General features: G+C 58.5%; 54 protein-coding genes (1 of these 54 running past the window's edge). 52 read left to right on the top strand and 2 right to left on the bottom strand.

Going from position 1 to position 57,671, the window contains the following annotated elements; genetic code table 11:
* From ACN1C3_RS29860 to flhB, 52 genes are all read left to right on the top strand, one after another.
* On the top strand, positions 1-1,188 hold the 3' portion of the coding sequence (locus ACN1C3_RS29860) for a sigma-54-dependent transcriptional regulator (protein WP_419119311.1). It extends 372 nt beyond the left edge of the window; the window shows 1,188 of its 1,560 coding nt (coding positions 373-1,560); its start codon lies beyond the left edge, outside the window; its stop codon occupies positions 1,186-1,188.
* Between the two features lie 320 nt (positions 1,189-1,508).
* Entirely contained in the window at positions 1,509-2,249 is a 741-nt protein-coding gene (locus tag ACN1C3_RS29855; protein ID WP_419119310.1) for a flagellar basal body rod protein FlgF, read from the top strand.
* A 45-nt stretch (positions 2,250-2,294) separates the two neighbouring features.
* The gene (gene flgG / locus ACN1C3_RS29850) at positions 2,295-3,080 is read left to right on the top strand and encodes a flagellar basal-body rod protein FlgG (RefSeq protein WP_419119309.1); all 786 of its coding nucleotides are present in this window, start codon (positions 2,295-2,297) and stop codon (positions 3,078-3,080) included.
* Positions 3,081-3,131: 51 nt separating this feature from the next.
* Complete coding sequence (flgH, locus tag ACN1C3_RS29845) at positions 3,132-3,827, top strand: flagellar basal body L-ring protein FlgH (protein ID WP_419119308.1); 696 nt, start codon at positions 3,132-3,134, stop codon at positions 3,825-3,827.
* 15 nt (positions 3,828-3,842) lie between these two features.
* Positions 3,843-4,949, top strand: a complete 1,107-nt coding sequence (locus ACN1C3_RS29840) for a flagellar basal body P-ring protein FlgI (RefSeq protein ID WP_419119307.1) — start codon at positions 3,843-3,845, stop codon at positions 4,947-4,949.
* 10 nt (positions 4,950-4,959) lie between these two features.
* Entirely contained in the window at positions 4,960-6,240 is a 1,281-nt protein-coding gene (flgJ, locus tag ACN1C3_RS29835; protein WP_419119306.1) for a flagellar assembly peptidoglycan hydrolase FlgJ, read from the top strand.
* 23 nt (positions 6,241-6,263) lie between these two features.
* Positions 6,264-8,309, top strand: coding sequence for a flagellar hook-associated protein FlgK (gene flgK / locus ACN1C3_RS29830; RefSeq protein ID WP_419119305.1), 2,046 nt, complete (start codon positions 6,264-6,266; stop codon positions 8,307-8,309).
* A 13-nt stretch (positions 8,310-8,322) separates the two neighbouring features.
* Positions 8,323-9,891: a flagellar hook-associated protein 3 gene (locus ACN1C3_RS29825; protein ID WP_419119304.1), complete on the top strand. Its 1,569-nt coding sequence runs from the start codon at positions 8,323-8,325 to the stop codon at positions 9,889-9,891.
* A gap of 117 nt (positions 9,892-10,008) precedes the next feature.
* A complete protein-coding gene (locus ACN1C3_RS29820; protein WP_419119303.1) occupies positions 10,009-13,605 on the top strand; it encodes a glycosyltransferase in 3,597 nt (1,198 codons plus the stop codon).
* Between the two features lie 380 nt (positions 13,606-13,985).
* Positions 13,986-14,759 carry a glucose-1-phosphate cytidylyltransferase gene (rfbF, locus tag ACN1C3_RS29815; RefSeq protein ID WP_419119302.1) on the top strand — a complete coding sequence of 258 codons (774 nt, stop codon included), beginning with the start codon at positions 13,986-13,988 and terminating at the stop codon, positions 14,757-14,759.
* Positions 14,741-15,823, top strand: coding sequence for a CDP-glucose 4,6-dehydratase (gene rfbG, locus ACN1C3_RS29810; RefSeq protein ID WP_419119301.1), 1,083 nt, complete (start codon positions 14,741-14,743; stop codon positions 15,821-15,823). Before rfbF ends, rfbG begins: the two co-directional genes overlap by 19 nt.
* Positions 15,820-16,380, top strand: a complete 561-nt coding sequence (locus tag ACN1C3_RS29805) for a dTDP-4-dehydrorhamnose 3,5-epimerase family protein (RefSeq protein ID WP_419119300.1) — start codon at positions 15,820-15,822, stop codon at positions 16,378-16,380. The genes rfbG and ACN1C3_RS29805 overlap by 4 nt, the downstream gene beginning before the upstream one ends.
* Positions 16,377-17,603 carry a methyltransferase domain-containing protein gene (locus ACN1C3_RS29800; protein ID WP_419119299.1) on the top strand — a complete coding sequence of 409 codons (1,227 nt, stop codon included), beginning with the start codon at positions 16,377-16,379 and terminating at the stop codon, positions 17,601-17,603. The genes ACN1C3_RS29805 and ACN1C3_RS29800 overlap by 4 nt, the downstream gene beginning before the upstream one ends.
* Positions 17,600-18,721, top strand: coding sequence for a DegT/DnrJ/EryC1/StrS family aminotransferase (locus tag ACN1C3_RS29795; RefSeq protein WP_419119298.1), 1,122 nt, complete (start codon positions 17,600-17,602; stop codon positions 18,719-18,721). The genes ACN1C3_RS29800 and ACN1C3_RS29795 overlap by 4 nt, the downstream gene beginning before the upstream one ends.
* The gene (locus ACN1C3_RS29790; RefSeq protein WP_419119297.1) at positions 18,718-19,398 is read left to right on the top strand and encodes an acetyltransferase; all 681 of its coding nucleotides are present in this window, start codon (positions 18,718-18,720) and stop codon (positions 19,396-19,398) included. The genes ACN1C3_RS29795 and ACN1C3_RS29790 overlap by 4 nt, the downstream gene beginning before the upstream one ends.
* A 28-nt stretch (positions 19,399-19,426) precedes the next feature.
* Complete coding sequence (locus ACN1C3_RS29785) at positions 19,427-20,155, top strand: cephalosporin hydroxylase family protein (RefSeq protein WP_419119296.1); 729 nt, start codon at positions 19,427-19,429, stop codon at positions 20,153-20,155.
* Between the two features lie 55 nt (positions 20,156-20,210).
* A complete protein-coding gene (locus ACN1C3_RS29780) occupies positions 20,211-23,141 on the top strand; it encodes a TIGR00180 family glycosyltransferase (RefSeq protein ID WP_419119295.1) in 2,931 nt (976 codons plus the stop codon).
* 28 nt (positions 23,142-23,169) lie between these two features.
* Complete coding sequence (pseB, locus tag ACN1C3_RS29775; RefSeq protein ID WP_419119294.1) at positions 23,170-24,171, top strand: UDP-N-acetylglucosamine 4,6-dehydratase (inverting); 1,002 nt, start codon at positions 23,170-23,172, stop codon at positions 24,169-24,171.
* Positions 24,168-25,325, top strand: a complete 1,158-nt coding sequence (gene pseC, locus ACN1C3_RS29770) for a UDP-4-amino-4,6-dideoxy-N-acetyl-beta-L-altrosamine transaminase (RefSeq protein WP_419119293.1) — start codon at positions 24,168-24,170, stop codon at positions 25,323-25,325. The genes pseB and pseC overlap by 4 nt, the downstream gene beginning before the upstream one ends.
* Before the next feature lie 35 nt (positions 25,326-25,360).
* Positions 25,361-25,981: a pseudaminic acid biosynthesis-associated methylase gene (locus ACN1C3_RS29765; RefSeq protein ID WP_419119292.1), complete on the top strand. Its 621-nt coding sequence runs from the start codon at positions 25,361-25,363 to the stop codon at positions 25,979-25,981.
* A complete protein-coding gene (pseF, locus tag ACN1C3_RS29760) occupies positions 25,978-26,685 on the top strand; it encodes a pseudaminic acid cytidylyltransferase (RefSeq protein ID WP_419119291.1) in 708 nt (235 codons plus the stop codon). The genes ACN1C3_RS29765 and pseF overlap by 4 nt, the downstream gene beginning before the upstream one ends.
* On the top strand, positions 26,682-28,187 hold the full coding sequence (pseG, locus tag ACN1C3_RS29755) for a UDP-2,4-diacetamido-2,4,6-trideoxy-beta-L-altropyranose hydrolase (protein WP_419119290.1): 1,506 nt from the start codon (positions 26,682-26,684) through the stop codon (positions 28,185-28,187). The genes pseF and pseG overlap by 4 nt, the downstream gene beginning before the upstream one ends.
* On the top strand, positions 28,180-29,244 hold the full coding sequence (pseI, locus tag ACN1C3_RS29750) for a pseudaminic acid synthase (RefSeq protein WP_419119289.1): 1,065 nt from the start codon (positions 28,180-28,182) through the stop codon (positions 29,242-29,244). Before pseG ends, pseI begins: the two co-directional genes overlap by 8 nt.
* Positions 29,245-29,473: 229 nt before the next feature.
* Positions 29,474-30,400 (top strand): ketoacyl-ACP synthase III, encoded by a 927-nt coding sequence (locus ACN1C3_RS29745; RefSeq protein ID WP_419119288.1) that lies wholly within the window; start codon positions 29,474-29,476, stop codon positions 30,398-30,400.
* 84 nt (positions 30,401-30,484) lie between these two features.
* Positions 30,485-31,777 (top strand): motility associated factor glycosyltransferase family protein, encoded by a 1,293-nt coding sequence (locus ACN1C3_RS29740; RefSeq protein ID WP_419119287.1) that lies wholly within the window; start codon positions 30,485-30,487, stop codon positions 31,775-31,777.
* Complete coding sequence (locus tag ACN1C3_RS29735; protein ID WP_419119286.1) at positions 31,774-32,046, top strand: hypothetical protein; 273 nt, start codon at positions 31,774-31,776, stop codon at positions 32,044-32,046. Before ACN1C3_RS29740 ends, ACN1C3_RS29735 begins: the two co-directional genes overlap by 4 nt.
* A gap of 246 nt (positions 32,047-32,292) precedes the next feature.
* Positions 32,293-33,144, top strand: a complete 852-nt coding sequence (locus tag ACN1C3_RS29730) for a flagellin domain-containing protein (protein ID WP_419119285.1) — start codon at positions 32,293-32,295, stop codon at positions 33,142-33,144.
* Positions 33,145-33,217: 73 nt separating this feature from the next.
* On the top strand, positions 33,218-33,568 hold the full coding sequence (locus ACN1C3_RS29725) for a flagellar protein FlaG (RefSeq protein WP_419119284.1): 351 nt from the start codon (positions 33,218-33,220) through the stop codon (positions 33,566-33,568).
* A gap of 83 nt (positions 33,569-33,651) precedes the next feature.
* Positions 33,652-35,097, top strand: coding sequence for a flagellar filament capping protein FliD (fliD, locus tag ACN1C3_RS29720; protein ID WP_419119283.1), 1,446 nt, complete (start codon positions 33,652-33,654; stop codon positions 35,095-35,097).
* Between the two features lie 129 nt (positions 35,098-35,226).
* Complete coding sequence (gene fliS / locus ACN1C3_RS29715) at positions 35,227-35,622, top strand: flagellar export chaperone FliS (protein ID WP_419119282.1); 396 nt, start codon at positions 35,227-35,229, stop codon at positions 35,620-35,622.
* Positions 35,623-35,632: 10 nt separating this feature from the next.
* Positions 35,633-35,929 (top strand): flagellar protein FliT, encoded by a 297-nt coding sequence (locus tag ACN1C3_RS29710; protein ID WP_419119281.1) that lies wholly within the window; start codon positions 35,633-35,635, stop codon positions 35,927-35,929.
* Between the two features lie 170 nt (positions 35,930-36,099).
* Complete coding sequence (locus tag ACN1C3_RS29705) at positions 36,100-37,575, top strand: sigma-54 dependent transcriptional regulator (RefSeq protein WP_419119280.1); 1,476 nt, start codon at positions 36,100-36,102, stop codon at positions 37,573-37,575.
* Between the two features lie 128 nt (positions 37,576-37,703).
* The gene (locus ACN1C3_RS29700) at positions 37,704-38,909 is read left to right on the top strand and encodes a sensor histidine kinase (protein WP_419119323.1); all 1,206 of its coding nucleotides are present in this window, start codon (positions 37,704-37,706) and stop codon (positions 38,907-38,909) included.
* 17 nt (positions 38,910-38,926) lie between these two features.
* Positions 38,927-40,330, top strand: a complete 1,404-nt coding sequence (locus ACN1C3_RS29695) for a sigma-54-dependent transcriptional regulator (RefSeq protein WP_419119322.1) — start codon at positions 38,927-38,929, stop codon at positions 40,328-40,330.
* 131 nt (positions 40,331-40,461) lie between these two features.
* Positions 40,462-40,791, top strand: coding sequence for a flagellar hook-basal body complex protein FliE (fliE, locus tag ACN1C3_RS29690; RefSeq protein ID WP_419119279.1), 330 nt, complete (start codon positions 40,462-40,464; stop codon positions 40,789-40,791).
* Between the two features lie 14 nt (positions 40,792-40,805).
* Positions 40,806-42,587: a flagellar basal-body MS-ring/collar protein FliF gene (fliF, locus tag ACN1C3_RS29685; RefSeq protein WP_419119278.1), complete on the top strand. Its 1,782-nt coding sequence runs from the start codon at positions 40,806-40,808 to the stop codon at positions 42,585-42,587.
* A complete protein-coding gene (fliG, locus tag ACN1C3_RS29680; RefSeq protein ID WP_419119277.1) occupies positions 42,580-43,599 on the top strand; it encodes a flagellar motor switch protein FliG in 1,020 nt (339 codons plus the stop codon). Before fliF ends, fliG begins: the two co-directional genes overlap by 8 nt.
* Positions 43,600-43,611: 12 nt before the next feature.
* Positions 43,612-44,406, top strand: a complete 795-nt coding sequence (fliH, locus tag ACN1C3_RS29675; protein WP_419119276.1) for a flagellar assembly protein FliH — start codon at positions 43,612-43,614, stop codon at positions 44,404-44,406.
* Positions 44,396-45,754 carry a flagellar protein export ATPase FliI gene (gene fliI / locus ACN1C3_RS29670; RefSeq protein ID WP_419119275.1) on the top strand — a complete coding sequence of 453 codons (1,359 nt, stop codon included), beginning with the start codon at positions 44,396-44,398 and terminating at the stop codon, positions 45,752-45,754. Before fliH ends, fliI begins: the two co-directional genes overlap by 11 nt.
* Before the next feature lie 6 nt (positions 45,755-45,760).
* Complete coding sequence (fliJ, locus tag ACN1C3_RS29665; RefSeq protein WP_419119274.1) at positions 45,761-46,210, top strand: flagellar export protein FliJ; 450 nt, start codon at positions 45,761-45,763, stop codon at positions 46,208-46,210.
* Positions 46,211-46,296: 86 nt separating this feature from the next.
* Entirely contained in the window at positions 46,297-46,596 is a 300-nt protein-coding gene (locus ACN1C3_RS29660) for an STAS domain-containing protein (RefSeq protein WP_419119273.1), read from the top strand.
* A 5-nt stretch (positions 46,597-46,601) separates the two neighbouring features.
* Entirely contained in the window at positions 46,602-48,308 is a 1,707-nt protein-coding gene (locus ACN1C3_RS29655) for an ATP-binding SpoIIE family protein phosphatase (protein WP_419119272.1), read from the top strand.
* Between the two features lie 30 nt (positions 48,309-48,338).
* Entirely contained in the window at positions 48,339-48,683 is a 345-nt protein-coding gene (locus tag ACN1C3_RS29650; protein ID WP_419119271.1) for an Hpt domain-containing protein, read from the top strand.
* Positions 48,684-48,790: 107 nt separating this feature from the next.
* Complete coding sequence (locus ACN1C3_RS29645; RefSeq protein ID WP_419119270.1) at positions 48,791-50,116, top strand: flagellar hook-length control protein FliK; 1,326 nt, start codon at positions 48,791-48,793, stop codon at positions 50,114-50,116.
* Positions 50,117-50,367: 251 nt separating this feature from the next.
* Positions 50,368-50,865 (top strand): flagellar basal body-associated protein FliL, encoded by a 498-nt coding sequence (gene fliL / locus ACN1C3_RS29640; protein WP_419119269.1) that lies wholly within the window; start codon positions 50,368-50,370, stop codon positions 50,863-50,865.
* 9 nt (positions 50,866-50,874) lie between these two features.
* A complete protein-coding gene (gene fliM / locus ACN1C3_RS29635; protein ID WP_419119268.1) occupies positions 50,875-51,843 on the top strand; it encodes a flagellar motor switch protein FliM in 969 nt (322 codons plus the stop codon).
* Positions 51,844-51,901: 58 nt separating this feature from the next.
* Positions 51,902-52,366 carry a flagellar motor switch protein FliN gene (gene fliN / locus ACN1C3_RS29630; RefSeq protein WP_419119267.1) on the top strand — a complete coding sequence of 155 codons (465 nt, stop codon included), beginning with the start codon at positions 51,902-51,904 and terminating at the stop codon, positions 52,364-52,366.
* Entirely contained in the window at positions 52,367-52,801 is a 435-nt protein-coding gene (fliO, locus tag ACN1C3_RS29625) for a flagellar biosynthetic protein FliO (RefSeq protein WP_419119266.1), read from the top strand. It abuts the gene before it with no gap.
* The gene (gene fliP, locus ACN1C3_RS29620; RefSeq protein WP_419119265.1) at positions 52,801-53,550 is read left to right on the top strand and encodes a flagellar type III secretion system pore protein FliP; all 750 of its coding nucleotides are present in this window, start codon (positions 52,801-52,803) and stop codon (positions 53,548-53,550) included. Before fliO ends, fliP begins: the two co-directional genes overlap by 1 nt.
* A 24-nt stretch (positions 53,551-53,574) precedes the next feature.
* Positions 53,575-53,844 carry a flagellar biosynthesis protein FliQ gene (gene fliQ, locus ACN1C3_RS29615; protein ID WP_419119264.1) on the top strand — a complete coding sequence of 90 codons (270 nt, stop codon included), beginning with the start codon at positions 53,575-53,577 and terminating at the stop codon, positions 53,842-53,844.
* A gap of 3 nt (positions 53,845-53,847) precedes the next feature.
* The gene (fliR, locus tag ACN1C3_RS29610; RefSeq protein ID WP_419119263.1) at positions 53,848-54,630 is read left to right on the top strand and encodes a flagellar biosynthetic protein FliR; all 783 of its coding nucleotides are present in this window, start codon (positions 53,848-53,850) and stop codon (positions 54,628-54,630) included.
* Between the two features lie 3 nt (positions 54,631-54,633).
* Entirely contained in the window at positions 54,634-55,770 is a 1,137-nt protein-coding gene (gene flhB, locus ACN1C3_RS29605; RefSeq protein ID WP_419119262.1) for a flagellar biosynthesis protein FlhB, read from the top strand.
* An 89-nt stretch (positions 55,771-55,859) separates the two neighbouring features.
* Here the strand turns inward: flhB and ACN1C3_RS29600 are convergent, their stop codons facing one another.
* Both ACN1C3_RS29600 and ACN1C3_RS29595 read right to left on the bottom strand, forming a co-directional pair.
* On the bottom strand, positions 55,860-56,240 hold the full coding sequence (locus ACN1C3_RS29600; protein ID WP_419119261.1) for a DUF6124 family protein: 381 nt from the start codon (positions 56,238-56,240) through the stop codon (positions 55,860-55,862).
* Between the two features lie 496 nt (positions 56,241-56,736).
* Positions 56,737-57,671, bottom strand: a 935-nt coding sequence (locus ACN1C3_RS29595; RefSeq protein WP_419119260.1) for an RHS repeat-associated core domain-containing protein, incomplete at its 5' end; no start/stop codon positions are given.

The following is a 57,671-nucleotide window of genomic DNA, read 5'->3' as shown; positions in this document are numbered from 1 at the left end:
ATTCCGCTGTCGCGCTATGCCGAAGATTTCGATTTGCCTGAACTGGTTCGTGCCAACAAGTCGCGGATCAATGGCCTGCGGGTCAAGGTCAAGGGCGATGTATTTTTGGCCGATATCGCGCCGCTGCAATCGGAGCATGACGACAGCGAAGCCATGGCTGGAGCCGTACTGACGCTGCACCGGGCGGATCGGGTCGGCGAGCGTATCTACAATGTGCGCAAGCAGGAACTGCGCGGCTTCGACAGCATTTTCCAGAGCTCTAAAGTCATGGCGGCGGTGGTTCGCGAAGCGCGCCGCATGGCGCCGCTGGATGCGCCGCTGCTGATCGAAGGCGAGACCGGTACCGGCAAGGAGTTGTTGGCCCGCGCCTGTCACCTGGCCAGCCCGCGTGGGCAGTCACCGTTGATGGCGCTCAACTGCGCCGGTTTGCCGGAGTCGATGGCCGAGACCGAGCTGTTCGGTTATGGCCCGGGTGCATTCGAAGGCGCGCGGGCCGAAGGCAAGCTCGGTCTGCTGGAGCTGACGGCAGGTGGCACGCTGTTTCTGGATGGCGTAGGGGAAATGAGCCCGCGTTTGCAGGTCAAGCTGCTGCGCTTTTTGCAGGATGGCTGCTTTCGCCGAGTGGGCAGCGACGAAGAGGTTTATCTGGATGTGCGGGTGATTTGCGCGACTCAGGTCGATCTGTCTGAGTTGTGTGCCCGTGGTGAGTTTCGTCAGGACCTTTACCATCGGCTTAACGTGCTGTCCCTGCATATTCCTCCGCTGCGCGAATGCCTCGACGGTTTGACGCCGCTGGTAGAACACTTCCTTGATCAGGCCAGCCGGCAGATCGGTTGCCCCTTGCCGAAACTGGCGCCGGCAGCGATGGATCGGCTCAGTCATTACCACTGGCCGGGCAACGTCCGGCAATTGGAGAACGTGCTGTTTCAGGCGGTTTCGTTGTGTGAAGGCGGAACGGTCAAGGCTGAACACATTCGTTTGCCGGACTACGGCGTGCGTCAGCCGCTGGGCGATTTTTCGCTGGAAGGCGGGCTGGACGCGATTGTCGGGCGATTCGAGAAGGCCGTGCTGGAACGGCTGTATTCGGAGCATCCGAGCAGTCGGCAATTGGGCAAGCGGCTGGGGGTTTCCCACACCACCATCGCCAATAAACTGCGCGAATACGAGATAGGAAAAACCGAGTCATAGCTGGTACCTGTTGTGTTTGTGCTGGCCTCATCGCGAGCAAGCTCGCTCCCACAGGGATCTTCAGCGCGACACAGATCCAATGTGGGAGCGAGCTTGCTCGCGATAGCGGTGGTGGCCGTTGCCCGGTGTCAATCGTTGCCATGAAACGGCATAACGGCGCCGGTTTTTCGTCTTTGACACAATTCATAAATCCCCGCTGATTCCCTCAAGTCCTTTGTTTGCCTGCCCTCAAGCCGCCAGAAAAAAGTTGGTGCAGTTATTGCTTATGGCTCAGCAGTACAGCGGTGGGCGGCAAACGTCCGGCAGACAGAGGAAAGACTGTGGACAAGTACCTTTACGTGGCAATGACCGGCGCCAGCCAGAATGCACTGGCGCAAAAGGCACATGCCAACAATCTGGCGAACATCTCCACCAACGGTTTTCAGCGTGACCTGGAACAGGCGCGTTCGATGCCGGTGTTTGGTGACAGCTTTCCGGCGCGGGCGTTTGCTCTGTCAGAACGTCCGGCCACCGATTTCACTCCAGGGGCCATGGTGGAAACCGGCCGCGACCTCGATGTGGCGGTGACTGGCGACGGCTGGATTGCCGTGCAGACCCCCGATGGCGGCGAAGGTTACGTGCGCACCGCGAGCATGAACGTGGACGCTTTGGGCGTGCTGCGGGCTGGCAACGGTATGCCGGTGATGGGCAATGGCGGGCCGATTGCGGTGCCACCAGAGCAGAAAATCGAAGTCGGTCAGGATGGCACCATCAGTGTCCGCGCAATGGGCGAAGGCCCGCGGGTGATGGCGCAAGTCGACCGCATCAAGCTGGTCAGGCCGGATCTGAAGAGCATGACCAAGGGGCTGGACGGTTCGATCCATACCAAGGATGGCCAGCCGGCGCAGGCCGATGCCAACGTGCAACTGGTGTCAGGTTTCCTCGAGTCGAGCAACGTCAATGCCGTCGAAGAGATGACCTCGGTGCTGTCTCTGTCCAAGCAGTTCGAGCTGCACATCAAGATGATGAACACCGCCAAAGACGATGACCAGGCCATGGCTCGGGTCTTGCAGATCAGCTAATTACCAGAACGTAGCGCCGTAAAACAGGCGCACGAGGAGAATCGAATGCTTCCGGCTCTATGGGTTGCCAAAACAGGTCTGTCCGCCCAGGACACCAACCTGACCACTATTTCCAACAACCTGGCGAACGTATCGACCACGGGTTTCAAACGTGACCGTGCCGAGTTCCAGGACTTGCTGTACCAGATCAAACGCCAGCCAGGCGCCCAGTCGACCCAGGACAGCTCGCTACCATCGGGCCTGCAAGTGGGTACCGGTGTGCGCATCGTCGGCACCCAGAAGAACTTCACCGCCGGTAGCCTGCAAACCACCGAGCAGCCCCTGGACCTGGCCGTCAACGGCCGCGGTTTCTTCCAGATTCTGCAACCCGATGGCACGACGTCCTATACCCGTGACGGCACCTTTCACCTGGACTCCAACGGCCAGATCGTGACGGCCAATGGCTTTGCTCTGGAGCCGGCGATCGTCGTTCCAAACAATGCGCAAACCTTCACTGTAGGCCAGGACGGTACCGTTTCGATCACCACCGCCGGTAGCGCTGCGTCGCAAGTGATTGGCAACCTGCAAACCGCCGACTTCATCAACCCGGCCGGTCTGCAGTCAGTGGGCAGCAACCTGTTCCTGGAAACCGCTGCCAGCGGCGCGCCGCAAGTCGGCACGCCCGGCCTGAACGGTCTCGGTACCACGCTGCAGAACACCCTGGAAACGTCCAACGTCAGCACCGTTGAGGAGATGGTCAACATGATCACCACCCAACGTGCTTACGAGATGAACTCCAAGGTGGTCTCTACCGCCGACCAGATGCTCTCGTACGTAACGCAGAATCTGTAATCAAGTCTATGAGGCGGCCTGAGGTCGCCTGCAACACCGTGAGGTAGGGTCATGAATCGGTTTGTTTCTGTTCTAGTACTGAGTGGGATCGCTGTGCTCGCGGGCTGTGTGCCCTCGACGCCGAAGCCCAATGACCCTTACTACGCGCCGGTGTTGCCGCGTACACCGTTGCCCGCTGCGGCGAACAACGGTTCGATCTATCAGGCTGGTTTCGAGCAGAACCTGTATGGCGACCGCAAGGCGTTCCGGGTCGGTGACATCATCACCATTACCCTGAACGAAAAAACCCAGGCCAGTAAAAATGCCAACTCGCAACTGGCCAAGACCAGCAAGACCGGCATCGGCCTGACCTCGCTGTTCGGTAGTACGCCCAACACCAATAACCCGTTGGGCAGTGGCGATTTGAGTCTGGATGCCAGCTACAGCGGTGACCGTGCGACCAAGGGTGACAGCAAGGCCGGGCAGGGCAACAGCTTGACCGGTTCGATCACCGTGACCGTCGCTGACGTCTTGCCCAACGGCATCATCGCCGTGCGTGGCGAGAAGTGGATGACCCTCAATACCGGCGATGAACTGGTGCGGATTGCCGGTCTGGTTCGAGCTGACGATATCGCTACCGACAACACCGTGTCTTCGACCCGGATTGCCGATGCGCGCATCACGTATTCGGGCACCGGTTCGTTTGCCGATGCGAGTCAGCCAGGTTGGTTCGACCGTTTCTTCCTCAGCCCGCTATTCCCTTTCTAGGTGATGAAACTTCCCATGTTGAATTTCAAACACCTGATCGCGGCCATGCTGTTGTTCACTTCTCTGGATGCCCATGCCGAACGGTTGAAGGACATCGCGAGCATTTCGGGCGTACGCTCCAACCAATTGATCGGCTACGGCCTGGTCGTCGGGCTTAACGGCACGGGCGACCAGACCACGCAAACCCCGTTCACCTTGCAGACCTTCAACAACATGCTGTCGCAGTTCGGCATCAAGGTGCCGGCAGGGTCAGGCAACGTGCAGTTGAAGAACGTCGCAGCGGTATCGATCAGTGCGGATTTGCCGGCGTTCGCCAAGCCGGGGCAACTGGTGGACATCACCGTGTCCTCCATCGGTAACTCCAAGAGCCTGCGCGGCGGCACCTTGCTGCTGACCCCGCTCAAAGGTATCGATGGCAACGTCTACGCCATTGCTCAGGGCAACCTGGTGGTCGGTGGTTTCGATGCTGAGGGTCGTGATGGCTCGAAGATCACCGTCAACGTTCCGTCGGCCGGTCGGATTCCCGGTGGTGCCTCCGTCGAACGTGCGGTGCCGAGTGGTTTTAATCAGGGAAACAGCCTGACGCTCAACCTCAACCGTTCAGACTTCACCACCGCCAAGCGCGTCGTCGACAAGATCAACGACATGCTCGGCCCTGGCGTTGCTCAAGCCCTTGATGGCGGTTCGATTCGGGTGACGGCGCCGCTGGATCCGAGCCAGCGCGTCGACTACCTGTCGATCCTGGAAAACCTCGAAGTCGATCCGGGTCAGGCGGTGGCCAAGGTCATCATTAATTCCCGCACCGGCACCATCGTGATCGGGCAGAACGTCAAGGTTTCACCGGCCGCCGTGACTCACGGCAGCCTGACGGTGACCATCACCGAAGACCCGATCGTCAGTCAGCCGGGGCCTTTGTCCAATGGTCAAACGGCGGTTGTGCCGCGCTCGCGAGTCAATGCCCAGCAAGAAGCCAAGCCGATGTTCAAGTTCGGTCCGGGCACCACGCTGGATGAAATCGTCCGTGCGGTGAATCAGGTCGGCGCAGCGCCGGGTGACTTGATGGCGATCCTCGAAGCCTTGAAACAGGCCGGCGCCTTGCAAGCCGACCTGATCGTGATTTGAGGTAGCGGCCATGGATATTCGCAAGAGTGGTCTGGTGACCAGTGGGGATTCGGGGGCTTACTCCGACCTCAATCGGCTTAACCAGCTCAAGGTCGGCGACAAGAACAGCGATGGGAACATGCGCAAAGTCGCGCAGGAGTTCGAGTCGCTGTTCCTCAACGAAATGCTCAAGTCCATGCGCTCGGCCACCGAGACGCTGGGCCAGGACAATCCGCTCAACACGCCGGCGGCCAAGCAGTACCAGGAAATGTACGATCAGCAACTGGCGGTTTCCATGTCCCGCGAGGGGGGGGGTATCGGCCTCGCCGATGTGTTGATGCGTCAGATGTCGAAAACCAAATCGAGCGCGGCTGCTGCGGCGACCACGTTGTCCGGTGCGACTGAAGTTGCCAAGACACCGACGCCTACGGCCATCGCCGCAGGTACCAGTGCGGTCGGTGGCCCGCTGACACGACTCAATGGCCAGCGTCCGCTCTGGGCATCGCGTACGGTTGATCCGCCAAAGTCTGCTGACGGTTCTGCACATAACGATATGGCGCTGCTCAATCAGCGTCGTCTGTCGTTGCCGAGCAAGCTGACCGATCGCTTGTTGGTCGGGATCGTGCCGTCGTCCGCGACCGCGTCCGTGGCCACCAACAAAACCACCTTGCCAAGCCGCACCACCGTGGCCACCGATGCGGTGATCAAAGGCGATTGGCAGGCAGCACAAAGCTATGCCGCACCACGCGGGAGGATGCAGATTTACGGCCGTGCCGTGGCCCAGCCGCCATTGGCGCCGGCCAGGCAGGCGTTCAGTTCCGCTGACGATTTTGTCGCCACCATGTTGCCAATGGCGCAGCAGGCCGCTGACCGGATCGGCGTCGATCCGCGCTACCTGGTGGCCCAGGCTGCACTGGAAACCGGCTGGGGTAAATCGGTCATGCGTCAGCAGGACGGCACCAGCAGCCATAACCTGTTTGGCATCAAGGCCAGCAGCAGCTGGAAGGGCGCTCAGGCCCGCGCGATTACCAGCGAATTCAGAAATGGCGAGATGGTCAAGGAGACGGCCGAGTTCCGTTCCTACGACTCTTATCAGGACAGCTTCCACGACCTGGTGACCTTGTTACAAAGCAACAATCGCTATCAAGAAGTGCTGAAGTCGGCCGATAACCCAGAACAGTTTGTACGCGAATTGCAAAAAGCCGGGTATGCAACCGACCCGGATTACGCAAGCAAGATTTCGCAGATAGCAAAACAGATGAAGAGCTACCAGAACTACGCTACGGCGGGCGCTTCCACCACGCCTTTATAGGCATAAGCTATAAGGTCTGAACCATGAGTTTGCTCAATATCGGCTTGTCGGGTCTGGCTTCGAGCCAATCGTCTTTGGCGACGACCGGCAACAACATTGCCAACGTTGACACCGCCGGTTATTCGCGCCAGCAAACTGTGCAGAGCAGCAAGGCCTCGAATCAGTACGGCAACGTCTTCATCGGTACTGGCACGACCCTGGCGGATGTGCGCCGGGTCTATAGCGCCTACCTGGACGCCCAGTTGCGCACGTCCACCTCGCTCAGCAACGATTCGTCGTCCTACCTGGCGCAGGTCACGCCGACCGACACGATGTTGTCCGACAGCAACACCGGCATCTCCGGTGCGCTGCAGAAGTTTTTCACTTCCCTGCAAAGTGTGTCGAGCACACCGACCGATGATGCATCCCGTCAGTCGGTGCTCACCAATGCCAGTGCCTTGAGCAATCGCTTCAACTCCATTGCCAAGCAGTTGACCGACCAGAACACTGGCATCAACACCAACTTGTCGGACCTGTCGTCCCAGGTGAACAAACTGGCAACCACGATTGCCCAGTACAACCAGCAAATTTCTCAAGTGTCGGGCGGCACCAGCTCACCGAACGACCTGCTCGACAAGCGTAACGAGTCGGTCCGTCAGTTGTCCGCACTGGTCGGTACCCAGGTGGTCGAGCGCGGCACCAATTACGACGTCTATATCGGTAGCGGCCAGCCGCTGGTGATGGGCAACACCACCAACACCCTGGAAACCGTGCCGGGCAAGACCGATCCGAGCCGTTCAACGCTCCAGTTGAATCGCGGTTCGAGCACCATCGATATCACCTCGGTGGTGACCGGCGGCGAGATCGGTGGCTTGCTGCGTTATCGCAACGAAGTTCTCGACCCTGCGATGAATGAGTTAGGGCGAGTCGCATTGGTCGTCGCTGATCAGATGAACAGTCAGCAGGGCCAGGGCATCGACAAGAATGGCAACTTCGGTTCGGCGATCTTCGGCGATATCAACAGCGCGGCGCTGATCAGTCAGCGCAGCATTGCCCAGGCGGGTAACAGCGCAGGTTCCGGTAACCTGAACGTCACTATCAAAGACACCGGCAAGCTGACCGCCAACGATTATCAGGTGACCTTCAGCACTGCCACGGACTACAGCGTCAAACGCTCCGATGGCACCGACATGGGCACCTTCAGCACCACCACGACGCCGCCTCCGGTGATCGATGGCTTCAACATGACGCTCAATGGCGGCGCCATGAGCGCTGGCGACACCTTCAAGGTAACGCCAACCCGCAGTGGCGCCACCGATATCCAGACCGTGATCACCGATCCGAAGATGATCGCTGCGGCGGCACCTCTGACCGGTGTCACCAGCGCCAACAACAAGGGCTCCTACACCCAGCCAACGCTGACCAGCACCCTGGATATTTACAGTCCCGCGGCCAATGCAGATATGCAAACCGGGCTCAAATATTCGACGCCGGTCAAGCTGGTGTTCGCTGCCGCGAGCGCCGGCACCCAAGGCTATACGCTCTACGATGCCAAGGGCGTCAGCATGAGCACGGGCTCTATCGTTCCCGGCCAAAGCAATACCCTGAATCTGCAAGTGAATATGATCGATGGTAGTGGCAATCCGATCATGGACAATACGGTCGTTCCGGCGGTCCAGAAGTCTTTCACGGTTCAAACGACGGTCGCAGGCTCACCCACCGCCGGTGAAAGTTTCAGTATTTCGTTGACTGGCGCAGATTCCTCGGACAACCGCAACAGTACGGCGCTCGTCGGTTTGCAGAGCAAGCAGACGGTGGACACCGGTTCGGCGAGCAACGGCATCAGCCTCTCGGATGCCTACGGCAAACTGGTTTCCAGCGTCGGCGCCCAGGCTGCCCAGGGCAAGTCCGACAATGACGCCACCACGGCGATTCTGACCCAGGCCAAGAGCGCCCGCGACTCCCAGTCCGGCGTCGATCTGGATGAAGAAACCGGCAATCTGGTCAAGTACCAGCAGTACTACACGGCCTCTTCGCAGATCATCAAGGCTGCGCAGGAAATCTTCAGCACGCTGATCAACAGTCTTTAAGGAGTCGTAATTCATGCGCATTTCTACCGCCCAGTATTACGAAACGACCGCTGCTAACTATCAGCGCAACTACGCGAACACGCTCAAGAGCAGTGCCGAAGCCAGCAGCATGATCAAGCTCAACACGGCCGCCGATGATCCAATAGGTGCCGCTCGATTGCTGCAGCTCGGGCAACAGAGTTCGATGCTGGATCAGTACGCCGGCAACATCAGTAGCCTCAAGGGCGCGTACAGCCAGTCGGAAACAGCCTTGAGCGCCATCGGCAATGCCTTGCAGCGGGCCAAGGAGTTGGCGCTCGGCGCCAACAACGGTACACAGACCGATGCGGACCGCCAGGCCGCTGCCCAGGAGTTGGGGCAAATCCAAAGTCAGGTGCTCGGCCTGATGAACAGTCAGGATGCCAACGGCAACTATCTGTTCGGCGGTTCGAAAACCAGTACGCCGCCGTACACCGCAAACTCCGATGGAACCTACAGTTACAACGGCGACCAGTCCAAGTTGAACCTGGCCATCGGCGATTCCATGTCGGTCGCCAGCAACACCACGGGTTGGGATGCTTTCCAGCAGGCGATCAACACCAGTCGCACCCAGACCAGCATGACGGCACCGGCGGTGGATGACGGTCGAGTGACGTTGTCCGGCGGGCAGGTCAGCAACTCCGGGACTTACGATTCCAAGTTCGCCGCTGGTCAGCCCTACACCGTGAATTTTCTCAGCAGTACGCAGCTGCAGATCACCGATACCCTGGGCAATGATGTTACCGCCGAAGCCAGCCAGAACGGTGTGATCAGCAATAGCAACGGCGCCAACCAGACCGTCAGTTTCCGTGGTGTCGAACTGAGTTTGAACATCAATCTGAAACCCGGCGATATCAATCCGGATGCGGTGATTGCCGGCCATACTTTCCAGTTGTCGGCCCAGACGGACACCATCAACGCTTCGCGTAGCCCGGCCAACCCTTCCACGGCCGTGATCACTGGCGCTGCCCAGAGTAACTCGACGGCTTATAACAGCACCTTCCCGGCGGGTGGGGCGATTCTCAAGTTCACCAGCGCCACCGCTTACGATCTTTATGCTTCGCCGATCACCGCAGGCAGCAAACCGGTGTCCTCGGGCACCATGGCGGGCGCTACGGCGACAGCGGCCGGGGTCACTTTCACGCTCGGCGGTACTCCGGCAGCCGGCGATCAGTTCGTTGTCCAGCCCAATAACCACCAGACCCAGAACGTTCTGGACACCCTGGGGCAGCTGCGTACCGCGTTGAATACGCCGGCGGATAACAACCCGGTCGCCTTGCAAAAAATGCAGGCAGCGGTGAGTTCGGGCATCGGTAACCTGGACAGTGCACAGGCGCAGGTGAGTTCGCAAATCACTTCCGTGGGCGTACGCGGCCAGGTCCTGGATGATCAAACGACAACCAATCAGAGCCTGGGGCTTGCAAACTCCGCCAGCCAGTCGGCGATTCGCGACTCCGACCCGGCTGAGGTCATGACTCGCCTGACCCTGCAGCAAACCATGTTGCAGGCAGCGCAACTGGCGTTCAGCAAAATCAGTCAGTTGGGCCTGTTCAACAAGATCTAAGAAGGGCCTGACGAGAAAGCGCCCGATCGTAACAACCTTCGAATACCAACCGCCTTTTTTCAGCGGTTTCAGAGGGTCACCCGACCGGGTGAGCCCTCGCCGATTGAGAGCCCCGCCGTGAATCCAGTCCCGCTAGTCAGCCTTGTCATTCCCGCCTTCAATCCACGCTTTTTCGGCAGGGCCCTGCGCAGTGCCTTGATCCAGCACTACGCTAACCTCGAGATCATTGTGTGCGATGACAGCCGTAGCGATGAAATCAAACAGGTTGTCGAGTCGTTGACCGCAGAGGCGGCAGGGCGCGTGCGTTATGTACGAAACCCACAGACGCTGGGTTTTGTCGGCAATCTGCAAGCGTGTCTGGAGCAAGCGCAAGGCGAGTTCATCAAGTTCCTCTGTGATGACGATCAACTGTCCCCCGCCTGTATCGAGCGGCAGGCGCAAGTGCTGATCGAGCAGGCGGATATCAATCTGGTGCTTGCTCAGCGGGTGTTCTGGGACGCTGACGATCACCCCTTGCCGTCGCGTCTGGAGAACAGCACGCTCTCGCCTGTTTGCGGGATGTTCAAGGGCGATGACTTGCTGGCGATTTTCGAGAGCTTTCCGGTCAACTTCCTCGGCGGGTTCAGCAGTGCGCTGTTGCGCCGCGAGGATGTGTTGGAGTTGTTGCCGGCTTTGACGCAGCCCGGTCATTGCTTTGTCGCATCGCTCGATCTTGCTCTGTACATCTGCCTGCTGCGACGGGGCAATCTGGCGCAGCTGAACTATGTCCTGAGTGTCGAGCGCCAGTATCCAGAACGCTTGATCCGTCAGCAGCCGATGAAAGATGCGGCGGAGACGGAAAAGCAATGGCTGGTGCAAATGCTCAAGGTTCGTGGTGGCGAGGGTGCGCCTGCGGCTGGCTGGGTTCGTTATCTGCCGTTGACCCGGGCCAATGAAGCGCCGCGGGTCTGGGACGAGCTGCCCCTGAGCCGAACCCTGGGCGCCCGGCAGGCCAACCAGGAATATCGGGTTGGCATCGCCAGCGAGAGTTTTTCCCAACTTTACGCGCAGTGGCTGGCTTGTCGCACGCTCAGTGATACTCAGCGGCGTCTATTGCCGGAAACGTTGGCCGGTTGGTCGCGACAGCCCAAAATTGTCCCGATCATCATCGATGAACAGGCCAGCCGCGCCGGTCTGGATATCACCCTTCAGAGCCTTGCCGGACAGTTCTATGCGCCGGAACTGATATTGGTGTTGTCCAGTGCCTGTACCGAGGCGCTACTCGATGAGCGGGTTTTCAACGTGCCGTTGCAGGAGGATTGGTGTCAGCAGCTCAATGAGTTGCTGGCACAACTGGATGGGGTTGATTGGTTCTACGTGCTGCGTGCCGGAGATCGTCTGGTGGAGCCGGCGTTGCTGCTGCTGGCCGAGCGTATCAGCGCTTCGCCGAGTGCTCTGTGCATCTACGGCGATGAGGGTGGTTTGCGTGACGGTGAGTCGGCGGATCCTGTCTTCAAACCGGACTTCAATCTGGACCTCATGCGCAGTTACCCCTACGTAGGACGGTCTCTGGCGTTTCAGCGCGAGCGCTTCCTGACGCTGGGCGGTTTCAATTCGCGCTATGGCGAACTGGCACCTCACGATGTGCTTTGGCGCTTGGTTGAGGATGACGGAATTCAGGTCGTCGAACATATCGCCGAAGTATTGGTGGAGTCGACGCTTGGCCTTTCTCAGTGGTTGGCGTTGCCCGAGGTGATCGAACTCAACCCGCAGGTGCTGGAGGCGCATCTTCAGCGTATGGGGGTTGCCCATGAGATTCGGCAAGGCAGTTTTACCTTGCTCAATCGCGTCGATTACCGACATGCGGATCGGCCGCTGGTGTCGATCATCATTGTGTGCAAGGACCAACTGGCGGTGTTGCAACGCTGCGTCGAGAGCCTGCTGGAGAAAACCGCCTACAGCGAATATGAGCTGTTGCTGATCGACAACGGCAGTGAAACGTCGCAGGCGCTTGACTGGCTGGCCGGAATGGCGCAGTTGGGCAGTGACAGGTTGCGGGTGCTGGAGTATCCGCAGCAGGGTAATGTCGCGGCGATTCGCAACTTCGCGGCGCAGCAGGCACATGGCGAATACTTGCTGATGCTCGACCCCTATGTGGTGGTCACCCGTGCGGACTGGCTGGATGAACTGCTCAACCACGGGCAGCGTCCGGAAGTCGGTGTGGTGGGGGCCAAGCTGTTCAACCCCGACGGGTGTGTTCTGCATGCCGGCCTCATTCTCGGGCTGCAAGGGCCGGCCGGTTCGCCGTTCTTCGGGGATTCGCTGAACGCGGCCGGCTACATGCACCGGTTGCAGGTGGTTCAGGACTTGAGCGCGGTCGGTGCCGATTGCCTGATGGTGCGCAAACAGGTCTTTGACAGTGTGGGCGGTCTTCAAGAGCAGGACTTCGCCTCTACCCTTAACGAAGTGGACCTGTGTTTGCGTGTCCGCCAAAGCGGCTATTTGGTGGTATGGACGCCTTATGCTCAGTTGGCGCTCGGGACACCTCCAGCGGTAGCGCTGGACGTTGCCCAGCAGACGCTTCGAGGCAAGGAACAGGAAAGGTTCTACCTGCGGTGGCTACCCATCGTTGCCCGCGATCCGGCTTACAACCCTAACCTGATGTTGAATACGCTGGGGGGATCCAGTTTCAGTTTGGAGCCAGGCTTGCGCACCGGATGGAACCCGTTTTCCATTCGCCAGATACCGAAGGTTATGGGCTTGCCGGTCAACTCCTCGGCCGTTGGGCATTATCGGGTGATCCAGCCGCTGGTCGAATTGGAGGAAGCGGGCAGGGCTGGCGGGCGGATCTACCATGACCTGCCTACGATCATCGAGATCGAACGCGAGTCCCCTGACGTTATCGTTTTGCAGGGGCGCTACAGCGAAGGGCCGATCAATGAAGTCGCCAGTTTGAAACCCTACACCAACGCCCGACTGATTTTCGAGCTGGATGACTATGTCATTAAGGCCCCGAAAAAGAATGCGCACATTCGTAATATGCCGGACAACATCGAGATGGAACGTCTGGTCCGGCGCGGCATCGGTCTGTGTGATCGGGTGGTGGTATCGACCCAGCCTCTGGCTGATGCGTTGTCGTCCATGCACCATGACATTCGGGTCGTACCGAACATGCTCGCTACCGATCTATGGGGCGGTCTGCGCAGTCAGCGTCGTACCTCGAAAAAACCACGGGTAGGTTGGGGTGGAGGCACCAGTCACTCCGGTGATCTGGCTATCATTGCCGACGTTGTCCGTGAATTGGCCAATGAAGTGGATTGGGTCTTCTTCGGCATGTGCCCGGAGGAGTTGCGCCCTTACATGCACGAGTTTCACGGGGTTATCGACCTCAGTGTCTACCCGGCGAAGCTGGCCAGCCTGAACCTGGATCTGGCCCTGGCGCCGCTGGAATTTCATATCTTCAACGACTGCAAGAGCAATTTGCGCTTGCTGGAGTACGGCGCCTGCGGTTACCCGGTGGTCTGTACCGACACCGCAGCCTATCGGGGTTATTTGCCGTGCACGCGAGTCATCACCAACAGTACTGATGAATGGCTGCAGGCCATTCGCATGCACCTGGCAGACCCGGATGCCAGCTACCGCATGGGCGATGAACTGCGCGAAGCGGTGCTGCGCGATTACATGCTGCGCGGGGATAATTTGCGGTATTGGGAAAATGGCTGGTTGGCCGATTAACGTCGCCCGCCATTAAAAGATCGCAGCCTGCGGCAACTCCTTGTATCTCGACTATCGCTGGATCGTTCCCACGCTCCCGCGTGGGAATGCAGCCCGTGACGCTCCGCGTCACATCAACGGCGATTGCTGCGCGTCCATGGCGGCGTTCCCACGCAGTGCATGGGAACGATCATCAAACGTCCGATCGCGTCCCGAATCTTCGCCAGCTTCTACGGCAATCCGAGCTGGCGCGTTTCCTGCAAGTCCCCTAAATATCGCCATAAATCGTGCATTTCCGGCGCGGCCTGAAAGGCAACGAACGGCTTTGAGCGATTTATCCAGTTGGCTTGCAAAGCTCGATACAGCTTGGCTTAGCCCTGTGAAGAACAATAGGGGACACGATGAAGGCAGTTATTTTGGCGGGTGGCCTGGGCACGCGGATCAGCGAGGAATCGCACCTCAAGCCGAAGCCGATGATCGAGATCGGCGGCAAGCCAATTCTCTGGCACATCATGAAGCAGTACTCCGCACACGGAATCCACGATTTTGTGATCTGCCTCGGCTACAAGGGCTACGCGATCAAGGACTTCTTCGCCAACTACTTCCTGCACACCTCTGACGTCACCTTCGACATGTGCAACAACCGCATGGACGTTCACCAGAACTACAGCGAGCCCTGGCGCGTGACCCTGATCGATACGGGTGAAGAAACGATGACCGGGGGCCGTTTGCGTCGGGCGAGTCGTTACGTCCAAGACGAGAAAGCGTTCTGCTTCACCTACGGTGACGGTGTATCCGATCTGAATATCGGTGCCCTGGTGGATTTCCACCTGTCTCACGGCAAGCTGGCCACGGTCACCGCCGTGCAACCACCGGGTCGCTACGGCGCCCTGGATCGCGATGGCGACCGAGTGCTGGGTTTTACCGAAAAGCCCCGTGGCGATGGGGGCTGGATCAATGGCGGCTTTTTCGTGTTGTCGCCCAAAGTGCTGCCCTATATCGAAAGTGATGAAACGTCGTGGGAGTCCGGACCGCTCGATGGCCTCGCCGCACGGGGCGAGTTGATGGCCTATCAGCACGACGGCTTCTGGCAGCCGATGGATACCCTGCGTGACAAGAATCATCTCGAGCAGTTGTGGCAGAGCGGGGAGGCCCCATGGAAACAATGGGACTGAGCCCGGAATTCTGGCGCGGCAAGCGGGTTCTGCTGACCGGCCATACTGGTTTCAAAGGCAGTTGGCTGACGTTGTGGCTGCAAAGTCTCGGCGCTGAGGTCAGTGGTTTCTCTCTCGATCCTTCGACCGAGCCGAGCCTCTTCGAACTGGCTCGTGTGGCTGAAGGCATCAATGATCAGCGTGGCGACTTGCGTGATCTCGGCGCTCTGCTTGAACTGATCGCTGAGGTTCAGCCGGAAATCGTTTTGCATCTGGCGGCGCAGCCGCTGGTGCGTGAGGGTTACCGCGACCCGCTCGGAACTTACTCGAGCAACGTCATGGGCACCCTCAACCTGCTGGAAGCGATCCGTCAGATCGGCGGCGTGCGCGCCTGCGTACTGGTGACCACCGACAAGGTTTACGCCAATCAGGAATGGCTGTGGCCGTACCGCGAGAACGAAGCCCTCGGCGGTCATGATCCTTACAGCAGCAGCAAGGCCTGCTGCGAATTGCTGGCGCAGTCGTACGCCGCATCGTTTTTTCCCGCAGAACGTTATGCCGAGCATGGTCTGGCCCTGGCCACCGCGCGTGCCGGGAATGTCCTGGGCGGCGGCGATTTTGCCCCGGAGCGCTTGATCCCGGACGTGCTCAAGGCCTGGTCGGCTGAAACGCCGGTGACCTTGCGTTATCCACAAGCTGTTCGCCCCTGGCAGCATGCACTGGAGCCATTGGCCGGTTATCTACAGTTGGCGGCCAACCTTTATGAACAAGGCCCGGCGTTCGCCGGGGCGTGGAATTTTGGCCCGAGCGAGGCCGACATGTGCAGCGTCGGCGAGGTAGTCGAACTGCTTGCCAAGCGTTGGCCACAGGCACCGGGATTGCGTATCGAACCGAGCGATCTGCATGAGGCGGGGCTGTTGCGGCTCGACAGCAGTCGCGCCCGTCAGCTGTTGAAGTGGCAACCACGCTGGTCGTTGCAACAGTGCCTGGCGCAGACCCTGGATTGGCATTTGGCCTGGCAGAACGGCGACGATATGCGCGCGATCACGTTGGCTCAATTGAACCTGTACCGAGGCGCGCTGTGAGCGAATTTCTGTTGAGTTCACTGCCCCTGGCGGGTCTGTTCAGCGTCCAGCACAAACGCTTTCAAGATCAGCGCGGGCACTTCGCCCGGTTGTTCTGCGAAGGCAGCTTGAGTGCGTTCGGCCAGCCGTTTCACATCCGCCAGATCAACCATTCCTGCACCCACGAACGCGGCAGTGTGCGCGGTCTGCATTACCAGACCGCCGCGCAGCCGGAAGCCAAGTTGATCACGTGTCTGCGTGGTGAGGTCTGGGATGTGGCGGTAGACCTGCGGCCCGAGTCGTCGACCTTTCTGCACTGGCATGCCGAGCACCTGCGTGCCGGCGATGGCCGCAGTTTGCTGATTCCGGCCGGATTCGCCCATGGTTTTCAAGCCCTCAGCGATGACGCCGAATTGCTCTATCTGCACAGTTGCGACTATGCACCGGAGCATGAAACCGGGTTGTCGGTGAATGACCCGCAGCTGGCGATCAACTGGCCGTTGCCTGTCAAAAATCTGTCGCTCAGGGATGCCGGTCATCCCTGGCTCGATGCTCGGTTCGCAGGAGTGCGTCTATGAACTGCCGCGGTTGTAGTACCCCGTTGGTCTTGCCCCTCATCGATCTGGGCACGTCGCCGCCGTCCAATGCTTATCTGCGCGCTGATCAACTCGAGCAGGCCGAGCAATGGGTGCCGCTCAAAGTGGCGGTCTGTCAGGAATGCTGGTTGGTACAAACCGAGGACTACACCCGCGCCGACAGCCTGTTCGATGCCGACTACGCCTATTTCAGTTCCTACTCCTCGACCTGGCTGGCCCATGCCGAGCGCTATGTGGCCGAGATGGTCGAGCGCTTTGGCTTGAACAGTGACAGCCGTGTGGTGGAAATCGCTGCCAACGACGGCTACTTGTTGCAGTACGTCGCCAAGCGCGGCATTGCCTGCCTGGGTGTCGAACCGACCCGCAGCACCGCACACGCAGCGCGAGAAAAGGGACTGGATATTCGTGAGCTGTTCTTCGGTCGCGAGACGGCGTTGCAGTTGCAGAGTGAGGGCTGGGCCGCAGACCTGATGGCGGCCAACAACGTGCTGGCCCATGTGCCGGACATCAATGATTTCATCGCAGGTTTCGCCACCTTGCTCAAGCCGACGGGTGTGGCGACGTTCGAGTTTCCACAGTTGCTGACCCTGATGGCCGGGCAGCAGTTCGACACGCTGTATCACGAGCACTATTCCTACCTGTCGCTGACAGCGGTGCAGCGCCTGTGCGAGCGCAATGGTCTGGAAGTCTTCGACGTCAGCCAACTGTCTACCCACGGCGGTTCGCTGCGGGTCTTCGTCCAGCGCGCCGATGGTCAGCGCCGTGACATACAACCGGCCGTGCAGCAGCAGTTGCAGGCCGAGTTGGCTGCGGGTGTGAAAACCTCCGAGTACTACGCAACCCTGGCACCGGCCGCCGAGCGTATCAAACATGAGTTGCTGCGTTTCCTGTTACAGGCCAAGGCCGACGGCAAGCGAGTGGTCGGCTACGGTGCTGCGGCCAAAGGCAACACCTTGCTCAACTACGCCGGGGTCAAGCCGGATCTGCTGGCCTGGGTCGCCGACGCCAGCCCACACAAGCAGGGCAAGTTCTTGCCGGGCAGTCGTATTCCGGTGGTTTCCCCTGAGCGTATTGAAATCGAGAAACCGGATTACGTCCTGGTATTGCCCTGGAATCTGCTGGATGAAATCACTGCGCAGTACGCCCAGGTCAAGCATTGGGGCGGGAGTTTTGTCGTGGCCATTCCAGAGTTGAGCGTTCGATGAGCAGAATTCATTACACCAAACCGAGTGTCGGCGAGCTGGAAGCGACCTATGCGCTGGATGCCGTGCAGAACGGCTGGGGCGAGCGTTGCTACGAATACCTCACGCGTTTCGAAAAAGCCTTTGCCCAGCACATGGGTGTGCCTTATGCGATTGCCACTTCAAGCTGCACAGGTGCCTTGCACATGGGCATGGCGGCGTTGGATATCGGCGCTGGCGACGAGGTGATTCTGGCCAACACCAACTGGATTGCCTCGGCGGCGGCCATTACTTATCTGGGCGCAACGCCGGTGTTTGTCGACGTATTGCCTGACAGCTGGTGCCTGGACCCGAAACAGGTCAAACAAGCCATCACCCCTCGTACCAAAGCCATTCTGGCCGTGCATATCTACGGCAATCTGTGCGCCATGGACGAGTTGCTGGAGATCGGCCGCGAGTACGGTATCCCGGTGATTGAAGACGCCGCTGAAGCCATCGGTTCGCAATGGCGCGGTCAACCTGCCGGTTCGCTGGGGGCGTTCGGTGCATTTTCGTTCCATGGCACCAAGACCATGACCACGGGCGAGGGCGGTATTTTCGTCACCTCGGACAAGGCCTTGTATGAGCGTGTTTTGACCTTGTCCAACCACGGTCGGGTCGCCGGCAGTACGCGCCAGTTCTGGCCGGATTTCATCGGTTTCAAATACAAGATGAGCAACCTCCAGGCAGCGGTCGGCTGTGCCCAGATTGAGCGGGTCGATGAGCTGATCGAGCGCAAGCGGGCGATTTTCGCTCATTACGCCCGCGCCCTGAGCGGGCTTCCCGGTGTTTCGATGAACCCTGAGCCGGTGCATTCGCAGAACGGTTACTGGATGCCTACCGTGGTGTTCGATGCCGCCACCGGGATCACTCGGGAAGAACTGATCGGCGCTTTTCAAACGGCAAATATCGACGCCCGGGTGTTCTTCTGGCCGCTGTCGTCGTTGCCGATGTTTTGCGATCAACCGGTGGTGACGCCGGTCTCGTATTCGCTGCCGGAACGAGCGATCAATCTACCGAGTTATCACGACATGACCGATGCCGATCAGCAGCGGGTTATCGATGTCGTTCGAAGTGTTCTCATGCACAGGGGACAGCTGTGAAGGTCTACCTGCTGGGGGCGGCAAACCCCGAAGCGGTGCGCATGATACGCGCGGTGCAACGCTCGACGGCGAATGTGGAATTTGCCTTTCTGGACAATGATCCGGCCAAACACGGCACTGCTTTTTATGGCGTTCCGGTCATCGGTGGCACGGAGCGCGTGGCGGACTTGAAAGCAGCTGACTTGAAAGGGCTGGGCACGCGCTTCGTCAACTTGATTACTCGCGATACCCCGACCCGCTATGAGACGACCTGTCAGATCGTCGAGGCCGGCGGGGAGCTGGGCAATTTTGTGCATCCAGGTATCGACTTGACGATGACCCGCATGGGCCTCGGCAACTATCTCCAGGAAGGCGTGATTATCCAGGCCGAAGTCTCCCTGGGAGACAACAGCAGTATCAGTTACGGGAGTCTGATCGGTCATGAAGGACGGATCGGTAACTCCGTGTTCATGGCCCCGGGCGTGGCCATCGCCGGATGTGTCGAGGTTGGTGATGGTGCTTTTATCGGCACCAACGCGACCATTCTTCCGCGTTTGCGTATTGGTCGCTGGGCCACGGTGGGTGCCGGAGCTGTGGTCACTAAAGATGTCCCGGACTACGCGGTGGTCGTGGGCAATCCCGCCAGAATTATCAAGACTCAGGCTGTTTCCTATTTAGATGGTCGGGTTTTCAAATAAAACAAAACCCCCGTATCGGAGCGTTTGTATGAATCCTCATGAGCAGTTTCGTGAAGAAGTAAGCCAGAACATCGAAGGCTTGCAGCAGGACAAAGAACTTCAAGCCACGTCCCTGGACTGGGTCGGTGTTACGGCAAAGCACAAGTACACCTACAACTTTAGCTGGATGGGCCGGCCGATCATTCAGTTTCCCCAGGACATGGTTGCCATGCAGGAAATTATCTGGGACCTGCGCCCGGATGTGATTGTCGAGACAGGCATCGCCCATGGCGGCTCACTGGTGTTCTACGCATCGATGCTTGAGCTGATCGGCCATGGCGAAGTGCTGGGTGTCGATATCGATATTCGCCAGCACAACAGAGAAGCCATCGAGATTCACCCGATGAGCAAGCGGATTCAGATGATCCAGGGTTCGAGCATCGACCCGGCGATCGTTGATCAGGTTCGTGCGCGCGTTGCCGGCAAAAAAGTACTGGTGGTGCTCGACTCCAATCACACCCACGAACACGTCCTCGAAGAGCTTCGCCTGTACGCGCCGCTGGTGTCGATCGGCAGCTACTGCGTGGTGATGGACACCGTGGTTGAAGACATGCCGCAGGACGCTTTCCCGGATCGACCATGGGGCAAAGGTGATAACCCGAAAACTGCGGTCTGGGCTTATCTGGAAGAGAACCGGGATTTCGAGATCGACTCGGCGATCCACAGTAAATTGTTGATCACCGTCGCGCCGGACGGTTATCTGCGTCGGGTTCGGTAAGCAACAACTTCACTGTTGAGTTCTTTGGTCAATTAGCCGCTCGTGGGGAAAGTTTATGCAAGGCAAGTACGGTTCTGAACACGGATTACCACTGAACGAGCTGTTGACAGTGGTGCTGATCACCCACAACCGTCCCGCATTTGTGCGCAGGGCGGTGAAGTTTTACAGCGCCTTGCCTTGCAGGATTCTGGTGCTGGATTCTTCGACCCAGGCCACCGAAGGCATTGACGGTGCTTACCCTTGTGTCGACTATCAGCACCTGCCGCAGTACGGCTACTGGGGCATTCGGGCCAAGCTCAACTACGGCGTGCAGCAAGTCACCACACCTTACATGGTGTTTGCCGCCGACGATGACTTCATCGTGCATGACGCCCTCGATGCTTCGGTCTCGTTCCTGGAAGCGAACCCGGACTACGGCATGTGCCATGGCTATTGCCTGATGTACCTGGCGTTGGCCAACAGCGTGAGCTACTACCGTCGGGACAAGAAGGTCTGTGAAGACTATTCGTCCGAGCGCGCTCAGGATCGTGTCATCGATTTCATGCATCAGTACATTCCGCCGTTCTATGCCGTTCACCGCACCGCGCTGTTGCGTGACTGGTACGCGGTCATGCCAGAGGACACCATCTTCGAGTGGCAGGAAATCGGCCATGCGTACTACATGCTGGCAAGGGCCAAGGCGCGAATCCTGCCGATCCCTTATGTGGTGCGTGAGGTCAATTACCTGGAGTCGGAGCACAACACCGAGATCTACAGCACTCTGACCCTCTGCGATGCGAAATCGGTGGCGGATCGTGAGCGGTTCGCCCAGTTGCTGTCGACGCTGCCGAGCTCCCAGACGGGTCTCGACCCGGATCAGGCCAAGCAGTTGGCACTGGACAGTTTCGAGGCGATGGCCGACTGCCTGCGCACCGGCCGGTCGCTGACCGCCGAGCCGATTTTCGAGTCGCGCTGGACCAACGTGCAGAAGGGGCCGGACCGCCGATTCGGGCTTTTGCAATACGTTGAATTGCCTTACTACAATCAGGCGTTCTTCGACCTGTTGAGCCAATTCGAGTTTCTGCTGCACGCCATGCCGGCCGGCCGCGTTCAGCTTCAGGGGCTCGAAGGTATCTGGACCCAGCAGGAAGATATGATGCGGCCCCGCAACAACGACACCGCCGAAAGCGTTGTCGAGCGGCTGGGGTACGCGTACGACAGCAGCCCATTCAACCGTCGGGTGGTCAAGCGCCTGGCGCAACAGTTGGAGCTTCTGGGGAACGCGGACGAAGCGCGGGACATGTTCGCCTGGGCCGAGCGTCTGGACGCGGTATCGACTCAAGGCAATGACCAGGCGTTCGGTGCCATGCTCTCCGGTCGCTTGCTCAAGTGGCTGGCGGCGCGCACCCCGGACGCTGACGAGGTTGCCGCCACGGCACGCTATCTGGCCGCCCACGACGGAGGTCCACAGTTCGGCATTCTGTTGTTGGACCTGGACAACGACGCGGCCAAGCTACAGATCACCCTCGACAGTCTGCTGGAAGGTCAGAGTCACGCATTCAAGATCGTAGTGTTCACTACCGGCGAGCCGCTGGCGGCGACTACGGTGCACAACACCCTGCACTTTGTTCGCGTCACCCAGGCCAATTATGTCGACAAGCTCAATCAGATTGCTCGTCAGTCACCTTGCGACTGGGTGCTGCTGGCCGAGGCTGGCGACGAGTTCACCGCCGGTGGTCTGTTGCGCGCCGGCCTGGAACTGCTAGCCGCCCCCGAATGCCGAGCGGTGGCCACGGATGAGATTCAGCGTGACGCCAGTGGCGCATTGGTCGACGTGTTCCGTCCAGGCTTCAACCTCGACTTGCTGCAAAGCTTTCCTGTGCTGATGGCACGGCACTGGCTGATCCGCCGGGATGTGCTGCTGGAGGCGGGCGGTTACCAGGCCGACTTCAGCAAGGCACTGGAGTTCGACCTGCTGCTGCGCATCATCGAGCAGGGCGGCCTGGCCTGGCTGGCCCACCTGGACGAGCCGCTGTTGATCGCCCGGGCGCCAGTGCTGGAAGAAAATGCCCACGAACGTCAGGCGTTGATACGTCACCTCGCGACCCGCGGCTACAAGGCGCAAATCAGCTCAGCCGAACCGGGTACTTATCACATCGATTACCGCCACCCCGAACGTCCGTTGGTGTCGATCATCGTTCCCAGCCAGGACAACCTGCAGGACTTGCAACGTTGCCTGAGCGGCGTTCTGCAGAGAACCCGCTACACCCGTTATGAAGTACTGATCGCCGACAACGCGAGCCAGTCGCCCGAGGTCACGCAGTGGCTGGCCGGCCTGGGACAACCGGGTGACAAGGTACGTGTTCTGCGGTCCGAAGAGCGCCTGAGTATGTCGGCTTTATACAATGCGGCCAGTCAGCAGGCTCAGGGTGAATACCTGGTGCTGCTGGCGGCGGACAGTGAAGTGGTCAACCCGAACTGGCTCGAATCCCTGCTCAACCAGGCGCAGCGCCCGGAAGTCGGCGTGGTGGGTGCCAAGCTGGTCGACCGCGACGGCAAAGTGACTCAGGCCGGGTTGATTCTGGGTATGAACGGCGGCGTCGGTTCGGCCTTCGTCGGCGATCCGAAGAATGCCAAGGGCTACCTCAATCGTTTGGTGCTGGAGCAGAACTATTCGGCCGTATCGGCTGTTTGCCTGATGATCCGCAAAGCGCTGTTCGAGGACGTCGGCGGGCTGGACGAAAATGCTTTCGCCGAAGCGTTCAGCGATGTCGATCTGTGCCTGAACGCGGCCCAGGCCGGCTATCTGGTGGTCTGGACACCGCAAGTTCAGGTTATCCACCCAGGCAACCTGCCCGACGCACCGCACGCCCTCCAAGCCTTGCGCGAAAAGTGGGCCGGGCCGTTCCAGCACGATCTGGCCTACAACAAGAACCTGGCCCTGACCGGCAAGGGCTTTACTCTCGGTGACGCCTCCAGTGTGAACTGGCTGCAGTTGCTTGCTTAAGCTTGGCGGACAGGTAAGGACTCACGGCATGTTCAACGGCAAATCGATGTTCATCTCTGGCGGCACCGGCTCGTTCGGTCGCAATTTCATCCGCCGCTTGCTTGAGCAATACCAGCCCAAACGAGTGGTGGTGTTTTCGCGGGACGAACTCAAGCAGTACGAGATGCAACAGACGTTCAACGCACCGTGCATGCGCTACTTCCTGGGCGACGTGCGCGACGCCGAACGTTTGCGTCAGGCCATGCGCGGAATTGACTACGTGGTGCATGCCGCGGCCCTCAAGCAAGTGCCAGCGGCCGAGTACAACCCCTCCGAATGCATCCGTACCAACGTAAACGGTGCGGAAAATATCATTGCGGCGGCCATCGACAATGGCGTGAAAAAGGTCATCGCCTTGTCCACCGACAAAGCGGCGAGCCCGATCAACCTGTATGGCGCGACCAAGCTGCTGTCGGACAAATTGTTCGTCGCGGCGAACAACATCGCCGGCGACCAGCAAACCCGTTTTGCCGTGGTGCGCTATGGCAACGTCGCCGGTTCCCGTGGCTCGGTGGTGCCGTTTTTCAGCAAGTTGATCGCCGAGGGCGTGCGGGAGTTGCCGATTACCGATGAGCGCATGACCCGCTTCTGGATCACTCTGGATCACGGCGTGCAGTTCGTTCTCGACAGCTTTGCCCGCATGCACGGTGGCGAAGTCTTTGTGCCGAAGATCCCATCGATTCGTATTGTCGATCTGGCAAGCGGCATGGCCGGGCATCTACCGCTCAAAAGCGTCGGGATTCGCCCGGGTGAAAAACTTCACGAACTGATGGTGCCCCTCGACGATGCGCGGATGACGCTGGAATTCGACGATCACTACACTATTCAGCCGTCGATTCGCTTTACCAGCGTCGACGTCGATTTTGCCGTGGACGGTTTGGGTGAGCAGGGTAAACCGGTAGGGGAAGCGTTCGAATACCGCTCCGACACCAATCCGCAATTCCTCTCGGTTGGACAGATCGCCGAGCTGCACGCTGAGCTGTCGACATGATTCCGTACGGTCGACAAAGCCTGGATCAGGCGGATATCGATGCGGTGGTTGCCGTGTTGCAGTCCGACTGGTTGACCCAGGGCCCGACCATCGAGCGTTTCGAGCAGGCAATGGCTGCACGTTGCGAGGCCGGTTATGCGGTGGCGGTGTGCAACGCCACTGCGGCCTTGCACATTGCCTGTCTGGCGGCCGGGCTTGGGCCGGGGGACCGACTCTGGACCACCCCGAATACCTTTCTGGCCTCGGCCAACTGCGGTCGTTACTGCGGAGCCGAAGTGGACTTCGTGGATATTGATCCGCTGACCTGGAACCTCGATGCCAATGCATTGGCGCTTAAGCTCGAAGCGGCAGAACGCGACGCAACATTGCCCAAAGTACTGGTGGTGGTGGCCTTCTCCGGACAGAGCTGTGACATGCAGACCATCGGCACACTGGCTGAGCGCTATGGCTTCACGGTGATCGAAGACGCTTCCCACGCTGTCGGTGCTTCTTATGCCGGGCGTCCGGTAGGTTGTGGTGAATTCGCGGCGATGACGGTGTTCAGTTTCCATCCGGTGAAAATCATCACCAGTGCCGAAGGTGGCATGGTGTTGACCAATCGCCCGGAATTGGCTGAACGCCTGCGTCGTTTGCGCAGCCACGGCATGACCCGCGACCCGGCGCAGATGACGGAGCCGAGCCACGGGCCCTGGTATTACCAGCAGATCGAGTTGGGCTTCAACTACCGGATCACTGACCTTCAGGCTGCACTGGGGCTGTCGCAACTGGGCAAGCTCGAAGGCTTTATCGCTCGACGTCGTGAGTTGGCAGCTCGTTATGACCGGTTGTTGGCGGATCTGCCGTTGACACTGCCAAGCGCTCAACCCGGTGCGCAATCGGCCTGGCATCTGTACGTGGTGCGTGTGCAGCTCGACCGGATCACGCTCACTCATCGCGAGGTCTTCGAGGCGCTGCGGGCGGCGGGGATCGGCGTTAATCTGCACTATATTCCGGTGCACCTGCAGCCGTATTACCGCGAGCAGGGGTTTACTGAAGGTGACTTCCCTGAAGCCGAGCGCTACTACGCGCAAGCCATCAGTTTGCCGATGTTTGCGGCCCTGACCGATGAGCAACAGGATTACGTGGTCGAGCAGTTGCGGCGCACCGTCGGCTGAACAACTGCCCCATTCGCTTTTGATAAGAGTGATCTATGCGTGAAGTAAGTGAGCAGGAAGTTTTCTGGCAAGGCGACTTCGGCGATGACTACGTGGCTCGTAATCAGGGTCATCAGCTGGTTGCGGCCAATCTGGCATTGTTTTCCAAGGCGCTGGCGCGCACCGCCCGGATCGACAGCCTGATCGAACTGGGGACCAATACCGGGAACAATCTGCAAGCGCTGCATCAGTTGCTACCGGGCTGCGCCTTGCAGGGGGTCGAGATCAACGCCAAGGCTCACGCCGAAGCCCAGGCGCTGGGCATTGCCGATATCTGGCAGGGGTCGTTGTTCGATTATCCCCGTGAGCGGACCTTCCAGCTGACCTTGAGCAAAGGGGTGCTGATCCACTTGGCTCCCGAGCTATTGCCAGCGGCCTACGCACAGCTCTATGAGTTGAGTGGGCGCTATATCCTGATGTGCGAGTATTACAACCCGGCACCGGTCGAGGTGCCGTATCGCGGCAATAGCGGGAAGTTGTTCAAGCGCGATTTCGCTGGCGAAATGCTCGATCGCTACACCGATCTGCAATTGCTCGACTATGGCTTTGGTTACCACCGTGATCCTCAGTTTCCCGTCGACGATATCACCTGGTTTCTGCTGGAAAAGCGCAAATGAACAGGGTCGCAATCATCCCCGCCCGAGGTGGCAGCAAGCGCATTCCGCGCAAGAATCTCAAGCTGTTCGATGGCGAACCGATGATTGCCCGTTCGATACGTACCGCGCTGAGCTCGGGCTTGTTCGAGCAGGTCGTGGTCAGTACCGATGACGAAGAGATTGCCGCGCTGGCACGGGCCTGTGGTGCGCAGGTGCCGTTCATGCGGCCCGCAACGCTGGCGGATGATTTCACCGGAACTGCAGCGGTGATCGTTCATGCCTTGAATACACTGCATGAGCAGGGGCAGAACTTCGATTACGCCTGCTGCATCTACGCGACCGCGCCGTTACTGCAAACGCGGTATTTGCGTCAGGGACTGGACGTGCTCGAACAGCATCCAGAGAAATCTTTTGCCTTCTCACTGTGCGGTTTTGGCTTCCCCATTCAACGCGCCTTGACCATTGATGCCCACGGCGCTCTGGCTTCGCTCTATCCAGAGTTTCGCGAAACCCGCTCCCAGGATTTACCCGCCGCTTATCAAGACGCCGGACAGTTTTACTGGGGCCGAACCGAGGCCTGGTTGCGCGGCGATGTCTTGTTTTCTGAAAAAAGCCTGCCTGTCATTTTGCCTCGACATCTGGTGCAAGACATCGACACAGAAGAGGACTGGACGCGCGCTGAGTACCTTTACGCCGCCTTGAAGGCCGGTGGAGAGCTTTCGTGAGAGTCCTGATCCGTGCCGATGCATCGCTAGTGATAGGCAGCGGCCATGTGGCGCGATGCCTGACCTTGGCTAAGGTACTTCGCCAGTACGGCGCGCAGGTGGCGTTTGCCTGTCGTCGGCTACCTGGCAACCGCCTGGAAAATCTGCAAGCCCAAGGATTCCAGACCTTCGCCTTGCCTGATGAATATCCGCTGGAGCATCCCGAACAGGGCATCGAGGCGTTGTTGCCATGGCAGGCCGAAATAGCCGCGCTACAGGACGTTCTAACGTCACAGGCCGGCTTCGACTGGATCATCGTCGACCACTATGGTCTCGATCATCATTGGCAAACCGCTGCCCGGCAATGGGCGAAACGGATCGCGGTGATCGACGATCTGGCCAATCGGCAACACGCTGCCGATCTGCTGCTCGACCAGAACCTGACGGCAACGGCACAAGCCTATGGGCCATTGGTTGATGTCCGATGCCGGCAATTACTCGGTCCACGATTCGCCTTGTTGCGCGATGAGTTCCGTCGCGAGCCGGTGCTGATCAAGGAACAACCGCGTCGGGTATTGGTAAATTTCGGCGGCTTTGACGCCGTCGGTGAGACCCATAAAGCAATGTTGGCGCTGACTGACTTCAGCGAGTTGGAAGTCGATTTTGTTGCGGGCGTCGACAATCCGGCCTGGATGCAGATGCAGGCGATGGCTGCCAGTCGACCCAATTGGCGTCTACACCGCTATGTCAGCGATTTCGCCCGATTGATGGCAGAGGCCGATCTGTTTGTCGGCGCCGGTGGCGGTACCAGTTGGGAGCGCGCAGCTATCGGCTTGCCGACGATCTGCATCGCGGTGGCCGCCAATCAGCAACTGAATGCCGAGCGCCTGGCGGCCGCTGGTGTCCATGTGTATCTGGGGACCTGCGAGCAAGTCAGCACTCCGCAGTTGCGCCAGGCGATTGGCTTTTTGGTGGGCAATTATGGTTTACGGCAAAGTCTGGCGCAGCGGTCTCGGCAGCTAGTCGATGGGTTGGGTGCGCAGCGTGTGGCGGTCGCGTTGTCTGGAGCCGCTTTGCAGTTACGCCAAGCCACGATTGAAGATGCGCGACTGCTGTTTGATGGGCGCAATGCCGAGTCGGTTCGTCGTTGGGCCCTGCAGTCTGAAAAAATAAACTGGGAAAGCCATCAGGCCTGGCTCGCGGCAACACTGAGTAATCCGCAGCGCTTGCTGTTGATCGCTCACGCCGCTGACGGTCCTGTGGGTGTGCTGCGCTATGACCGCGACCAGGCTCAGGCCGAGGTGTCGATTTATCTGTTCGAGGGGCGTTCGGGGTTGGGTTGGGGCAGGGCGCTACTGGCGCGAGGCGAGGCGTATGTTGTCGCTCACTGGCCTGACCTACGCATCATCACGGCTCAAGTGCTGGCGGCCAATCAAGCGTCACTCACGTTGTTTCGCCACGCCGGCTACCAGCAAAGTGCCTGCGAATTCAGGCGGGTTTTAAAGGATCATCCGAATGACTAGCTTCAGGACTAGCTTCAAGATTGGCTCGCGCTCGATCGGTGCTGACGCGCCGCCGTTCATCATCGCCGAGATGAGCGGCAACCATAATCAGTCGCTGGAACTCGCGCTGCAGATCGTCGAAGCGGCGGCGAAGGCCGGCGCCCATGCCTTGAAGCTGCAAACCTACACCGCCGATACCATGACCCTGGACCTGGATCACGGTGAGTTCTTCATCAAGGACCCCAACAGCCTCTGGGCCGGTTCTTCGCTGTATGCGCTGTACGAAAAGGCACATACACCCTGGGAATGGCATGCGCCAATTTTTGCCCGGGCCAAAGAGTTGGGGATGCTGGCATTCTCGACGCCCTTCGATGAGACCTCGGTAGATTTCCTCGAAAGCCTGGACGTGCCGGCGTACAAAATCGCCAGTTTTGAAAACACCGATTTGCCGTTGATTCGTCGGGTCGCCGCCACCGGCAAGCCGTTGATCATCTCCACCGGCATGGCCAGCATCGCCGAACTGGACGAGACCGTCCGCGCAGCCCGTGCCGCGGGCTGCAAAGATTTGGTCTTGCTCAAGTGCACCAGCACCTACCCGGCCTCCCCAGAAAACAGCAACGTGCGCACCATTCCTCATCTGCGGGAGCTGTTTGGCTGTGAAGTGGGGCTGTCCGATCACTCAATGGGCGTCGGCGTTTCAGTGGCGGCGGTGGCGCTTGGGGCGACGGTGGTGGAAAAACACTTCACCCTGGACCGTAGCGCTGGTGGTGTGGACGCAAGTTTTTCCCTGGAACCGGCCGAGCTGGCCAGCCTGGTAGTCGAAACCGAACGCGCCTGGCAGGCCATGGGCCAGGTGCGTTATGGCGTGAGCGAGGCGGAGCAGAAGTCGCTGGTGTATCGCCGCTCACTGTATGTAACGCGGGATATGGCGGCCGGTGAAGTCTTCAATGGGGATAATCTGCGAGCCATCCGTCCGGGACTTGGACTGGCCCCCAAACACATCGATGCCGTCCTTGGGCGACAGGCTCGACAGGCTCTGAAGCGTGGAGCACCACTGGACTGGTCGCTCGTCCAATAGCAGCTTGTGTGGTTGATTCGGCATAATAGAGTGACCTGTGAGTCATAACGCGCATCTTCACTGTATTGTATTCGTCGGGAAGGTGGCGCCTGGCCTCTGATTTGGCCCAGTGATAGCCTTTTGCTCTTCCCGCTGTCGCCTTCTTGGGGTGACGTAAAATCTCTGTTTGTCGGCGCCCCTCGATTCCTGCGAGCGGTGGTATTGGGCTGTTTATTATTGGGAAGCCGTAATGATTGGCATAAAAAGCATTGCGAGCTACGTGCCCGTAGCCGGCGTAGACAATTACGCGCAAGGTGCAAAATTCGACAAGGATGAAGAATTCATTTTGGGGAAAATCGGTTCCGCCTTTCTGCCGCGTAAAGACGCCGGGCAGGAAACGTCGGACCTGTGTGTCGAAGCAGTCAATGCACTGTTCGCCAACAATCCCGAGCTCAAGCGCGAATCCATTGACGTGCTGATCGTCGTCACCCAGAACGGTGATGAAGAGGGGCTGCCGCACACCGCAGCCATCGTTCAGGACAAGCTGGGTCTGCCGACCACCGTAGCCGCCTTCGATATTTCTCTGGGGTGCTCCGGCTATGTCTACGGCATCTATGCCATTAAAGGTTTCATGGAAGCCACAGGCCTGAAAAATGGCCTGCTGATAACCGCTGATCCGTATTCGAAAATCGTCGACCCGGAAGACCGCAACACCACCATGCTCTTTGGTGATGCTGCAACGGCCACCTGGATGGGCGAAGACGCACCCTGGCAACTGGGCAAAGCCAAGTTCGGGACTGATGGTTCTGGTGCGCCGCACTTGAAAGTCTCCGATGGCGTGTTCTTTATGAATGGCCGTCAGGTGTTCAATTTCGCACTGTTGAAAGTCCCTGCGCATTTGCACGAACTGCTCAGTGAGTCTGAGCTGCAAGCCAGCGACATTGACGCGTTCTGCATCCACCAAGGCAGCGCGGCAATCGTCGATGCGGTCGCACGACGTTTCGAAGGCGAGCCCGAGAAGTTCATCAAGGACATGGTCGAGACAGGTAACACCGTGTCGTCCAGCATTCCGTTGCTGCTAGAGAAACATGTGCTCGACTCGACCTGGAAGCGCGTGGCAATCAGCGGTTTCGGCGTAGGTCTGTCCTGGGGTTCGGCTATTCTTCAGCGGACTTGATGGGCAAAACAGAAGCACAAAAAATAGCGCTCCAAGGTGTAACCTTGAGCGCTATTTTTTTGCATGAATGAAGAGCGAGGCAGCATGAGCGAGAGCTTTCATTGCAATGCCCAGGTGATACAGAATCGTTGGCCGGCGCTGTTCACCCGTCTGTTGGATGAAGACAGTGAAGCTTTGCAGGCCGATTTGGTGGAGGGCCTGGGTTCGACCTTGAGCATTGCCGGCATTCAGCTCACCAGTCGCCACGATCGTACCCTCGAGGCTCGGCTACAGGCCGGCAGTCTGCCTCCCGAGAGTCCGGTGCTGCATGTCTATGGCACGGGGCTGGGCGACCTGCAGCAAGTGCTGCTGGAGCGGCCGACCCTTCAGCGTCTGTATGTTCATATCCTCAATGGCGCAATTTTCTCGTTGGTACTGCAGTTGCTCGATCAGCGGCAATGGCTCAGCGATCCGCGCGTCGAGCTAATGTATGCAGGGGACTTATCAGACATTCGGCTGCCGTTTTTTGTGTTGCCCTCCGAGATGGTGCTGGCAGATGACTTCAATGCCAGAATCCGGGATCGACTGGTCAGCGAAGTGCACTTGAGCTTCAACAATCGCGAGTTCGATCCGAAATCCCCACAGATCATCCAGCGCCTGCAGGACAGCCTTGAGCTGGTGCGCAGCGATCGTGATGTTGCTGAGCTGTTCGGCTCGCGGGCGGGCCAGGAAATCTACGTGATTGCTACCGGGCCGAGCCTGGAGCAGCACTTCGATAAGCTACGGACTATTCGCGCCCAGGCGCAGCGGCCCTTGTTCATCAGTGTCGATACTGCCTACCGGCCGTTGATTGAAAATGGCATCAAGCCAGATCTGGTGGTGAGCGTCGATCAGCGGATCAGCGCCCGTCACTTGCCGCCTGAAGACTCCGACAACATACCTCTGGTGTATCTGCCGATGAGTGATCCACAGGTGATGTCGGCCTGGAAGGGGGGGCGCTACGTCGGCTACTCCGCCAGCCCGATCTATGCCGCGGTGCGTAAGCAAATCGCTAAAGCCGAACTCTACGTCGGCGGCAGTGTGATTCATCCAGCGGTGGATCTGGCGGTGAAGATGGGGGCAATGCAGATCACGGTATTCGGTGCCGACTTCGCCTTCCCAATGAACAAAACCCACGCCGGTTGGAATGATGGTGATCTGGGACCGGGCGTTAACCTGGCCAGGCACTGGGTGCTCGATGGCCATGGGCAGCGGGTCAAGACGCAGTTGAATTTCCGCCGCTACCTGAACGAGCTGGAGCGTTATATCGCGAGGCATCCACAGGTGCGCTTCTTCAATAGCAGTCGGGCGGGCGCGATGATTACAGGCACGGCGTTTAATCAGGAGTTCGTGCAATGAACCGGATTGAGCAGTGTGTTATCGACTGTCGGCAGTGTGCCGGGCTGTTCCGCCTGGGACGCGATGTCGAGGCGGCGTTGAACATGGTCGACGTCTTCGACGAGGCGCAGAAGCTGTTTAGCCAGACCTCGCCAGTTATCCAGCAGCAGTGGGGGCAACTCCTGATGCGCATACTGGCGTGTCAGCAGGCCCAGAATTGGTTAGGGCTCGCGGACTGCATGCAATATGAATTGGTCGAACTGCTGGAAACTGGTCTGATTCATCCCTGAAAAATCCTCTTCCGGCAAAGAGCGTTCTGCTTTCCTCATCCCTGGCAATTCTCTGGCGTCATTTTTCTTTTGCGCTCCTTCCCAAGCCTTTGTTTTGCGGGGGATGGCAGTGTGATGGCAATTTTTTTTCAAAAAGCCCTAAAGCAACCTGCTATCGCGACGATAACTATTACGAAGGTTCTCTAGGCCACACCCGGCGGTTGCCAGGGCCGGAAGCCGCAGTACCCATCCAATGAGGAACTCACCATGTCTTTAGGCGTAAACACTAACGTTGCTTCCCTGTCTGTTCAGAAGAACCTGAACAATGCCGCGAACGCTCTGTCTCAATCGATGACACGCCTGTCTTCCGGCTTGAAAATCAACAGCGCCAAAGACGACGCTGCCGGCCTGCAGATCGCTACCCGTATGAGCAGCCAGATCCGCGGTCAGACCGTAGCGATCAAAAACGCCAACGACGGCATTTCGATGGCTCAGACTGCTGAAGGCGCTCTGCAAGAGACCACCAACATTCTGCAACGTATGCGTGAACTGGCTGTTCAGGCACGTAACGGCACTAACGGCACCGCTGACCAGACTGCGACCAACGCAGAATTCACGCAGATGTCCGACGAGCTGACTCGTATTTCGCAAAGCACCAACCTGAACGGCAAAAACCTGCTGGACGGTTCCGCTGGCAGCATGACCCTGCAAGTGGGTTCCAACACCGGTACGGCCAACCAGATCACCCTGACCCTGAGCAGCAAGTTCGACGCCGTCAGCCTCTCCGTAGGTAGCGGTACCACTGTGCTGACCGGTGCCACCAGCGCCGCAGCTGGTTCCGCCATCGACGGCGCAATCACTGCAATCGACGCTGCAATCGCCTCCGTAGGTGCCACTCGTGCAGCCTTGGGTGCTTCGCAAAACCGTCTGACCAGCACCATCTCCAACCTGCAGAACGTCAACGAAAACGCCACCGCTGCACTGGGTCGCGTACAAGATACCGACTTCGCTGCGGAAACTGCTCAACTGACCAAGAACCAAACTCTGCAATCGGCTTCCACCGCTATTCTGGCGCAAGCCAACCAGCTGCCTAACGCAGTACTGAAGCTGCTTCAGTAATTTTGCAATGAGTTTTGGCGGGGGAGTGCGCTGGTCGTGCTCTTCCGCTTTTTTACTTTAGGAGGTGATGGACATGGATATGAGCGTAAAGCTGAACTTGTCTTACCCGGCCGTTAAACCGGTGAGCAGCACCACCGACAAGCCGGCTGAGGCGCCTCAGGCCGACAGCGTACTGGCTGTGGCTGGTAGTAAAGACTCCGATTCGGACAAGTTGAAAGCCGCCGTGCAGGAAATCGAAAAGTTCGTGCAGTCAATCAAGCGCAACCTGGAGTTTTCAATCGATGAAGCGTCCGGCAAGGTCGTTGTAAAAGTGATTGCCACTGCAACGGGTGAAGTGGTGCGACAGATCCCTTCCGAAGAGGCGCTGAAACTGGCGGACAGTTTGAATACAGCGAGCAATGTGTTGTTCGACGCGAAAGCCTGACAACTGGCATGAATAGTGTCTGTACGTTCTTTTGAAGGCAGTAGTGGTCAAAAGGCTGGCGACAGACTGAAAGGGAGAGGTGCATGGCAAGTCCAATTACAACGTCTACGGGGCTTGGCTCTGGCCTGGACATCAATTCGATCGTTACTGCATTGGTCAATGCCGACAAGTCGGCCAAGCAGGCGCAGATCGACACCCAGACAAAGCTCACTACGTCGAAGATCTCCGGTGTTGGTTCGTTGAAAAGTGCCCTGGCCGCTTATCAGGCCGCCATGGACAAGCTCAACAGCGCGACAAGTCCGGCTTTTGCGGGTTTTGCGGCGACCTCGTCAACCCCGGCAACCCTAACTGCAACCTCTGACAATACGGCGGTCAACGGTAGCTATAACGTTGTTGTCAAGAATCTGGCTACTAGTTCGAAAGTCGCCAGTGCTTCCTTTGCTGGCGGTGCTACCAGTGCCATTCCGACTGGTACCTTGCAAATCAGTCAAAATGGCACTGCCTACAGCGTCAGTATTCCGTCCGGTGCGACCTTGCAGTCAACCCGCGACGCGATCAACAGCACGATGAAAACCCAGGGCATCACGGCCAACATCGTCACGGACACCAATGGTTCGCGTCTGGTGATCGGCTCAACCACCACGGGCAAGGGCTCGGACCTTACGGTCAGTGGCATTGCCGGTCTGGCAATCGACGGCACGAAGATGATGGGCACCATTCCTGACCCTTCGAATCCAGGGGCTACCCTTCCTGATCCTGCCAGTGCCGGGACTATCGGCGCGTTGGCTACCGATGCGAGTCTCACAATCGATGGTCTGGCAGTGACCAGCAAGACCAATACCGTCAGTCAGGCGGTGGGTGGCTTGAGCATGACGCTGGTGGCGCCGGGTTCCTCTACGGTGACCGTGGCAACCAATACCACGGGTCTGCAGACCTCGATCCAGTCGTTTGTCGATGCCTATAACACGCTGGTGAAGACTGTTACCTCCTTGACCAAGGCCACTGCGGATGCGAATGGCAAGCTGACCGTCTCCGCCGCGATGACCGGGGACTCGATGCCTCGTTCGCTCATTGCTGATGTGCGTAATGTGCTGGTCACACCTGGGCCGGGGGGGCAGTTATCGGTGCTGTCGCAATTGGGTATCACGACTGATCAAAAGGCCGGCACGCTGAATTTCGACACGACCAAGTTCAACACGGCGATGACTGATAAGGCACTGGGTGGTCAGGTCCAGACGCTGTTTACCGGCACCAACAGTACCAATGGTCTACTGGCCCGGATGGGAACGGCGATCAAGCCCTACTTGCAGACAGGCGGCATTCTTGATCAGCGCAACAGCAGTCTGAGCAAGCAGAAAAGCGATCTGACCAGTCAGCAGGCGGCGCTGGATCTGCGGGTCACCAGTATGACGACCACTCTGACCGCCAAGTACAACGCCATGGACTTGTTGGTCGGGCAAATGAAGGCGACATCGACCAGCATTACCTCGTTCTTCAGCGCGTTGAATGCACAGAAGTCCAACGGTTAGACATGAACTGGCGCCAAAAACCCGGCTGCGTTTTTAGCGCGCCGGGTTTTTGCCTTTTGGATCTAAAGTTTTTTGACTCGTAGACGATACATTGGTTATACGAGCCCTTGAGTTGTGATGAGGTAGAACATGAATCCGATGTTAGCCCTTCGGCAATATCAGAAGGTTGGAGCGCAAGCCCAGACCTCCGAAGCCAGTCCGCACCGTTTGGTGCAGATGTTGATGGAAGGCGGGCTGGACCGTATTGCCCAGGCCAAAGGCGCCATGGAGCGCAATGACATTCCCGGTAAAGGTATGTTGATCAGTAAGGCTATCGGGATTATCGGTGGTTTGCGTGAAGGTCTGGATTTGGAGACCTCTGTCGAGTCCTTGGGGAATCTGGACAATCTCTATGTCTACATGATGAAGCGTCTCGCTGAGGCCAACATCAACACCGATCCAAAGATTCTCGACGAAGTCGCCGATTTGCTTCGCACAGTAAAAGATGGCTGGGATGCCATCGCTGTGCCAGGTCCGCAGTTCTAAGGAGATCACCATGAGTCTTGTGCTGCAGCGTATCGAAGAAACCCGTGAGGCCCTTGTAGGAGCCTTGGCCGAGCGTGACTGGGAGGCCATCGGCCAGCTGGACCTGGCATGCCGCGCCTGCATGGAAGATGTGCTCAGCGAGGCTCTGCTGGATGAGACGGCGTTGCGTAATAATCTGGAAGAGTTGCTGGGGGTTTACCGGCAATTACTGGAAACAGCGATGGGCGAGCGTCAGGCGATAGTCGACGAGATGTCGCAGATCCATCAAGCACAGAACGCGGCAAAGGTTTACCATCTGTTCGGTTAACCCCTTAGTTAATCCGAACGTGATGCGCCATAAATTTGACTGTGCACGTTTTTTTGACTTAACTAGTGGCTGATTACAGATTTCAGGCGTCTATCTGGCAGAAAATGCCTACAAGCGTCTAGCTTGCCCCGCATTTCGGGCATTGAGTTGACTAGGGAAGTTGCTATTGCATGTGGCGTGAAACCAAAATTCTGCTGATTGATGACGATAGCGTCCGTCGCCGCGACCTTGCGGTGATTTTAAATTTTCTTGGCGAAGAAAATTTACCCTGTGGTAGCCATGATTGGCAGCAGGCTGTTGGTTCCTTGTCATCGAGTCGTGAAGTAATCTGTGTCCTTATCGGGACCGTAAATGCTCCTGGCGCTGTTTTAGGTTTGTTAAAGACACTCTCAACCTGGGATGAGTTCCTTCCGGTTTTGTTAATGGGCGATATTTCTTCCGTTGACCTGCCTGAAGACCAGCGTCGTCGAGTGCTTTCCACGCTGGAAATGCCGCCCAGCTACAGCAAATTGCTGGATTCCCTGCATCGCGCTCAGGTCTATCGCGAGATGTACGATCAGGCCCGCGAGCGTGGTCGCCATCGCGAACCCAATCTTTTCCGCAGTCTTGTCGGCACCAGTCGGGCGATCCAGCATGTCCGCCAGATGATGCAGCAAGTGGCCGATACCGACGCCAGCGTGCTGATTCTTGGCGAGTCCGGTACCGGCAAGGAAGTGGTCGCACGCAACCTGCACTACCACTCCAAACGACGTGACGGGCCTTTCGTGCCAGTCAATTGCGGTGCTATCCCGGCCGAGTTGCTGGAAAGCGAATTGTTCGGCCATGAGAAGGGTGCTTTTACCGGAGCGATCACCAGTCGCGCCGGGCGCTTCGAGCTGGCTAACGGCGGTACGCTGTTCCTCGACGAGATCGGCGACATGCCATTGCCGATGCAGGTCAAGCTGCTGCGCGTATTGCAGGAGCGTACTTTCGAGCGCGTGGGCAGCAACAAGACCCAAAGCGTCGATGTTCGGATCATTGCCGCGACCCACAAAAACCTCGAAAGCATGATCGAGGTCGGCAGTTTCCGCGAAGACCTGTATTACCGCCTGAACGTATTCCCGATCGAAATGGCGCCGCTGCGCGAGCGCGTCGAAGACATTCCATTGCTGATGAACGAGTTGATCTCGCGCATGGAGCACGAGAAACGCGGTTCGATCCGCTTCAACTCGGCGGCAATCATGTCGCTGTGCCGTCACGGCTGGCCGGGCAACGTTCGCGAGCTGGCCAACCTGGTGGAACGCATGGCGATCATGCACCCGTATGGGGTGATCGGTGTGGTCGAGCTGCCGAAGAAATTCCGTTACGTGGACGATGAAGACGAGCAACTGGTCGACAGCCTGCGCAGCGATCTGGAAGAGCGGGTGGCCATCAATGGGCATACCCCGAACTTCGCTGCCACGGCGATGCTGCCGCCGGAGGGGCTGGACTTGAAGGACTACCTCGGTGGTCTGGAGCAAGGCTTGATTCAGCAAGCGCTGGATGATGCCAATGGCATCGTGGCTCGGGCTGCTGAACGTCTGCGTATTCGTCGCACCACACTGGTGGAGAAGATGCGTAAGTACGGCATGAGTCGTCGCGACGGTGATGAACAGGCGGATGATTGACGCCTGTTTTTTAACCCTCTGATTAATAGGCGGTTTTTTTTAGGCACGGGTATTGCTATAGCTCTCGCAACGTTCCGTTTAACTGACGGTCAGCCAAGCGAGAGAATACGATGCCTCAAGCCGCCCAGATGTCTCCTGTCCCACATGCTCAGGGACAATCGTCATCCGTAGAGCAGGCGAGCCGGCTTGGGCTTGAACAGGCTTTTGCTCTGTTCAACCAGATGTCGAGCCAACTGACCGATTCCTACAGCATGCTGGAAGCGCGAGTCACCGAGCTCAAGGGTGAGCTGGCGGTGGTCAGTGCTCAGCGCATGGAGGAGTTGGCCGAAAAAGAACGCTTGGCCAACCGCCTGCAAAACCTCCTTGATCTGTTGCCCGGTGGCGTCATCGTCATCGATGCGCAAGGCATGGTCCGCGAAGCCAATCCGGCGGCCCGTGAGTTGCTCGGCCTGCCGCTGGTGGGTGAGCTCTGGCGTCGGGTGATCGCCCGCTGCTTCGCCCCCCGTGAAGACGACGGTCATGAAATTTCCCTGAAAGATGGTCGACGGTTGTCGATTGCCACTCGTTCGCTGGATGCCGAGCCGGGGCAGTTGGTGCTGCTCAACGACCTGACTGAAACCCGTCATTTGCAAGATCAGCTTGCCCGTCATGAGCGCTTGTCGTCCCTGGGGCGGATGGTCGCTTCGCTGGCACACCAGATTCGCACACCGCTCTCGGCTGCATTGCTTTACGCCAGTCATTTAACTGAGCAGGAGCTGCCGGTTGCTACTGCGCAACGCTTTGCCGGACGCTTGAAAGAGCGTTTGCACGAGTTGGAGCATCAGGTGCGCGACATGTTGGTGTTTGCCCGTGGTGAACTGCCGCTGACTGATCGCGTGACCCCCAAAGCCTTGATGCAGTCGCTGCAAGCAGCTGCGCTGACCCATGTTCAGGACCTGCCGGTGCGCTGGCAGTGCGATAGCCATGCCGGAGAGTTGCTGTGCAACCGCGACACGCTGGTGGGGGCCGTGCTCAATCTGATTGAAAACGCCATTCAGGCCAGCGCCGGTATTGTCTGTTTGAAGGTGCATCTCTATACCCGTGAAAACACGTTGCGGCTGTGCGTCAGTGACAGCGGCAGCGGTATCGATGCGACCGTGCTAACCCGATTGGGCGAGCCATTTTTCACCACCAAAACGACGGGGACCGGCCTGGGCCTGACCGTGGTCAAGGCGGTGGCGCGTGCTCATCAAGGAGAATTGCTGCTGCGCTCGCGGCCGGGCCGCGGCACGTGTGCGCTAGTGATTTTGCCGCTTTTTTCTGGTGAGCAGTCCAGCGTTCAAGGAGTGGCATGAAGGTCATGGCGGTCAAGGTGTTGTTGAAGGTATTGCTGGTCGAGGATGATCGTGCCCTGCGTGAAGCCTTGGCGGATACGCTGTTGCTGGCCGGGCATGACTACACGGCCGTCGGCTCGGCAGAGGAAGCGCTGGAGGCGGTCGCCGCCCAAGCGTTCAATCTGGTGGTCAGCGACGTGAACATGCCGGGTATGGACGGGCATCAACTACTCGGCGTGTTGCGTGCGCGTCAGCCGCAATTGCCGGTGTTGTTGATGACGGCTCACGGTGCGGTCGAACGGGCGGTAGATGCCATGCGCCAGGGGGCGGCTGATTATCTGGTCAAACCGTTCGAGCCTAAGGCGTTGCTCGATCTGGTCGCGCGCCATGCCCTGGGGTGTCTGGGGGCGGCGCAGGACGAAGGTCCGGTGGCGTTCGAGCCCGCCAGTGCGCAGTTGCTTGAGTTGGCGGCGCGGGTTGCTCGAAGTGATTCCACGGTGTTGATCTCTGGCGAGTCCGGCACGGGTAAGGAAGTGCTGGCGCGATACATCCATCAGCATTCCCATCGCGCCAGTCAGCCGTTTATCGCCATCAACTGCGCGGCGATTCCCGACAACATGCTTGAGGCCACCTTGTTCGGCCACGAGAAGGGGTCGTTCACCGGTGCCATTGCGTCTCAGGCCGGTAAATTCGAGCAGGCCGATGGCGGCACTATCCTGCTCGACGAAATCTCCGAAATGCCGCTGGGGCTGCAGGCCAAACTATTGCGTGTATTGCAGGAGCGCGAGGTTGAACGCGTCGGTGCGCGTAAGCCGATCGCTCTGGATATCCGCGTGGTTGCGACCACCAACCGCGATCTGGCGGGCGAAGTGGCAGCGGGGCGCTTTCGTGAAGATCTTTACTATCGGCTATCGGTGTTTCCGCTGGCCTGGCGTCCGTTGCGCGAGCGCACCGCCGATATCCTGCCGCTGGCCGAGCTCCTGCTGACCAAGCACGTCAATAAAATGAAGCATGCCGCTGCGCGGTTGTCGGCCGAAGCTCAGGCTTGCCTGATCGGCTATCCGTGGCCAGGTAACGTGCGTGAACTGGATAACGCGATCCAGCGTGCGCTGATTTTGCAGCAAGGCGGATTGATTCAGCCTCAGGATTTTTGTCTGGCGGGACCGGTGGCCTGTGCGCCGCTTCCGGTCTTGGGTGTGCCCAGTCAGCCGCAGGTGCGAGGCATGCCGGTGGAAATGGAGCAGGGTGAGTCGGCAGGCGCGCTGGGCGATGACCTGCGTCGTCGCGAGTTTCAGATGATCATCGATACCCTGCGTTCCGAGCGTGGTCGCCGCAAAGAAGCGGCCGAGCGCCTGGGCATCAGTCCACGGACGTTGCGCTACAAACTGGCGCAAATGCGCGATGCCGGAATGGATGTCGAGGCTTATTTGTTCGCGACTTGACTCGTTTGCAAGCAAAAGCCAGGACCGGCTTTTTGTTCAGAATTGGCATGGAGCTGGCACCCTTGTTGCTAACACCTCACTACCCGCTGCGTGAGTGTCAAAAAATTGCGGGTCGCCAGAGAGAGTAGACCATGAGCCAAGGTATTGAATTTAATCGATTGATGTTGGACATGCGTTCCATGCAGATGGATGCCATGGCTCAACCTAAATCGGCTGTCGCAGTGCCGGAAATGGGCGGCAGCAGTTTCTCCGACATGCTCGGGCAGGCCGTCAACAAGGTCAACGACACTCAGCAGGCATCGAACCAGTTATCCAGCGCTTTCGAAATCGGCAAGAGCGGTGTCGATCTGACGGATGTGATGATTTCCTCCCAGAAGGCCAGCGTCTCTTTCCAGGCGTTGACCCAGGTGCGTAACAAGCTGGTTCAGGCGTACCAAGACATCATGCAGATGCCAGTTTAAGGAAGAATTGAGTCATGGCAGAAGCAGTCGCCAATAACCTTCCGGCCAAGGCCACCCCAACAGACGGTAAACCGCCGCTGTTCGGTTTGTCTTTTCTGGAAAACCTCTCCGAGATGACCATGTTGCGTCAGGTCGGCCTTATGGTCGGTCTGGCAGCGAGCGTGGCGATTGGTTTTGCCGTGGTGTTGTGGTCCCAACAGCCCGATTACCGGCCGCTGTACGGCAGCCTTGCCGGTATGGACGCCAAGCAGGTCATGGATACCCTGGCCTCTGCAGACATCCCTTACACCGTTGAGCCTAACTCCGGTGCCTTGCTGGTCAAGGCTGATGATTTACCACGGGCGCGACTCAAACTTGCCGCTGCCGGTGTGACTCCACGCGACGGCAATATCGGTTTTGAAATCCTCGACAAGGACCAGGGCCTGGGAACCAGCCAGTTCATGGAAGCGACCCGTTATCGTCGCGGCCTTGAAGGCGAATTGGCGCGAACCATTTCCAGCCTGAACAACGTCAAGGGTGCCCGCGTGCATCTGGCGATACCGAAAACTTCGGTTTTCGTGCGCGATGAGCGCAAGCCCAGTGCTTCGGTACTGGTTGAGCTGTATTCCGGTCGATCTCTGGAACCGGGTCAGGTCGTGGCCATCATCAATCTGGTGGCGACCAGCGTTCCCGAATTGAGCAAGTCGCAGATCACCGTGGTCGATCAGAAGGGCACTTTGCTCTCCGACCAGGCGGAAAACTCCGAACTGACCATGGCCGGCAAGCAATTTGATTACAGCCGCCGCATGGAAAGCATGCTGACTCAGCGTGTGCACAACATTCTGCAGCCGGTGCTGGGCAACGACCGCTATAAAGCCGAAGTGTCTGCTGACGTGGACTTCAGTGCCGTCGAATCGACTTCCGAACAGTTCAACCCGGATCAACCGGCATTGCGCAGTGAGCAGTCGACTTCCGAGCAACGCACCGCCAGCAATGGTCCGCAAGGCGTTCCGGGTGCCCTGAGCAACCAGCCGCCTTCTCCGGCCTCCGCGCCGCAAACCACCGGTGGCGCTACCGCGTCCGCCGGCATGGTGCAACCAGGCCAGCCGTTGCTCGATGCCAACGGCCAGCAGATCATGGATCCGGCCACCGGTCAGCCGATGCTGGCGCCTTACCCGGCGGACAAGCGTCAACAATCCACCAAGAACTTCGAGCTTGATCGCTCCATCAGCCACACCAAGCAGCAGCAGGGGCGTTTGAATCGCCTGTCGGTTGCGGTGGTGGTCGATGATCAGGTCAAGGTCAACGCGGCCAATGGCGAAACCACTCGCGCGCCATGGAGCGCCGATGAATTGGCGCGCTTCACTCGCCTGGTGCAGGACGCTGTCGGTTTCGACGCCAGCCGTGGCGACAGTGTCAGCGTGATCAATGTGCCGTTCTCCGCTGAGCGCGGTGAAGTGATCGCCGAAATTCCGTTCTACTCCCAGCCATGGTTCTGGGACATCGTGAAACAGATGCTCGGGGTGTTGTTCATCCTGGTGCTGGTGTTCGGTGTGCTGCGTCCGGTGCTCAACAACATCACGGGCAAAGGCAAGCAGTTGGCCGGCATTGGCAGCGACGTCGAGCTGGGCGGCATGGGCGGTCTGGATGGCGAACTGGCCAACGACCGCGTCAGCCTCGGTGGCCCGCAAAGCATCCTGCTGCCTAGTCCGAGCGAAGGCTATGACGCACAGTTGAACGCAATCAAGAGTCTGGTGGCAGAAGATCCGGGTCGCGTGGCTCAGGTCGTGAAAGAGTGGATTAACGCAGATGAGTGATAACCGAGCTGTCGCCGCCAAACTTTCCCGAGTCGACAAAGCCGCGATTTTGCTGCTGTCCCTGGGTTCAACCGACGCCGCGCAGGTCCTGCGGCACATGGGACCCAAAGAGGTCCAGCGTGTCGGCGTGGCCATGGCGCAGATGGGCAACGTGCACCGCGAGCAGGTCGAGCAGGTAATGAGCGAGTTCGTCGAGATCGTCGGCGATCAGACCAGTCTCGGCGTGGGTTCCGATGACTATGTACGCAAGATGCTCACTCAGGCGCTGGGCGAAGACAAAGCCAACGGCCTGATCGACCGGATCCTGCTGGGCGGCAACACCAGTGGTCTCGACAGTCTCAAGTGGATGGAGCCGCGTGCGGTGGCGGACGTGATTCGTTTCGAGCACCCGCAAATCCAGGCCATCGTTGTGGCTTACCTGGATCCGGATCAGGCCGGTGAAGTCCTCGGCAACTTCGACCACAAGGTGCGGCTGGACATCATTTTGCGGGTTTCGTCGCTGAATACCGTGCAGCCGGCAGCCCTGAAAGAACTGAACCAGATTCTCGAGAAGCAATTCTCCGGCAACTCCAACGCTGCGCGCACCAATCTGGGTGGTATCAAGCGTGCAGCCGACATCATGAACTTCCTCGACAGTTCGATCGAAGGTCAGCTGATGGACTCGATCCGCGAAGTCGACGAAGACCTGTCCGGTCAGATCGAAGACCTCATGTTCGTGTTCAACAACTTGTCCGATGTCGACGACCGCGGTATTCAGGCGTTGCTGCGCGAGGTCTCCTCGGACGTGTTGGTGCTGGCCCTCAAAGGCTCAGACGAAGGCGTCAAAGAGAAGATCTTCAAGAACATGTCCAAACGGGCGGCCGAACTGCTGCGCGACGACCTCGAGGCCAAGGGCCCGGTGCGTGTCAGCGATGTGGAAACTGCACAGAAAGAAATCCTCACCATTGCCCGCCGTATGGCCGAAGCCGGAGAAATTGTTCTCGGCGGGAAGGGCGGCGAAGAGATGATCTAAGGTCACTATGTCATGTCGTCAAAAAATGATGAGTCCCCCAGCGACCTGATCCGTGCGCGAGACGTCGGTGGTTTCGACGTCTGGTCGCTGCCCAGTTTCGACCCGCATCAGCCGGAGCCTGAGCCCGAGCCGGTAGAAGAACCGCCGGAGATGGAAGAAGTGCCGCTGGAAGAAGTCCAGCCCCTGACCCTGGAAGAGCTCGAAAGCATCCGCCAGGAGGCTTATAACGAAGGCTTCGCTACGGGCGAGAAAGAGGGCTTTCACAGCACGACGCTCAAGGTTCGACAGGAAGCTGAAGTCGCGTTGAGTGCCAAGCTGGCCAGCCTTGAGCTGCTGATGGGCAACCTCTTCGAGCCCATTGCCGATCAGGATTCGCAGATCGAGAAATCCATGGTCGGGCTGGTCGAGCACATCACTCGTCAGGTGATTCAGCGCGAATTGGCCATCGACTCGACGCAGATCGAAAAAGTCATGCGCGAAGCGTTGAAGCTGCTGCCGCTGGACGCTGAGAACGTGCGTCTCTTTATCAATCCGCAGGATTTCGATCAGGTCAAAGCCCTGCGCGAGCGTCATGAAGAAAAATGGCGGATTGTTGAAGACGCCGCGTTGTTGCCCGGTGGTTTGCGGGTTGAAACCGCCCACAGCCGCATCGATGCAACCATCGAAACCCGTATTACCCAAGTCATGGCCAAACTCTTCGATCAGTTGCACGAACAGGCTTTGCATCCGGCTGCGGCTGATCTGAGCGTCGAGCTTACTGTTGCCAAGAAGCCTCACCTCGAACTGGACACTGCGGATGCGCCTTGAGCGAACCAGTTTCGGCAAGCGCCTGAGCAGCTACGCCGACGCCACTGAGCTCGCGGGGCAGCCGATCCTTGAAGGGCGTTTGCTGCGCATGGTCGGCTTGACCCTTGAAGCTGAAGGCTTGCGCGCAGCCATGGGCAGTCGCTGTGTGGTGATCAACGACGACAGCTATCACCCAGTGCAGGTTGAGGCAGAAGTCATGGGCTTCTCCGGCAACAAAATCTTTCTGATGCCGGTGGGCAGTGTCGCTGGCATTGCGCCGGGTGCACGGGTCGTTCCGTTGGCTGATACCGGTCGTTTGCCAATGGGCATGAGCATGCTCGGGCGGGTGCTCGATGGCGCCGGGCGAGCGCTCGATGGCAAGGGTGGTATGAAAGCCGAAGACTGGGTGCCAATGGACGGGCCGACCATCAACCCGCTCAAGCGCAACCCCATCAGCCAACCGCTGGACGTTGGTATTCGCAGCATCAACGGATTATTGACGGTGGGTCGTGGTCAGCGTCTCGGGCTGTTTGCCGGTACCGGCGTCGGCAAGAGTGTGCTGCTGGGCATGATGACCCGCTTTACCGAGGCCGACATCATTGTCGTCGGGCTGATCGGCGAGCGGGGGCGCGAAGTTAAAGAGTTCATCGAGCATATCCTCGGTGAAGAAGGCCTCAAGCGCTCGGTGGTGGTCGCATCACCCGCGGACGACGCACCGTTGATGCGTCTGCGTGCGGCCATGTACTGCACGCGCATTGCCGAATACTTTCGCGACAAGGGCAAGAATGTCCTGTTGCTGATGGATTCCCTGACCCGTTTCGCCCAGGCCCAGCGGGAAATCGCCTTGGCCATCGGTGAGCCGCCGGCGACCAAGGGTTATCCGCCTTCAGTGTTCGCCAAATTGCCGAAACTGGTGGAGCGCGCGGGTAACGCCGAAGCGGGCGGTGGTTCGATCACCGCGTTCTATACCGTGCTTTCCGAAGGCGACGACCAGCAGGATCCGATCGCCGACGCGGCGCGGGGCGTGCTTGACGGGCATATCGTGCTGTCGCGGCGCCTGGCTGAGGAAGGTCATTACCCAGCCATCGACATCGAGGCGTCCATCAGTCGGGTCATGCCTTCGGTGGTCACTGCGGAACATATGAAGCGCGCGCAACATTTCAAGCAACTCTGGTCGCGTTACCAGCAAAGTCGCGACTTGATCAGCGTTGGCGCTTATGTGCCTGGCGGTGACCGGGAAACCGACACGGCCATCGCCTTGCAACCGTCGATGGTCACCTATCTTCGCCAGGGCTTGAACGACAACATCAGCATGGGCGAGAGCGAGGCACATCTGGCGTCGGTGTTTGCTCCTGCGGCCGGCGGTTAAGTCGTCATGGCCCAGAGCCGTGCGGCGCGCCTGGCGCCAGTGGTCAACATGGCTGAAAGCGCCGAGCGCACGGCCGCCCAGCGTCTGGGACACTTTCAGGGGCAGGTCCGCCTGGCGGAGAGCAAACTGGGCGACCTGGAGCGCTTTCGTGCCGAATATCAGCAGCAATGGATCGACCGTGGCAGTCACGGGGTGTCCGGGCAATGGCTGATGAATTACCAGCACTTCCTCAATCAACTGGAAACTGCCGTCGGCCAGCAGCGGCAAAGCCTTGCCTGGCACCAGAACAACCTCAACAAGGCGCGAGAAACCTGGCAGCAGGCCTATGCGCGGGTCGAGGGGTTGCGCAAGCTGGTTCAGCGCTATATCGATGAGGCGCGCCAACTCGAAGACAAGCGCGAGCAGAAGCTGCTGGATGAGTTATCTCAGCGCTTGCCGCGTCAGGATCAGTATTGATCTTATATTTCCGGTTTTGCCGGTTGCTCATGGGCGTGCAGGGTGCTAAACCTTGTACACGTTGCCAATGACAAGGAAGCATTATCATGTCGGTTGTATCTGAAGTTTCGCAGGACGGGCAAAAGTTGACGATCTCGATCAAAGGTCGTTTTGATTTCGGCAAGCATCAGGAGTTTTGCAACTCCTACAAGGATTACAAACCCAACTCTGTTGTGGTGGATTTGAAAGAAGCCACCTACCTCGACAGTTCGGCGTTGGGCATGCTGTTACTGCTGCGAGATCATGCCGGTGGGGAAGAGTCCGAGATCAGCGTTATCAACAGCTCAATGGACGTGCGCAAGATTCTCGCCATCTCCAACTTCGACAAGCTCTTCGACATCACTTGATAGGCATGCAGTCGGTGTCCGAACCACTGACGGTGTTGATCGCTGAAGACAGTGCAGCCGATCGTATGCTGCTGTCGACTATCGTCCGTCGCCAGGGCCATGAAGTGCTGACTGCCAGCAACGGCGCCGAGGCGGTGGCGTTGTTCGAGCGCCAGCGCCCGCAACTGGTATTGATGGACGCCATGATGCCGGTCATGGACGGTTTCGAGGCGGCGCGGCAGATCAAGCAATTGGCTGGCGAAACCCTGGTGCCGATCATCTTTCTGACATCCCTGACCGAAAGCGAAGCCCTGGCTCGCTGCCTGGAAGCAGGCGGCGACGACTTTCTGGCCAAACCCTATAACCAGGTGATCCTGGCGGCCAAGATCAAGGCGATGGACCGTTTGCGTCGTTTGCAGGCAACGGTCCTGCAACAGCGCGACCAGATTGCCAGGCACCACGACTACTTGCTCAACGAGCAACGGGTCGCCAAGGCGGTATTCGACAAGGTGGCGCATTCCGGCTGCCTGAATGCGCCGAATATCCGCTACCTGCAATCACCTTATGCGTTATTCAACGGCGACTTGCTGTTGGCAGCGTTTACCCCCGGCGGCGACATGCACATTCTGCTGGGCGACTTCACCGGCCACGGTTTGCCGGCTGCGGTGGGGGCCATGCCGTTGGCGGAGGTCTTCTATGGCATGACGGCCAAGGGCTATGGCCTGTCGGAAACCTTGCGTGAGATGAATGCCAAGCTCAAGCGAATCCTGCCTGTGGATATGTTCTGCTGCGCGACCCTGCTGTGCCTGAGCTTCCAGCGCCGGGCAGTCGAGGTCTGGAATGGCGGGATGCCGGATGGCTATTTACATTGCATCGCGACGGGCGAACGTACGCCGCTGCTGTCGCGGCATCTACCCTTGGGTGTGTTGAGTGCGCAAGCCTTCGATGACGGGACCGAAGTCTTCCCTATGGCGCTTGGAGACCGGATCTTTTTGCTGTCGGATGGTGTAATCGATACCTGTGACGCCAATGAACAACTATTTGGTGTTGATCGATTAGAGCGGGTATTTGCTGCCAATCAACATCCAGCCAAGCTGTTCGAGGAGATCGAGCAAGCACTGAAGGATTTTCGCGGTGAGGCGCGCGACGATGTCAGCATGGTCGAGGTGACTTTGCTGGAGTCGGCACAGCTCAATCCTCCAGCGATGGTTTACTCTGACAGTGGTCAGTCCAGCCCTCTGGATTGGTCAGTGAGTTTCGAGTTCCGCGCGGCCACGCTCAAGCGTTACAACCCCCTGCCATATTTACTGCAGTTGTTACTTGAAGTGCATGGTCTGCGGGCGCAAAGCGGAGCGCTCTACAGTGTGATGGCCGAGCTTTATTCCAATGCCCTGGAGCACGGCGTGTTGGGGCTGGATTCAAGCCTGAAGTGCGATGCCCGAGGCTTTGCGCAGTTCTATAAGCAACGCAGCGCGCGCCTGACCGAGCTTGAAGACGGCTACGTGCGGGTGCATTTACACGTAGAGCCACGAGGCGAGGGCGGATGCCTGGTGGTTCGGGTGGAGGACAGTGGTGCAGGCTTTGATGTGCAGCGAGTGATGGCCAGGCCCATCGATGCCGACAAATTGTCTGGGCGTGGCGTCAGCCTGATTCGTCAGTTGAGCCGCAGTGCCAGTTGGTCCGACGATGGTCGCAGTGCCCGCGTGGAATTTTCATGGGAGGCTCTGGCATAATCCGCGAATTCTTGATCAAGGAGCGAACAAGTGGCTGAAGTTCATCTGGACCACGATGTGCTGAGTGCATTGCGCGAAGTCATGGAGGATGAGTATCCGGTCCTGCTGGATACCTTTCTTGCAGACTCGGAGGCGCGCTTGAGCCAATTGCATCATGCCGTCAATGCTTTCGAGCTGGGCATGGTGGCCCATAGCTTCAAAGGCAGCAGCAGCAACATGGGCGCTATCCGTCTTGCCGAACTGTGCAATCAACTTGAGCAGCGAGCCAAAGAACCGTCGCTTGGCGGTATCGAAAAACTGGTAGCAGAGATTGACAGTGAATTTGCCATCGTTCGCCCTCTGTACAAGGAGGAGCGCGAGCGTTTCCATTGCTGATAAACCGCCGTCTGGCTGTTTTTGATGTTGGCGAGCCTGTCTGGCTCGACCTTTGCAGTGCTGTCCTCCAACTGTGCCTACGATCCCAGTGCAGCGGAGACCGTTCTATGCCCCTTACCCCAAACATGCTTCTTCAGGCCGCGTCGAAGGCCAAGACCCCGGCCGTTCCTGCCAGTACCCCGGCAGTCGTTGCCGGGCCTGGGGATAAGGCTTCAGGCTTTGCTCAGATCTATGCCAAAGAGTCGCAGAGCAAGCCTGCTGCGCCAGGTGAGGGATCGGCCAAGCCAGTGCGTGACAAGGCCGCGGATAACGCCAGCAAGAAGGACGCGGTCAGTGATAACGCTGCCGCCCCGGAACCGGCAGTTGCCGATAGCGGCAAATCCTTGCCTGCCGATAAAACTGGCGCCGCAGACGACAAGCTTGCCAGCGACAATGCGCCCGTCACCGATACGCCGGTGGCCGACAGCGTTCCAGTCGATCCGACGCTGGACCCGGCTATGATGCAAGCGGTGCAGCCGGTCGTGCCAGTACCCGGGCCCGAAGCGCCGCCAACGGTTGCTGCAGTACAGCCGCAAGTTGAGGCGACCCTCGCTGCGGCGGGGACTGCCAAGGCGGCGGTAGTAGAGCTCGAATTTGACCCCGAGGCCGATCCGCTCGATGCGCTGCCGGCAGTGCGCCTGGCGCTTGAGCAAAGCGGGCATGTTTCGGCTTCCAGTCAGGCTCAGAGCAAGGCCGCGCCAGCTCAGACTGATCTAACTCAGGCACAGAGTTTTGCCAACGACATGGCTGCCATGGTTGATCTGCAAGCGGATAAAGACAGCACCGATCAGGGCGGAGACAAGGCGTTCAGCGGTTTGATCGATGACGGCCTGAAAGACCTGAAAAATGCCTCCAGTGATACCCGTGTCGATGACTTCGCCAGCCGTCTGGCGGCGCTGACCCAGGCGGCAACGCCGAAGACCGCCAATGCGCTGCCGGTGAATCAGCCGTTGGCCATGCATCAGAGCGGCTGGACCGAAGAGGTGGTCAATCGGGTCATGTACCTGTCCAGTGCCAATCTCAAATCCGCCGATATTCAGCTGCAGCCGGCAGAGCTGGGGCGTCTGGATATTCGCGTGAACATGGCGGCGGATCAGCAGACTCAAGTGACCTTCATGAGCGGTCACGCCGTTGTGCGTGAGGCGCTGGAAGGGCAGATGCATCGCCTGCGCGACATGTTCGCCGAGCAGGGCATGGGCCAGGTCGACGTCAATGTCTCCGATCAATCCCGTGGCTGGCAGGGTCAGCAACAGGCTCAGCAAGGACAGAACCGCAGTGGTGGCAATGGCGAACGGCTGGATTCGGGCGACGATGAGCTGCCGATGAGTGTGGCTGACGTCGCTGCCAGCACTACCAGTGTCGTGGGGTCCAGTGCGGTGGACTATTACGCCTGATCTAGCGCAGATCCTTGTGGGAGCGGGCTTGCTCGCGATGAACGATGACGCGGTTTTTCTGATAAACCTCGGTGGCTGCATCGCGAGCAAGCCCGCTCCCACATTAGATTCATGATATTTCGTAGATCGCGTTCGCTTAATTGTGATTCACGTATAAATCAGAGCTGACCCCCTCCCGACAACTCTGGCATAACACTTGCTCTTGCCTTGCCGTGCGACTGTGAAAACCCGAATAGTGACGGATTATTGGCATGGCGAAGAGCGAAGCAGTGAAAGACCCCGCCGGGAAAGGCAAACTCAAGCTCATTCTCCTGATTGTTCTGGCTTTGCTGCTGGTCATCGGTGTGTCAATCGGGGCGACCTGGTACGTCATGCACAGTGCCAAGAGCAAGCCTGAACCGACTTCGGATGTGGTCAGCAACGTCAAACCTGCTGCGATCTATGAGGCAATGGCTCCAGCCTTCGTCGCCAACTTCAACCAGAACGGTCGTCAGCGCTACATGCAGGTGAGTATCACGATGCTTGCGCGTAACCAGGCTGATCTGGATGCACTGAAAGTCCACATGCCGGTGATCCGCAATAACCTGGTCATGCTCTTTTCCGGACAGAGCTTCGACACTCTGGCGACCCCGGTCGGCCAGGAGATGCTGCGCCAGAAAGCGACTGCCAGCGTGCAGGAAGTGGCGCAGAAAGAAGTTGGCAAAGTGGTGGTCGAGCAGTTGCTCTTTACTAACTTCGTACTGCAGTAGGAACACGACATGGCCGTGCAGGACCTGCTGTCCCAGGATGAAATCGATGCACTGTTGCATGGTGTCGACGATGGTCTGGTACAGACCGACAACGTTGCCGAGCCCGGCAGTGTCAAAAGCTATGACCTGACCAGTCAGGATCGCATCGTCCGCGGGCGCATGCCGACCCTGGAAATGATCAACGAGCGTTTTGCCCGCTACACCCGCATCAGCATGTTCAACATGTTGCGTCGTTCGGCAGACGTTGCCGTCGGTGGCGTGCAGGTCATGAAGTTCGGCGAGTACGTGCACTCGCTGTATGTACCGACCAGTCTCAATCTAGTCAAAATCAAGCCGTTGCGCGGCACCGCGTTGTTCATCCTCGACGCCAAGCTGGTGTTCAAACTGGTGGATAACTTCTTCGGCGGTGACGGTCGTCACGCGAAGATCGAAGGGCGTGAGTTCACTCCGACCGAGTTGCGCGTGGTGCGAATGGTGCTGGAACAGGCCTTCATCGACTTGAAGGAAGCCTGGCAGGCGATCATGGAAGTGAACTTTGAGTACATCAACTCGGAAGTGAACCCGGCCATGGCCAACATCGTCGGCCCGAGTGAAGCCGTCGTGGTCTCGACCTTTCACATCGAACTCGATGGCGGTGGCGGCGATCTGCACGTGACCATGCCGTACTCGATGGTTGAGCCGGTCCGGGAAATGCTCGATGCCGGCTTTCAGTCGGACCTCGATGACCAGGATGAACGCTGGATCAATGCCTTGCGCCAGGACGTGCTGGACGTCGATGTGCCGCTGAGCGCCACGGTCGCGCGTCGTCAGTTGCGTCTGCGGGACATCCTGCACATGCAGCCCGGTGATGTGATCCCGGTGGAACTGCCGGAAGAATTGATCATGCGCGCCAACGGCGTGCCGGCCTTCAGGGTCAAACTGGGTTCCCACAAGGGCAACCTGGCGCTGCAAGTAATTGAGCCGATCGTGCGCCGTTAAGCGGTGCGCAAACCCATTCGCTTTTGTTAAATGATTTTTTGCCCGCCGAGGACAACTGATGGCTAATAACGATGTAATTTCCCCGGATGATCAGGCCTTGGCTGATGAGTGGGCTGCTGCTCTGGGAGAATCCGGTGATGCCAGTCAGGACGATATCGACGCCTTGCTGGCCGCCGATGCGGCCTCAGGTTCCGCTTCCAACCGTCTGCCCATGGAAGAGTTCGGCAGCGTGCCGAAGAATAACGAACCGGTCACTCTCGACGGTCCGAACCTGGACGTGATTCTGGATATTCCGGTATCGATTTCCATGGAGGTCGGTAGCACCGATATCAACATCCGCAACCTGCTGCAGCTGAACCAGGGGTCGGTGATCGAGCTTGATCGTCTGGCCGGTGAACCACTGGACGTGCTGGTCAACGGCACGCTGATCGCTCACGGCGAAGTGGTGGTGGTCAACGAGAAGTTCGGCATTCGCCTGACGGACGTGATCAGCCCTAGCGAACGTATCAAGAAGCTGCGCTAAGTGAAAAAGTTCTTCGGCGTACTGCTGGCCTTGCCGTTCAGCGTGCTGGCGGCCGAACCGCTGGCTCAGGCTGCGGCACCGGTCGCCAGCAGCGGTGTGGCTGGGCAACTGACTCAGTTGGTGTTGGGCTTGTTGCTGGTGCTGGGTTTGATCTTCTTTTTGGCCTGGCTGTTGCGCCGGGTTCAGCAGGCCGGACCTGCAGGCAAAGGGCAGGTGATTGAACTGATCGGCTCGCGCGCTCTCGGGCCTCGGGATCGTCTGGTACTGGTGCAAGTCGGCAGCGAGCAGATTCTGCTGGGGCTGTCGCCGGGCACCATCACCGCGTTGCATGTGCTCAAGGAGCCGGTGCACGTGCCCAGCGCCGAGAAAGCGACACCCGAGTTTGCCCAGCGCCTGATGGAGCTGTTGGGCAAGGATCAGAAGGATAAGAAGTAATGCCTTTGCGCATCATGTTGACGCTGCTTCTGATGCTGGCGGCGCCGCTGGCGTTCGCTGCCGATCCGTTGTCGATCCCGGCGATCACCCTGGGCACCAACGCCAACGGGGCGCAAGAATACTCGGTCAGCCTGCAAATTCTGCTGATCATGACGGCGCTGAGCTTCATTCCCGCGTTCGTCATGCTGATGACCAGCTTCACTCGGATCATCATCGTGTTCTCGATTCTGCGTCAGGCCCTGGGCCTGCAGCAGACGCCGTCGAACCAGATCCTCACCGGCATGGCGCTGTTTCTGACCATGTTCATCATGGCGCCGGTGTTCGATCGGGTGAATCAGGACGCCTTGCAGCCTTATCTGGCCGAAAAACTCACGGCCCAGGACGCAGTGGTCAAAGCGCAAGTGCCGATCAAGGACTTCATGCTGGCTCAGACCCGCAGCAGCGATCTGGAGCTGTTCATGCGTTTGTCCAAGCGCACCGACATTGCCACTCCGGATCAGGCACCCTTGACCATTCTGGTCCCGGCCTTCGTCATTTCCGAGCTGAAAACTGCGTTCCAGATCGGCTTCATGATCTTCATCCCGTTCCTGATCATCGACCTGGTGGTGGCCAGTGTGCTGATGGCCATGGGCATGATGATGCTCTCGCCGCTGATCATTTCCCTGCCGTTCAAGATCATGTTGTTCGTGCTAGTGGATGGTTGGGCGTTGATTGTCGGCACCCTGGCGAGCAGTTTTGGTGGCGTTTGAAACCTTGTTGGCGGGTGGCGCGTTATGACTCCTGAAGTTGCAGTAGACCTGTTCCGTGACGCGTTGTGGCTGACCACGATGATGGTCGCAGTGTTGGTTATTCCGAGTCTGTTGGTGGGATTGCTGGTGGCGATGTTTCAGGCCGCGACCCAGATCAACGAACAGACCCTGAGCTTCCTGCCGCGTCTGTTGGTGATGCTGATCACGCTGATCGTCGCCGGACCCTGGCTGGTGCAAACCTTTATGGAATACATCCTGCGGCTGTACGGCAGTATTCCGCAGTTGATTGGCTAAACCATGTCGATGCTTGCGCTGACGGACACTCAGATCAGCACCTGGGTGGCGAGCTTCATGTTGCCGATGTTTCGCATCACCGCCGTACTGATGACCATGCCGATCTTCGGCACGACACTGGTGCCCAGGCGCATTCGTCTTTATTTCGCCCTGGCGATCACCGTGGCAGTCGTGCCGGCATTGCCGCCAATGCCGCAGGTGCATGCGCTGGACCTTAGTGCGCTGATGCTGATTGCTGAGCAGATCATTATCGGTGCGCTGTTGGGGTTCTCCTTGCAGCTGTTTTTCCAGGCCTTTGTCGTGGCCGGTCAGATCATCTCGATCCAGATGGGCATGGGCTTCGCGTCCATGGTGGACCCCACTAACGGCGTGTCGGCAGCGGTGATCGGGCAATTTTTGACGATGCTGGTGTCACTGCTGTTTCTGGCGATGAACGGCCATCTGGTGGTGCTTGAAGTCCTGATTGAAAGCTTCACGACCCTGCCAGTGGGCAGCGCGACCCTGGTCAATCATTTCTGGGAGTTGGCGGGCAAGCTCGGTTGGGTATTTGGCGCGGCCATGCTCTTGGTGCTGCCGGCGATCACCGCGTTGCTGGTGGTGAACATCGCCTTTGGCATCATGACTCGGGCGGCGCCGCAGCTGAACATCTTCTCCGTCGGCTTTCCGCTGATCCTGGTACTGGGCATGGTGATTTTCTGGATCGGCATGGCGGACATTCTCAATCAGTATCAGCCGCTGGCCACCGAAGCCTTGCAGTTTTTACGCGAACTGGCACAGGCGCGCTGAGCGATGGCAGAGAGCGAAAGCGGTCAGGACAAAACAGAAGACCCCACGGAAAAGCGCAAGCAGGACTCTCGGGAAAAGGGCGAGGTAGCCCGATCCAAAGAGCTCAATACCCTGGCGGTGATGTTGGCCGGGGCCGGTGGACTGCTGATCTACGGCGGCGCCCTGGCGCAGGATTTGCTGGAAATCATGCGGCTGAATTTCTCCCTGCCTCGCGAGGTGCTGCTTAATAACGGTTCCATGATTCAGTACTTGCTGCACTCCGGGAAGATTGCGCTGATGGCGGTCCAGCCGATTCTGACCGTCCTGTTGATCGCGGCAGTTCTGGGGCCGATATCCCTGGGTGGGTGGTTGTTCGCGGGCAGTAGCCTGGCACCCAAATTCAGCCGGATGAACCCGGCCAGCGGGCTCAAACGGATGTTTTCCAGCACCGCGCTGATCGAGCTACTCAAGGCCTTTGCGAAGTTTCTGATTGTGTTGTGTGTGGCGCTGTCGGTGTTGTCCTCGGATATCGACGATCTGTTGCGCATCGCCCATGAACCGCTCGAGCAAGCGATCATCCACAGCGTGCAAGTCGTCGGTTGGAGCACCTTGTGGATTGCCTGCGGGTTGCTGGTGATTGCTGCGGTGGATGTGCCGGTGCAGCTCTACCAAAGCCATAAAAAGCTGCTGATGACCAAGCAGGAAATCCGCGACGAACACAAAGATCAGGAAGGCCGACCGGAGGTCAAACAACGGATCCGTCAGCTGCAACGCGAGATGTCCCAGCGACGGATGATGGCGGCGATTCCCGAGGCGGACGTAGTCATCACCAACCCGACTCACTACGCCGTGGCCCTCAAGTACGACCCGGAGAAGGGCAATGCGCCAGTGCTGCTGGCCAAGGGCAGCGATTTCCTGGCCTTGAAAATTCGCGAAGTCGCCGTGGCCAATAACGTGTTGCTGCTCGAATCGCCGGCGCTGGCGCGTTCGATTTACTACTCCACCGAACTTGAACAGGAAATCCCGGCGGGGCTGTATCTGGCGGTGGCGCAGGTGTTGGCGTATGTCTATCAGATTCGGCAGCACCGCGCGGGTAAGGGCAAGCGGCCTGATCCGTTGAAGGATCTGCCGATTCCGCTGGATTTGCGGCGCGATTCTTGACAGTTGCGGTGATAGTTCCGGCCCCATCGCGAGCAAGCTCGCGATGAACGATAACCGGGTCTACCTGACGAAATCCTTATGGCCTGACCCTATGCTCCCAGTGGCTTCACCGGATTTTCGTTATCCAGCGCCTTTTCGATCAGCAGCAAGCCCAGTTCCAGCATTTGATGGATGGCCAGGGCGAGGTTGCGGTCTTTGCCTTCGAGGTCATCGGAAAGGTCCAGGGTCAGGGTGGTGGCTGAGCTGAAAGTTTCGTAGGTGTAGGCCAGCAAGGCTTGGGTGTTGATGTCGGCGGCGACGGTGAAAATCTGGAGGGGGCGGTTTTCGCTGGAGCGCGGCCTGGTCGATGAGGGCGGGTTCAGGTAGTGATCGAGGGCGCGATGGGCCGAATCGTGGAGCTTTTTCGAGTCGAAGGATTTGTAGGGGGAGACGTTTTCGGTTTCAGGCGGATCGGGGGTGACTTTGATCATGGTGAAGCTCCATTCAATCGTCTGGAGTTCGCCGCTACTGCGACCAAGCAGAAGGGTGGCGAACTGTACGCAGGTTGGTCGACCAGGGAATGGAAACCCGGCAGGGCCTAAGCCCTCCCGCGCACAGCTCGCCATAAAGCAAGCACAAAAAAACCGCTTGCGCGGCACTGTGCGCCATTCTAAACCCGGGCGACCAAACCCGATCGCTGATTTTGCAACGACCCGCGAAGATTATCCGTCGACCTTCGTCAAAGCAAGCCTCAAAGGCTGTCGGAAAATTCTTGATTGTATTGTCCGCTCTTGAAGGTTGTTGGCAGTGCCGGCCACATCGCGGGCAAGCCTCGTTCCTACGTTGGATTAGTGCCTGTTGCAGCAAGTGAATCTGTCCTTTTTTTGTTTTTTCGTATTCAGGAAAAAAGGGGAAAGGAAAAAATCCACGGCCCCTTTTTTGCTTCTTTGCTGTCCCCTTTTTTGACTGTCTCCTTTTTTGAAAGGCTCAAGGGCTTGGTGTTCTGAGAGAAGTTACCCTCCTGGAAAAAACTGGCATCATATTGAAAGCAGTAGCTATTAAACCAAGGCTGGTATCCGGGGAATACGTTTCGGATAGTACGCCATTAGGCGATACTGGAACTGTGGAGATGAGACTGGACGAGCTAGCTGCACGTGATGGAACTACATATACAGGGTAAACCGTCCGTATATTCATCATATCTATAGGGCGAGCAGCCATCGCTATATGCCTCATAGTGGAATCATTGTACGGGGGGCGTAAGCGTTCGTTATTATCTAATGCATATTCCAAACTGGGGCGGTTGGGAGGCGTTACGTTAATAGACGGAGCTACGGGTGACGAGGTGGTGGGAGGTTGCATAGGTTTAACCTCCATTACAGGTATAGATAGATTTTTTCGTGGTGCTCCATCAATCATCAATGTTCCATTTGTATTTTGGGAAAGTATAATTCGGGGAGGCACTTTTCTTTTTACTCGACTCGCCCACTTTGACACCATGGACAGCAAGGTAAATGGTGAAACCGCCTGTCCCGTCTGATCCGTCCAATTTATCGGATCTCCCAAACAATATGCATACGAATTCAACCCACCCTTACCAAACGGACTCAATCTATCCGGACTATTAAATCGCATCAACACCGGATTAAACGCCCGATACCCATTTCCCAACAAATAATGCCCCGTCACCGAATCCGGTCGTTCGCCGTTGAAGCCCAACAAACTGGTCAAGCCACTTTCGGCGGGGCGGTGTCCGTAGGGGGAGTAGGCGATGGCTTTGGGCGTGTTGGCGTTGACGGTATGCAGCACCGAGCGTTGTTGATCGGTGGCCAGTAACGTGGCGTCAAGTGCATCGCCTTGGCGCTGTTGTTGCGCCAGCAGTTGGTCGCCGTGTTGGACTATCGAATACTGCAACGCACCCT

The organism is Pseudomonas sp. H11T01 (assembly GCF_048515765.1).
GTDB lineage: Bacteria > Pseudomonadota > Gammaproteobacteria > Pseudomonadales > Pseudomonadaceae > Aquipseudomonas.
The sequence above is the reverse complement of the archived record's forward strand: the minus strand, read 5'-3'. Positions and strand labels throughout refer to the sequence as shown.

Excerpts from the sequence above, each read along its gene's own strand:
- flgG (WP_419119309.1), top strand. The coding sequence starts at position 2,295 with ATGCTTCCGGCTCTATGGGTTGCCAAAACAGGTCTGTCCGCCCAGGAC.
- flgH (WP_419119308.1), top strand. The coding sequence starts at position 3,132 with ATGAATCGGTTTGTTTCTGTTCTAGTACTGAGTGGGATCGCTGTGCTC.
- ACN1C3_RS29840 (WP_419119307.1), top strand. The coding sequence starts at position 3,843 with ATGTTGAATTTCAAACACCTGATCGCGGCCATGCTGTTGTTCACTTCT.
- flgJ (WP_419119306.1), top strand. The coding sequence starts at position 4,960 with ATGGATATTCGCAAGAGTGGTCTGGTGACCAGTGGGGATTCGGGGGCT.
- flgK (WP_419119305.1), top strand. The coding sequence starts at position 6,264 with ATGAGTTTGCTCAATATCGGCTTGTCGGGTCTGGCTTCGAGCCAATCG.
- ACN1C3_RS29825 (WP_419119304.1), top strand. The coding sequence starts at position 8,323 with ATGCGCATTTCTACCGCCCAGTATTACGAAACGACCGCTGCTAACTAT.
- rfbF (WP_419119302.1), top strand. The coding sequence starts at position 13,986 with ATGAAGGCAGTTATTTTGGCGGGTGGCCTGGGCACGCGGATCAGCGAG.
- rfbG (WP_419119301.1), top strand. The coding sequence starts at position 14,741 with ATGGAAACAATGGGACTGAGCCCGGAATTCTGGCGCGGCAAGCGGGTT.
- ACN1C3_RS29800 (WP_419119299.1), top strand. The coding sequence starts at position 16,377 with ATGAACTGCCGCGGTTGTAGTACCCCGTTGGTCTTGCCCCTCATCGAT.
- ACN1C3_RS29795 (WP_419119298.1), top strand. The coding sequence starts at position 17,600 with ATGAGCAGAATTCATTACACCAAACCGAGTGTCGGCGAGCTGGAAGCG.
- ACN1C3_RS29785 (WP_419119296.1), top strand. The coding sequence starts at position 19,427 with ATGAATCCTCATGAGCAGTTTCGTGAAGAAGTAAGCCAGAACATCGAA.
- ACN1C3_RS29780 (WP_419119295.1), top strand. The coding sequence starts at position 20,211 with ATGCAAGGCAAGTACGGTTCTGAACACGGATTACCACTGAACGAGCTG.
- pseB (WP_419119294.1), top strand. The coding sequence starts at position 23,170 with ATGTTCAACGGCAAATCGATGTTCATCTCTGGCGGCACCGGCTCGTTC.
- pseC (WP_419119293.1), top strand. The coding sequence starts at position 24,168 with ATGATTCCGTACGGTCGACAAAGCCTGGATCAGGCGGATATCGATGCG.
- ACN1C3_RS29765 (WP_419119292.1), top strand. The coding sequence starts at position 25,361 with ATGCGTGAAGTAAGTGAGCAGGAAGTTTTCTGGCAAGGCGACTTCGGC.
- pseF (WP_419119291.1), top strand. The coding sequence starts at position 25,978 with ATGAACAGGGTCGCAATCATCCCCGCCCGAGGTGGCAGCAAGCGCATT.
- pseI (WP_419119289.1), top strand. The coding sequence starts at position 28,180 with ATGACTAGCTTCAGGACTAGCTTCAAGATTGGCTCGCGCTCGATCGGT.
- ACN1C3_RS29745 (WP_419119288.1), top strand. The coding sequence starts at position 29,474 with ATGATTGGCATAAAAAGCATTGCGAGCTACGTGCCCGTAGCCGGCGTA.
- ACN1C3_RS29740 (WP_419119287.1), top strand. The coding sequence starts at position 30,485 with ATGAGCGAGAGCTTTCATTGCAATGCCCAGGTGATACAGAATCGTTGG.
- ACN1C3_RS29735 (WP_419119286.1), top strand. The coding sequence starts at position 31,774 with ATGAACCGGATTGAGCAGTGTGTTATCGACTGTCGGCAGTGTGCCGGG.
- ACN1C3_RS29730 (WP_419119285.1), top strand. The coding sequence starts at position 32,293 with ATGTCTTTAGGCGTAAACACTAACGTTGCTTCCCTGTCTGTTCAGAAG.
- ACN1C3_RS29725 (WP_419119284.1), top strand. The coding sequence starts at position 33,218 with ATGGATATGAGCGTAAAGCTGAACTTGTCTTACCCGGCCGTTAAACCG.
- fliD (WP_419119283.1), top strand. The coding sequence starts at position 33,652 with ATGGCAAGTCCAATTACAACGTCTACGGGGCTTGGCTCTGGCCTGGAC.
- fliS (WP_419119282.1), top strand. The coding sequence starts at position 35,227 with ATGAATCCGATGTTAGCCCTTCGGCAATATCAGAAGGTTGGAGCGCAA.
- ACN1C3_RS29710 (WP_419119281.1), top strand. The coding sequence starts at position 35,633 with ATGAGTCTTGTGCTGCAGCGTATCGAAGAAACCCGTGAGGCCCTTGTA.
- ACN1C3_RS29705 (WP_419119280.1), top strand. The coding sequence starts at position 36,100 with ATGTGGCGTGAAACCAAAATTCTGCTGATTGATGACGATAGCGTCCGT.
- ACN1C3_RS29700 (WP_419119323.1), top strand. The coding sequence starts at position 37,704 with ATGTCTCCTGTCCCACATGCTCAGGGACAATCGTCATCCGTAGAGCAG.
- fliE (WP_419119279.1), top strand. The coding sequence starts at position 40,462 with ATGAGCCAAGGTATTGAATTTAATCGATTGATGTTGGACATGCGTTCC.
- fliF (WP_419119278.1), top strand. The coding sequence starts at position 40,806 with ATGGCAGAAGCAGTCGCCAATAACCTTCCGGCCAAGGCCACCCCAACA.
- fliG (WP_419119277.1), top strand. The coding sequence starts at position 42,580 with ATGAGTGATAACCGAGCTGTCGCCGCCAAACTTTCCCGAGTCGACAAA.
- fliH (WP_419119276.1), top strand. The coding sequence starts at position 43,612 with ATGTCGTCAAAAAATGATGAGTCCCCCAGCGACCTGATCCGTGCGCGA.
- fliI (WP_419119275.1), top strand. The coding sequence starts at position 44,396 with ATGCGCCTTGAGCGAACCAGTTTCGGCAAGCGCCTGAGCAGCTACGCC.
- fliJ (WP_419119274.1), top strand. The coding sequence starts at position 45,761 with ATGGCCCAGAGCCGTGCGGCGCGCCTGGCGCCAGTGGTCAACATGGCT.
- ACN1C3_RS29660 (WP_419119273.1), top strand. The coding sequence starts at position 46,297 with ATGTCGGTTGTATCTGAAGTTTCGCAGGACGGGCAAAAGTTGACGATC.
- ACN1C3_RS29655 (WP_419119272.1), top strand. The coding sequence starts at position 46,602 with ATGCAGTCGGTGTCCGAACCACTGACGGTGTTGATCGCTGAAGACAGT.
- ACN1C3_RS29645 (WP_419119270.1), top strand. The coding sequence starts at position 48,791 with ATGCCCCTTACCCCAAACATGCTTCTTCAGGCCGCGTCGAAGGCCAAG.
- fliL (WP_419119269.1), top strand. The coding sequence starts at position 50,368 with ATGGCGAAGAGCGAAGCAGTGAAAGACCCCGCCGGGAAAGGCAAACTC.
- fliM (WP_419119268.1), top strand. The coding sequence starts at position 50,875 with ATGGCCGTGCAGGACCTGCTGTCCCAGGATGAAATCGATGCACTGTTG.
- fliN (WP_419119267.1), top strand. The coding sequence starts at position 51,902 with ATGGCTAATAACGATGTAATTTCCCCGGATGATCAGGCCTTGGCTGAT.
- fliP (WP_419119265.1), top strand. The coding sequence starts at position 52,801 with ATGCCTTTGCGCATCATGTTGACGCTGCTTCTGATGCTGGCGGCGCCG.
- fliQ (WP_419119264.1), top strand. The coding sequence starts at position 53,575 with ATGACTCCTGAAGTTGCAGTAGACCTGTTCCGTGACGCGTTGTGGCTG.
- fliR (WP_419119263.1), top strand. The coding sequence starts at position 53,848 with ATGTCGATGCTTGCGCTGACGGACACTCAGATCAGCACCTGGGTGGCG.
- flhB (WP_419119262.1), top strand. The coding sequence starts at position 54,634 with ATGGCAGAGAGCGAAAGCGGTCAGGACAAAACAGAAGACCCCACGGAA.
- ACN1C3_RS29600 (WP_419119261.1), bottom strand. The coding sequence starts at position 56,240 with ATGATCAAAGTCACCCCCGATCCGCCTGAAACCGAAAACGTCTCCCCC.